Annotated in this window: 48 protein-coding genes and 2 pseudogenes; 22 read left to right on the forward strand and 28 right to left on the reverse strand. The window is 61.6% G+C overall.

What is annotated here, in order from left to right; translation table 11 throughout:
- Positions 1-215: 215 nt before the first annotated feature.
- The 3 genes from Q8N40_RS04525 (at position 216) to Q8N40_RS04535 (ending at position 3979) form a co-directional block, all read left to right on the forward strand.
- Complete coding sequence (locus Q8N40_RS04525; RefSeq protein WP_305710954.1) at positions 216-1892, forward strand: DUF6538 domain-containing protein; 1677 nt, start codon at positions 216-218, stop codon at positions 1890-1892.
- A gap of 73 nt (positions 1893-1965) precedes the next feature.
- Positions 1966-3168, forward strand: coding sequence for a hypothetical protein (locus tag Q8N40_RS04530; protein WP_305710955.1), 1203 nt, complete (start codon positions 1966-1968; stop codon positions 3166-3168).
- 88 nt (positions 3169-3256) lie between these two features.
- On the forward strand, positions 3257-3979 hold the full coding sequence (locus Q8N40_RS04535) for a hypothetical protein (RefSeq protein WP_305710956.1): 723 nt from the start codon (positions 3257-3259) through the stop codon (positions 3977-3979).
- A gap of 223 nt (positions 3980-4202) precedes the next feature.
- On the opposite strand, the gene Q8N40_RS04540 is transcribed toward Q8N40_RS04535, so the two are convergent.
- Positions 4203-4478: a hypothetical protein gene (locus Q8N40_RS04540; RefSeq protein ID WP_305710957.1), complete on the reverse strand. Its 276-nt coding sequence runs from the start codon at positions 4476-4478 to the stop codon at positions 4203-4205.
- 109 nt (positions 4479-4587) lie between these two features.
- Between Q8N40_RS04540 and Q8N40_RS04545 the strand changes: the two genes are divergently transcribed.
- The 7 genes and pseudogenes from Q8N40_RS04545 to Q8N40_RS04575 all read left to right on the forward strand — a co-directional run bounded on the left by Q8N40_RS04545 (position 4588) and on the right by Q8N40_RS04575 (position 10560).
- The gene (locus Q8N40_RS04545) at positions 4588-4893 is read left to right on the forward strand and encodes a hypothetical protein (protein ID WP_305710958.1); all 306 of its coding nucleotides are present in this window, start codon (positions 4588-4590) and stop codon (positions 4891-4893) included.
- Positions 4894-4905: 12 nt separating this feature from the next.
- Positions 4906-5478, forward strand: a complete 573-nt coding sequence (locus Q8N40_RS04550) for a hypothetical protein (protein ID WP_305710959.1) — start codon at positions 4906-4908, stop codon at positions 5476-5478.
- A 156-nt stretch (positions 5479-5634) separates the two neighbouring features.
- On the forward strand, positions 5635-6087 hold the full coding sequence (locus tag Q8N40_RS04555) for a hypothetical protein (RefSeq protein ID WP_305710960.1): 453 nt from the start codon (positions 5635-5637) through the stop codon (positions 6085-6087).
- The gene (locus Q8N40_RS04560; RefSeq protein WP_305710961.1) at positions 6084-6548 is read left to right on the forward strand and encodes a hypothetical protein; all 465 of its coding nucleotides are present in this window, start codon (positions 6084-6086) and stop codon (positions 6546-6548) included. Before Q8N40_RS04555 ends, Q8N40_RS04560 begins: the two co-directional genes overlap by 4 nt.
- A gap of 77 nt (positions 6549-6625) precedes the next feature.
- Positions 6626-8803 (forward strand): AAA family ATPase, encoded by a 2178-nt coding sequence (locus Q8N40_RS04565; RefSeq protein ID WP_305710962.1) that lies wholly within the window; start codon positions 6626-6628, stop codon positions 8801-8803.
- A 2-nt stretch (positions 8804-8805) separates the two neighbouring features.
- On the forward strand, positions 8806-9723 hold the full coding sequence (locus Q8N40_RS04570; protein ID WP_305710997.1) for a 3'-5' exonuclease: 918 nt from the start codon (positions 8806-8808) through the stop codon (positions 9721-9723).
- 212 nt (positions 9724-9935) lie between these two features.
- Positions 9936-10560: pseudogene (locus Q8N40_RS04575) on the forward strand (tyrosine-type recombinase/integrase).
- A gap of 333 nt (positions 10561-10893) precedes the next feature.
- Here Q8N40_RS04575 and Q8N40_RS04580 read toward each other — a convergent pair.
- Positions 10894-11607 carry a sulfite exporter TauE/SafE family protein gene (locus Q8N40_RS04580; protein ID WP_305710963.1) on the reverse strand — a complete coding sequence of 238 codons (714 nt, stop codon included), beginning with the start codon at positions 11605-11607 and terminating at the stop codon, positions 10894-10896.
- A 667-nt stretch (positions 11608-12274) separates the two neighbouring features.
- On the opposite strand from Q8N40_RS04580, the gene Q8N40_RS04585 reads away from it, so the two are divergent.
- The 5 genes from Q8N40_RS04585 (at position 12275) to Q8N40_RS04605 (ending at position 20221) form a co-directional block, all read left to right on the forward strand.
- Positions 12275-13972, forward strand: coding sequence for an efflux RND transporter periplasmic adaptor subunit (locus Q8N40_RS04585; protein ID WP_305710964.1), 1698 nt, complete (start codon positions 12275-12277; stop codon positions 13970-13972).
- 8 nt (positions 13973-13980) lie between these two features.
- Positions 13981-17100, forward strand: a complete 3120-nt coding sequence (locus Q8N40_RS04590; RefSeq protein ID WP_305710965.1) for an efflux RND transporter permease subunit — start codon at positions 13981-13983, stop codon at positions 17098-17100.
- A 27-nt stretch (positions 17101-17127) separates the two neighbouring features.
- Positions 17128-17502, forward strand: a complete 375-nt coding sequence (locus Q8N40_RS04595) for a hypothetical protein (protein ID WP_305710966.1) — start codon at positions 17128-17130, stop codon at positions 17500-17502.
- Positions 17503-17515: 13 nt separating this feature from the next.
- A complete protein-coding gene (locus tag Q8N40_RS04600; RefSeq protein ID WP_305710967.1) occupies positions 17516-18841 on the forward strand; it encodes an MFS transporter in 1326 nt (441 codons plus the stop codon).
- An 81-nt stretch (positions 18842-18922) separates the two neighbouring features.
- Positions 18923-20221, forward strand: a complete 1299-nt coding sequence (locus Q8N40_RS04605) for a hemolysin family protein (RefSeq protein WP_305710998.1) — start codon at positions 18923-18925, stop codon at positions 20219-20221.
- A gap of 59 nt (positions 20222-20280) precedes the next feature.
- Here Q8N40_RS04605 and Q8N40_RS26670 read toward each other — a convergent pair whose 3' ends face one another.
- The 14 genes from Q8N40_RS26670 to Q8N40_RS04675 form a co-directional block, all read right to left on the reverse strand.
- Complete coding sequence (locus tag Q8N40_RS26670; RefSeq protein ID WP_371135615.1) at positions 20281-20538, reverse strand: DUF1127 domain-containing protein; 258 nt, start codon at positions 20536-20538, stop codon at positions 20281-20283.
- Positions 20539-20662: 124 nt separating this feature from the next.
- On the reverse strand, positions 20663-21127 hold the full coding sequence (locus Q8N40_RS04615) for a chromate resistance protein ChrB domain-containing protein (protein ID WP_305710968.1): 465 nt from the start codon (positions 21125-21127) through the stop codon (positions 20663-20665).
- Positions 21128-21164: 37 nt separating this feature from the next.
- Complete coding sequence (locus tag Q8N40_RS04620; protein WP_305710969.1) at positions 21165-22061, reverse strand: YncE family protein; 897 nt, start codon at positions 22059-22061, stop codon at positions 21165-21167.
- 7 nt (positions 22062-22068) lie between these two features.
- On the reverse strand, positions 22069-22812 hold the full coding sequence (locus tag Q8N40_RS04625; protein WP_305710970.1) for a sulfite exporter TauE/SafE family protein: 744 nt from the start codon (positions 22810-22812) through the stop codon (positions 22069-22071).
- A gap of 34 nt (positions 22813-22846) precedes the next feature.
- Entirely contained in the window at positions 22847-23443 is a 597-nt protein-coding gene (locus Q8N40_RS04630) for a family 16 glycoside hydrolase (protein WP_305710971.1), read from the reverse strand.
- A gap of 68 nt (positions 23444-23511) precedes the next feature.
- A complete protein-coding gene (locus Q8N40_RS04635) occupies positions 23512-23814 on the reverse strand; it encodes a hypothetical protein (RefSeq protein ID WP_305710972.1) in 303 nt (100 codons plus the stop codon).
- 207 nt (positions 23815-24021) lie between these two features.
- The gene (locus tag Q8N40_RS04640; RefSeq protein WP_305710973.1) at positions 24022-24675 is read right to left on the reverse strand and encodes a DUF6064 family protein; all 654 of its coding nucleotides are present in this window, start codon (positions 24673-24675) and stop codon (positions 24022-24024) included.
- A 396-nt stretch (positions 24676-25071) separates the two neighbouring features.
- A complete protein-coding gene (locus Q8N40_RS04645) occupies positions 25072-26433 on the reverse strand; it encodes an IS1182 family transposase (RefSeq protein ID WP_305710974.1) in 1362 nt (453 codons plus the stop codon).
- Between the two features lie 187 nt (positions 26434-26620).
- On the reverse strand, positions 26621-27592 hold the full coding sequence (locus tag Q8N40_RS04650; RefSeq protein WP_305710975.1) for a sodium-dependent bicarbonate transport family permease: 972 nt from the start codon (positions 27590-27592) through the stop codon (positions 26621-26623).
- 210 nt (positions 27593-27802) lie between these two features.
- Positions 27803-28696 (reverse strand): LysR substrate-binding domain-containing protein, encoded by an 894-nt coding sequence (locus tag Q8N40_RS04655; protein WP_305710976.1) that lies wholly within the window; start codon positions 28694-28696, stop codon positions 27803-27805.
- Between the two features lie 193 nt (positions 28697-28889).
- Positions 28890-32120, reverse strand: coding sequence for an efflux RND transporter permease subunit (locus Q8N40_RS04660; RefSeq protein WP_305710977.1), 3231 nt, complete (start codon positions 32118-32120; stop codon positions 28890-28892).
- Between the two features lie 3 nt (positions 32121-32123).
- On the reverse strand, positions 32124-32732 hold the full coding sequence (locus tag Q8N40_RS04665; RefSeq protein WP_305710978.1) for an efflux RND transporter periplasmic adaptor subunit: 609 nt from the start codon (positions 32730-32732) through the stop codon (positions 32124-32126).
- A complete protein-coding gene (locus Q8N40_RS04670; RefSeq protein ID WP_305710979.1) occupies positions 32719-33372 on the reverse strand; it encodes an efflux RND transporter periplasmic adaptor subunit in 654 nt (217 codons plus the stop codon). Before Q8N40_RS04670 ends, Q8N40_RS04665 begins: the two co-directional genes overlap by 14 nt.
- 154 nt (positions 33373-33526) lie before the next feature.
- Positions 33527-33709 carry a hypothetical protein gene (locus tag Q8N40_RS04675; RefSeq protein WP_305710980.1) on the reverse strand — a complete coding sequence of 61 codons (183 nt, stop codon included), beginning with the start codon at positions 33707-33709 and terminating at the stop codon, positions 33527-33529.
- A 97-nt stretch (positions 33710-33806) separates the two neighbouring features.
- Between Q8N40_RS04675 and Q8N40_RS04680 the strand changes: the two genes are divergently transcribed.
- Both Q8N40_RS04680 and Q8N40_RS04685 read left to right on the forward strand, forming a co-directional pair.
- Entirely contained in the window at positions 33807-34298 is a 492-nt protein-coding gene (locus tag Q8N40_RS04680; protein WP_305710981.1) for an ATPase inhibitor subunit zeta, read from the forward strand.
- A 271-nt stretch (positions 34299-34569) separates the two neighbouring features.
- Positions 34570-35418, forward strand: a complete 849-nt coding sequence (locus Q8N40_RS04685; protein WP_305710982.1) for a universal stress protein — start codon at positions 34570-34572, stop codon at positions 35416-35418.
- A 648-nt stretch (positions 35419-36066) separates the two neighbouring features.
- On the opposite strand, the gene Q8N40_RS04690 is transcribed toward Q8N40_RS04685, so the two are convergent.
- Together Q8N40_RS04690 and ppk2 are read right to left on the reverse strand one after the other, a co-directional pair.
- On the reverse strand, positions 36067-37080 hold the full coding sequence (locus tag Q8N40_RS04690; protein ID WP_305710983.1) for a TerC family protein: 1014 nt from the start codon (positions 37078-37080) through the stop codon (positions 36067-36069).
- Positions 37081-37453: 373 nt separating this feature from the next.
- The gene (ppk2, locus tag Q8N40_RS04695; RefSeq protein WP_371135616.1) at positions 37454-38707 is read right to left on the reverse strand and encodes a polyphosphate kinase 2; all 1254 of its coding nucleotides are present in this window, start codon (positions 38705-38707) and stop codon (positions 37454-37456) included.
- Between the two features lie 159 nt (positions 38708-38866).
- Between ppk2 and Q8N40_RS04700 the strand changes: the two genes are divergently transcribed.
- A complete protein-coding gene (locus Q8N40_RS04700) occupies positions 38867-39235 on the forward strand; it encodes a hypothetical protein (RefSeq protein ID WP_305710984.1) in 369 nt (122 codons plus the stop codon).
- 253 nt (positions 39236-39488) lie between these two features.
- Positions 39489-39911 carry a hypothetical protein gene (locus Q8N40_RS04705; protein ID WP_305710985.1) on the forward strand — a complete coding sequence of 141 codons (423 nt, stop codon included), beginning with the start codon at positions 39489-39491 and terminating at the stop codon, positions 39909-39911.
- Here the strand turns inward: Q8N40_RS04705 and Q8N40_RS04710 are convergent.
- The 4 genes from Q8N40_RS04710 to Q8N40_RS04725 all read right to left on the reverse strand — a co-directional run bounded on the left by Q8N40_RS04710 (position 39898) and on the right by Q8N40_RS04725 (position 44961).
- Positions 39898-40185 (reverse strand): hypothetical protein, encoded by a 288-nt coding sequence (locus Q8N40_RS04710; protein WP_305710986.1) that lies wholly within the window; start codon positions 40183-40185, stop codon positions 39898-39900. The genes Q8N40_RS04705 and Q8N40_RS04710 overlap by 14 nt on opposite strands.
- 62 nt (positions 40186-40247) lie before the next feature.
- Positions 40248-42116, reverse strand: a complete 1869-nt coding sequence (gene ftsH / locus Q8N40_RS04715) for an ATP-dependent zinc metalloprotease FtsH (protein ID WP_305710987.1) — start codon at positions 42114-42116, stop codon at positions 40248-40250.
- 106 nt (positions 42117-42222) lie between these two features.
- Positions 42223-43572: a sodium-dependent transporter gene (locus Q8N40_RS04720; protein WP_305710988.1), complete on the reverse strand. Its 1350-nt coding sequence runs from the start codon at positions 43570-43572 to the stop codon at positions 42223-42225.
- A 543-nt stretch (positions 43573-44115) separates the two neighbouring features.
- The gene (locus Q8N40_RS04725) at positions 44116-44961 is read right to left on the reverse strand and encodes a universal stress protein (protein WP_305710989.1); all 846 of its coding nucleotides are present in this window, start codon (positions 44959-44961) and stop codon (positions 44116-44118) included.
- A gap of 265 nt (positions 44962-45226) precedes the next feature.
- On the opposite strand from Q8N40_RS04725, the gene Q8N40_RS04730 reads away from it, so the two are divergent.
- Positions 45227-46069 carry a 1-phosphofructokinase family hexose kinase gene (locus Q8N40_RS04730; RefSeq protein ID WP_305710990.1) on the forward strand — a complete coding sequence of 281 codons (843 nt, stop codon included), beginning with the start codon at positions 45227-45229 and terminating at the stop codon, positions 46067-46069.
- A gap of 81 nt (positions 46070-46150) precedes the next feature.
- Here the strand turns inward: Q8N40_RS04730 and ppsA are convergent, their stop codons facing one another.
- The 3 genes from ppsA to Q8N40_RS04745 are packed head-to-tail and all read right to left on the reverse strand — an operon-like array spanning position 46151 to position 50799.
- Positions 46151-48565: a phosphoenolpyruvate synthase gene (ppsA, locus tag Q8N40_RS04735; protein WP_305710991.1), complete on the reverse strand. Its 2415-nt coding sequence runs from the start codon at positions 48563-48565 to the stop codon at positions 46151-46153.
- A 50-nt stretch (positions 48566-48615) separates the two neighbouring features.
- Entirely contained in the window at positions 48616-49401 is a 786-nt protein-coding gene (locus Q8N40_RS04740) for a slipin family protein (RefSeq protein ID WP_305710992.1), read from the reverse strand.
- Positions 49402-49413: 12 nt separating this feature from the next.
- The gene (locus tag Q8N40_RS04745; protein WP_305710993.1) at positions 49414-50799 is read right to left on the reverse strand and encodes a nodulation protein NfeD; all 1386 of its coding nucleotides are present in this window, start codon (positions 50797-50799) and stop codon (positions 49414-49416) included.
- Between the two features lie 193 nt (positions 50800-50992).
- Here Q8N40_RS04745 and Q8N40_RS04750 point away from each other — a divergent pair, with 193 nt between their 5' ends.
- Together Q8N40_RS04750 and Q8N40_RS04755 are read left to right on the forward strand one after the other, a co-directional pair.
- Positions 50993-51154, forward strand: a complete 162-nt coding sequence (locus Q8N40_RS04750) for a hypothetical protein (protein ID WP_305710994.1) — start codon at positions 50993-50995, stop codon at positions 51152-51154.
- Between the two features lie 98 nt (positions 51155-51252).
- A complete protein-coding gene (locus tag Q8N40_RS04755) occupies positions 51253-52086 on the forward strand; it encodes a universal stress protein (protein ID WP_305318935.1) in 834 nt (277 codons plus the stop codon).
- A 279-nt stretch (positions 52087-52365) separates the two neighbouring features.
- On the opposite strand, the gene Q8N40_RS04760 is transcribed toward Q8N40_RS04755, so the two are convergent.
- The 3 genes and pseudogenes from Q8N40_RS04760 to Q8N40_RS04770 all read right to left on the reverse strand — a co-directional run.
- Entirely contained in the window at positions 52366-52665 is a 300-nt protein-coding gene (locus tag Q8N40_RS04760; protein ID WP_305710995.1) for an acylphosphatase, read from the reverse strand.
- A 1-nt stretch (position 52666) separates the two neighbouring features.
- Positions 52667-53533 carry an oxaloacetate decarboxylase gene (locus tag Q8N40_RS04765; protein WP_305710996.1) on the reverse strand — a complete coding sequence of 289 codons (867 nt, stop codon included), beginning with the start codon at positions 53531-53533 and terminating at the stop codon, positions 52667-52669.
- 105 nt (positions 53534-53638) lie between these two features.
- Positions 53639-53767 (reverse strand): annotated as a pseudogene (locus Q8N40_RS04770) (IS5/IS1182 family transposase); the annotation flags it as partial.

Genomic DNA, 53767 nt, shown 5'->3' on the forward strand with positions numbered 1-53767 from the left:
AGCGCCCGCGCCCGTACAGAATGACTTGTTAGGGCAGTCACCAGGGCACCAACGCCAATAAGTCAGAAGGACCAATAAATTCAATCAATTAATTGGCTGCTGTGGCGGAGAGGGAGGGACTCTCCCCTGAAGGGAGCATGAAACCCTTCTGTACAAGTTGATCCTTCTATTTCAGGGGTTCTTGAACGGCCGGTGCTACACCGAGGTGCTACACCATGCCCACAATCAAGATGCCCAGCCCGAAAAAGCGTCCGACCTCCGAATTCTACTGGATCCGGAAGAAAGTACCCGTGGGGCTGCGCGCCCTGGTCGGCAAGACCGAGGTATGGGCGAGCCTAAAGACCAAAGACGAGCGCAAGGCCCGGATCAAGATCGGCGCCGTCAACGCCGAGATCGAGGCCGAATGGGCCCGCCTCCGGGCCGGCGGGCTGCCGGCTCCAGGCGCCGACCGGGAACTGGAACCCGCTCCCTTCAAGCTCACCCACCAGGACCTGCACGCGCTGCGCGGCGCCGCCCACGTCGAGATCCGTGACGCCTGGATCAAGGAGCCACCGACCGGGTTCCGCAAACTGAGGCTGTCCTCCCGTGACGAGGAGTCCCTGCAGGAGGACGCCGAGGAATGGCTGGAGAAGGGCGGTTACGAGGTCTCGACGGAGAATGTCGAGCGGCTCAAACCCCTCCTGCTCAGGGCCCGGAACGAAGCCACCAAGGATGTCGAGCGCGCCCTCGCGGGCGACTATCGGCCGAGTCCGGAAGTCGAGGGGGCGCCGCAGCGCACGACGCCGGCGCTCGACTTCATCACGAAGTTCGAGGAGTACGCGGTCAAGGGCGGCCTCAAGGGCGGCAAGTTCGGGCCCACAGCGAAGCGCTGGCGGCCGAAAATCCGGGCGTTCTGCGATTTCATCGGCCATCGGGACCTGAAGCGCATGAGCACCGCGGATGGGTACAGGTGGGCCGATCATCTGAGGGACAAATTTGCGCACGAGTCGATCAAGAATGTGTGGCTCGCCGCCCTGTCCGCGACAGCCGGCTTCATGGTGGAGCGGCGCGAGCTGGATCAGAACCCCTTCCTGCGGCTGAAGGTCCGCGAAGACAAGTCGGAGGACGATCCGACCAAAGCCAAAAAAGAACCACCCCGAAAGGGCTTCACGTTAGAGGAGGCGCAGCTCATCCTGACCGCCACGTTGGCCACCCCGAGCGACTTGATTTCGGTGGAGATGAGGGCGGCGAGGCGCTGGCTGCCGTGGCTGTGCGCCTATAGCGGCGCACGCGTCAACGAACTCACAAGCCTGCATCCCGACGACATTTCTCCGCTCACGAAGAAGATCCCGTACATGACGATCAAGCCCTCCCTGGAAAAGACGGGGCAATGGCGGGTCGTGCCCATCCACTCGCACGTGATCGAGCAGGGCTTCATGGGTTACGTCCAGGAGCGGCGGGACCTGAACAAGCCGCTCTTCTACGATCCCGATCGCAGCCGGGGCGGCAAGCCGGGCAATCCGCAGTTCAAGAAGGTCGCCGAGCGGATCGCCGAATGGGTGCACGGCCTCGACATCATTCCGGATGGTGTGAAGCCGAACCACGCTTGGCGCCATCTCTTCAAGAGCGTGGCCCGCGACGTTGGAATGGACCGCGAGGTGGAAGGCTTCATCACGGGTCACCGCCCCAAGGATTCGAACGCGGGCAACGACTACGGCGACCGATGGATCAAGACGAAGTCCGCGGAAATCGAGAAGTATCCGCGTTACGAGATTGCCGCCCTCAAGGCCGATCCCGCTCCGCACAGGCGCGTTCGCCGGACGTCCGCCCAGCTCGCCACGGCCGCCGAGGCAAAAACGGCTCGGAATGGAGCGCGCACGAAAGGAACCGGCGATACGCTCGCTGGCAAGTAAACCGCGGCAAGATCTCGGACGTCAGATTGATTGAATGGCGCACGCAAGGAACGGAACCACAGTGAAACAATCCATGTCGCAGGCCGGTGATGGAATGAATTCCTTGAGGAATTTTACGCCCGACGATGAACGATTAATCCGGCTGGAGCCGGAGAATCGGTGCGTGAGCGAACGCGTGAAGCTGCAGATCCCCTACACTCAACAATTTGTCCGCAGACGCTGTCGGAACAGCGAGCCCGTCCGGTTTTGGGAGAAGATGGAGGTTTTTCTCGACACGGTCGAGGCAGATGCCGCTCCGATCGCTTACAAGGTGTCGGAGACCGATGCCCTGGCCGAACGGCGCGAACACGGCAGCCTGTATGCCATCAGAAGCTTTCGAGGTGCACTGTGGTGGCCGCTGGTCGGGCCGCGCGGCTTCGTGCAACCCGATGATCTTCGCGGCCTCCTCGCCGAAGGTGACGAGGGCGCTCTGCTCGCGATCGATTCGTCGATCGAAACGCCGCTCAATGTCTCGGAACTAGCCCACGACGCGTACTTCGAACAGAACCCATACAGGACAATGGACATCTCAGACAGAGACGACCGGGTTGGGCTGGCACATCGCGGCGCCAGACAGGTGATGTTCTGCGATGGCAAGGTCTACGTCGTCGCCGGCGAGCCCATCTATTACTTGGCCCATACGCCGACCAAAGGCTCGTTCGCAGTTACCGTTGGCGCCGCCTCGCTTTCCCGGCGCGGAACGACGGCGGCTGGAATACCCGGTCCGACCGCATGGACCAGGATCGAGTCGGCGCGGCGCGGAACTGCGTACGCCATCGGGGAAATCGAAGACGAAATCAGGCTGCAGCTCGATCGCGGCAACTCGATCTTCGGCGCGCCCAAAATCGAAATTCTATGCGATTGCCAATTGCCCGATACTGCGGCGCTGCTATGCGCGCGCGTGCTGGCGGAATTCGTCTGGGGGGAAGCTGGACGGGAGGGCTATTGGACGGATTCGCTGCGCCGCAGCGTACCGACTCTGGCCGCCTCGCGCGATGCCGATGCCGCAAGCAATGATCTTCCCTGCCTAGAAGTGCTGGTTCAACTCACGTCGTGCAAGGATCAAGCCGTGAGAAACGAGTTCTTCAACGAGATTCGCGACGCGCGCGACGTGCTGCGACGGCTGAGATCCTTCGGCCACGGTTCGCTTGAAGAGGACGACGAGGCGGCGCTGTCGGATTGGGCAGCTCAGTTGCCCGGCAATATCCGGAAGGGTCCTGCAGGGCCTTGCGAATAACCGTCATTTTTGCGGGCGTGCTACTACGAGCAACACTTGACGCATCGAATTGCGAGACTTCTCGATCGGCGAACGAACGGATAACGACATGACCACTTATACGCTGTATCGGACTATCAATGATGACACCAACAACATCATCGCCCGCGGCCTGAGCGCCGTCGACGCGATGTACTTCATCGTCGAGCACGACCCGAAAAGGTATTTTCATTTTATTGTAGAAAACTACGAAACAATTCGTCGATTCGATTTCCGCCTTTCTCGCGAGGATGGGCCTCACGGGGAGATCCTGTTTCCGGCGACTGTGCCGTGCACGGACGACTTCGAAGCGGACAAGGGCGCTGCACTCGAAGTACTTGCCGTGCAGTTCCTCCGAGTCGCCCACAATTATTGGGATGGCCGTTGTGATACTGACGAAGTGATCGATGAGAACTTGAGGTACAAGGCCGACCGCGAGGACGCGCACCGAATGGAGCGTGAAATCGCGGTGAAATTCGTGGATGCGTTGGCGCTGGACGGATATACGATGGCGCGCGACATGCTCTGCAACGATTTTCCGCTCGCACACCCTAACGAACGAGCGGAATTCATCGAGCATGCCCTCGAGGCTATGATCGGTGGCGTCACTGTCTACAGACCGGGCGCAGCCCACCGGTTCGAATTCCATTTAGGTGGGGACAGCTGGGACCTGATTAGGAGCAGTAGCGGGCGTCTAGAAACGTTGACCGCGGCGATCATCGAACCCTATAGAGCTAAAGGGCACCCTGCCAAGACGAGCGGCACCGAAATATTCGATCTGAAAAGTCGCTGACGATTGTATCGTGCGCACTGGCCGAGCTAACGGCCTGCATAATCGTTCCGACGCAGCTTCCGGCCGCCGTTGCATGACACTATGTCTTGAGCAGCATGCGAGGCGGCGCTGTTGATCCCGCAAAAACCGAAGCTACGTCCCCGGCCCGCGCCCCGCTTCGGAGCTGATTGAGATCATGCGTCAAAACGGCTGAAGCACCGCAATCAAGATATCCGACAGTATCTCATTGACGCGCCTTGCGCAGCCGCACGCCTTCTCCCGTCTTCTCGTTCGCGAAGACGAACTCGACATCCAGGTCGTCCTCCATCTTGCGTCTCAATTCGACGAGCATCCTCCGGCGCCGTGGGTCCATCGGTCCCGGCTTCATGATCTCGATCAGCGCGATCGTCTTCCTCGATATTCCGACCTTCCCGGCGAGCTTCTCCTGATCGAAGCCGAGAAGCGCGCGCGCCGCCCTGCTCAGAGTCGGTGTCAGCAGATCGGCGTCGCTGTCATCCAAAGCCCGGTCCTTCATCGTTCGTTAAGCATACCGACATGTCTCGGTAATTTTATGCTACCAATCTCGTCGGCCATGGACTATATGATAAATCACATAATTGGTGAGGCAAATGAATTACGTGATCTACATGGCGAGCCATCGCTGGAGGACCAATGCGGCCCGCGTGGCGGAGCTGCAGGGTGCCGCCGGACGCTGTCGGGTTTGCTTCGGCCAATGCCCGCTTGAGGCCCACCACGCGACCTACGCGCGTCTCGGATGCGAAGCCGTCGGTGATCTCCTTGCGGTCTGCCGCCCGTGCCACGTCGAGATCACGACGTTCCTGCGCCGGCGCCGCTACCAGGACAAGAAACCGATCCGCACCGACGTGCCCCATGTCCGGGACACGCGTCGTCCGTTGTTCGACCCCACCCGCTAAGGAGATCAAGGAATGAAGCCCGAAGCCATCCGCCTGCGGCTCACCGGAGCCAAGCGGCTGATCATGCACAATGGACAGCTCGCCGATCCTCTCAACCCGATCACGAAGGAATTGGCTCGCCTGACCTCCAAGCGCGCCAAGACGGAGTCCGATCACCTGGAGATCAGCCGCGTCGAATGGAACGGCGGTCTCTGGCTGGACGGCGGCAAACCTTGCATTCCGGCGGAGGCGCTCATGGCGACCTTTGTGGAGGCCGCCAGGACCCGCCGCCGGGCCCCGCAGGCGGAGGCCGGCCTGATCGTCGAGCGTCACGCGCCGCTGCGCTATGTCGGTCCGACCGGCATGGACGAGCTCTGGGAAGATACTTCGTTCAGGATCCGCGTCGGCGTCAACGTGCGCGGTGCCCGCACCATGCGGACCCGCCCGGTCTTCGAGGATTGGAGCGTCGAGTTCACCGCCCTCTATCTGCCGACCCTCTTGGATCGCGGCGAGGTCCGCGAGCTCTACGAGATCGCCGGTTTCATGAAGGGCATGGGCGACTGGCGCCCGCAGAACGGCACCTTCCAGGTCGAGGTCATCGACTGACGAGATCCCACGGGTGGGGCGTGGCCCGGCGAGGCAGCGGCACGGTCCGGCGTGGTGAGGCGAGGCGGAGGGCTCCGAAAGGAGCCCTCCCGATCCGCCCGAAAGATGGAATGACCGCAGCCGCGGCGTTCCGAAGATGCAGCACAGGAGAGTACAATGAGTACTAAGCGCAAGTTCGTCGACAACACGGCCATTCCCGTCAACACGCTGTTGGAGGAGCAGTCCTCCAGAGCACTGCGGTCGTGGCGGAGCACGCGCGCGGACAACTTCCATGCTCCCGCCCTGAACCTGATGCGCGCCGCCGTCGCCAACGTCGCGATGCTCGGCGAACCCCGCTGGCGCGACGCGGCGGCGGGCGACCCCGCCGCCGCCGTCGCCATCGCGCTCGCCATGGGCCCGGAGAATTCCCAGGCGTTGAAGTTCGACATGTGCATGACGGCGCTCGTGGTCTGCGCCTGCACCGGCGACGCGGCCTCGTGCCTGGTGATCGCCTGGATGCTGAAGCGCATGCCGAACTCCAAGCGGCGCGAAAAGCGGCTCGCCGCCTCGTGGAGCGTCCGCGCCATGCGGCCGCTCCTCGCGCGGGTCGGGGACGGGAGCCTGACGTGAAGCTTCGGATCATGAGCGACCTGCATCTCGACCATCCCAGAAGCGACGGCCCGCCGCCGCTTGCAGCCGGCGCCGACATGGCCATCGTAGCGGGCGACACGCGCCATAGCTTGGTCAAGGGCATCGAACACCTGCGTCGCGCCTACCCGGCACCGACGGAGGTGGTCATGGACGCGGGTAATCACGAACTCTGGTCGAGGGAGCTGTCCTTCGAGAAGCATTTTGCGGAAGGCCGTCGCGCGGGCGATCTGCATGACGTCCATCTGTTGGAGAACAACGTCGGAATCGTAGACAACTTGCGCCTGCCCGGGTGCACGTTGTGGATGGATTACGAACTTTTCGGCTCGTCCTTGCGGGGGGCCGCCATGCGCGTGGCGGCCGAGACCATGGTCGATCACCGCCGCATCCAGGTGAAACCCGCGTTCAAGCCCGCTTTCGCGGTGGATCTGCCGGATGGCTGATCTCCGTCCCGCGCCGTTTCCAACCGTCTCGCCACCCCGGCGTAGTATCCCTTCCCTCACACCGCGTCCGCAGGTACATGAAGAACGAAGTCACTCACTCTACGGCGCCGGAAGCGGAGTCGGACCAGACGTCCTGCGTGCGGCAAGGCTCGGCTCCGGAATCGGCGCCGGCCACCACGAAATCCGGAAATCCATCGGCTCCGCAGGACGGAGAAACCGGCCGCAGGTCCGCCGGCTTCTCCCGCTTGGCCTTGCGCAGTCTACCGCCCGAGGAACATAACGAGGGCGAGGCGGACCTCGATGTACCGTCCGAGGATGACGACGATGGGGATCCGACCGCATCGCCGGTTGCCGGCCCCGGCGGCGACGCGCCTCGGGATCCTCGGAAAGCGCTTGTCGCCGCCGCAATGGCCGCGGCGATCACGCCCACCATCGAAGAGGGGCTACGCGGCCGGGCGACGCTGGCTTTGGTGGTGTCCGTTCCGGCCGCCGATTGGATCGCGCCGGTCACGGAGTTCTTTCAGCAGCGCCCGTTCGGGAGGGAGTGGCTGCGCTTCGCGCGCGATGGCTCCGAGCGCCTCCGTCACAAGGCGTCCGTGGGCAACGACGAGGTGGCGTCCGCCCTTGCGGGGGGGCGGTCGGTCGTCGGCATCGCCGTCAATCCCGAAGCAGTGCTTCCTGCGACCCTGGTCGCCGCAGCGGACCAGCGGATCAAGGTGAGGCTCGACGGAACCGCGGTCGGTCGAACCATCCGCGCTCTGTACGACGAAATTCCGCCGCAGATCGACGACGCCCACCTGGTCCGGCTAGAACTCGAGGACGTCGTGGCGGCAATGCGGCCGGACGCCAGCGCGCGCGAAGTCGCCGTGCGGATCGCCGCGGCGGCGGAGGGCCGCAGCGGGGCCGGAAGCATCGACGACGTGCCGGATCTCGCCACCGCGGTCGAATACGGCGCCGCCAGGGAATGGGGCCTCGCACTGGCGCGGGACCTGCGCGACTATCGCGCGGGTGTCCTTAGTTGGAGCGCGGTGGACCGCGGAGCCGTGTTCTTCTCCGGCCCCGGCATGGGGAAGAGCGTTCTCGCAAGGAGCATCGCGCGCGCATGCGAGGCCACGCTGGTGGTCGGCAGCATCGGCGAGCTGTTCGCGACCAGTTCAGGCCATCTGGATGGCGTGATCAAGAGCATGCGCGAACTGTTCGCGCGGGCCGCGGCGGCCGCACCCTCGATCCTCTTTCTCGACGAGATTGACGGGCTGCCGTCCCGGGAGTCTTTGGACTCGAGGAATCGAGACTGGTGGATGCCCGTCATCGAGGATTTCATGCTGCAGTTGGACGACGCGACTAGTGGCCGGCGTGAGGGCGTCGTGGTGATCGGTGCGACGAACCGGATCGGCGCCGTCGACCCGGCTATCCTCAGGCCCGGGCGGCTCGAACGCGCCATCGAGGTGACGGCACCCGGACCCGACGGCATCCTCAACATCCTGCGCTTTCACGTGCGCGGTAGCCTCTCCGACGAGGAGTTGCGCACCGCGATCGGACCGCTCGACGGATGCACGGCCGCGGAGATCATGGAGACCGTACGCAGCGCACGCAGGAAGGCGCGGCAGGCCGGGCGCGATGTTTCGATCGGCGACCTGAAAGATGCGGCCCTTCCGGAGTCGGACTTGCCGCCCGAGGCGCTATACAGGATCGCGGTGCACGAGGCAGGGCACGTCTTGTCCGCATATTGCTGCGGGCTCCGGGTAAAGTCGGTCCGGATGGGCGGCCGGGACGGCGCCGGCGGCGTCACTCGTATCGAAAAGTCCGCCGACATGGTCACGAGGCACTGGATCGAGCAACAGGTCGTCGGTCTGCTTTCGGGGCGCGCGGCGGAGATCGTCCTTCTCGGCGCCGCCTCAATGGGTGCCGGTGGCAGCGAGCGTTCCGATCTGTCGGTCGCGACGCGGTTGCTTGCGGCGATGAACCGCTCGTACGGATTGGGAGACGACGAACTGATCTATCTCGCCGACGCGGCCGGAGCCCACCGGGAGCTAGGCAGCGATCCCGTCGCGCGCCGGCGGATCAACGACGCGCTGAGGCGGCTGCAGGCACGCGCCGTGGGCATCGTCGACCGCAACCGCGGACAAGTCGCCGACGTCGCCGAGGCCTTGCTCCGTCGGCGCTTCCTTTCGGCGGAGGACATCGAGGTCATTATCGGACGGGATCGGCCGTCGCCCGAAAGCGTCACGTCCACTGGCTCCGGAAGCCGGCCGTGAACATGCTTCCGGCATCCCGCGATCGCACCGATGACCTCGAGCACTACGCCTCGGTGCTGCAGGCGAGCGGGGAATATCGGATCCTCCGGCGGCTGCGCTTGAAGGCGGCACTTCCTCTCCCCGAAGGAGTACCGACGCGGCGGGGAGTCATCGTCGACGTCGAGACCACCGGCCTGGATCCGGCCACCGACGAAATTCTCGAACTCGCCATGCTGGCGTTCGATTACTCGATCGACGGAGCGTCCGTCTCGGCCGTGGCGTCGTTCGATCAGCTGCGGAATCCGGGCCGTCCCATTCCGCCGGAAGTGACGAACCTGACCGGCATCACGGACGAGATGGTGGTCGGGAAGACCATCGACCTGGCCGCCGCCGACGCCTTCGTCAAGCAGGCGGCGCTGGTGATCGCTCACAACGCGGCGTTCGACCGCCGCTTCTGCGAGCGACTGTTGCCCGTCTTCGCTGTAAAACCTTGGGCCTGCTCCCTCCGAGAGGTGGGTTGGATCGACGAGGGATTCGAGAGCGCTCGCCTGTCGCAACTGGCCGGCGGATTCGGGCTTTTCTTCGACGGTCACCGAGCGGGTCACGATTGCGAGGCCGCGCTCGATCTGCTTTCGCGTCCTCTGCCGCGCAGCGGACGGACCGCGCTGAGCGCACTGCTCGAATCGGCGCGGCGCCCACGCTGGCGGATCCGGGCGGAAGGCGCGCCGTACGCTTCGCGTGAGACCCTGAAGCGGCGAGGGTACAGATGGGATCCCGGCGATCGAGCGAGGCGCGGCGCTTGGTGCACCGAACTCGTGGAGGACATCCTCGAAGCCGAGCGCGACTTCCTGCGGGCCGACATCTATCGCAGACAGGATGCCGTCATCGACGGGCGCCTACTGACCGCGTTGGAACGCTACTCGGAAAGGTCGGACATGTGAGGAGCGGCGCAACTGCCCTCGGCGCTTGGAGCCCTTCGGATGCGCGGCTGCGCAACCCGAAGGGCGAGCTGGCGCTTGCCCAGATGATCGCTTAGCGCCAAAAGCCGCCGATCGTAAACACATACATGGGAAACGCCCGAATGCTCAGTCGGCTCTAAAGTCATGCTCTCGCGATAGAGCGACGCGGAGGGAGGGATGGCGGAGGATCCCGTATGCCCGCACGCCCCGTCGGTCGAGGCCGACAACCTTGGAACAAAGGATTGCTCGTCGGCCAGAAGAAGCCTCTTGAGCCCAAGCATGTATGGTCAATTCGGGTCCGCCTAGAAATCGCGCGGTCAAAGCGTGCCCTTGCGATCTTTAACTTAGCAATCGACAGTAAACTTCGCGGCTGTGACCTGGTCAAACTGCGACTAGAGGACATTTGCTCGGGAACTAATGTGCGGCGTCGAGCGACTATTGTCCAAAAGAAGACTGGACAACCGGTTCAGTTTGAGATCTCGGAGCAGTCGAGGAATTCCGTTGAGGCTTGGCTACCAATGCTCCGGACTACAAAGTTCGCGATATCTCTTCCCCAGCCGACTTCATGCAAGTCCTCATATTTCAACCCGCCAATATGCCCGGCTGGTGCATCGCTGGGTTCAAAGCATCGGCTTAGAGGCAACGTCTTACGGCACGCACTCGATGCGCCGCACGAAGGCTGCCCAGATTTATAGGAAGACCGGCAACCTGCGTGCAGTCCAACTTCTCCTCGGACACACCAAGTTGGAAAGCACCGTCCGATATCTCGGAATTAAGGTGGACGACGCCTTGAATATTGCCGAGCAGATTGACCTCTGATCGTCGACCACCGGCTTCCACGCCGGTGGTCGCTTTCGCGCCAACAGCGGCCGGCCGAAATTTTGCTAGTGACGCTGCGTAGCGAGATTATAAAACGCGAATCGGATCTGATCGCTGACTTGGCGGAACAAGGCGCTTTGCCGCAAAATGTCGTCGAGGTGCGTCGTCATGCGATTTGGATTCCATGCCGCGTGACGACTTCGTCGACACGTTGCGGCGTCATCTGGCTTTTTGGATGGCAGGCGCATCGACAAGGTGTTGGCTCGAAAGACCCAAAGGCCACGCTTCGGGCATTTCGTCGACAGCCAAGGCGAAAAGATCGTGCTCCCAAGTTCAGTTCCAGCCGGTCATCTGCCAGCCGCCGATCGCCGTTATGGCGAGCGCGGCGGCGATCTCAAGCGTCCGCACTGCGCCATGCCGCCATTGCGGACTGAAAGCCAACACGGCGGGCAATGCCCTCGTCCGCAAAACTACTGCCAACAACGGAAATGCTGCGACCGTTACAATCATGCCGGCCGCGAAGGTTCCGCTCAAGACGAGGCCGGCGCCCACCGCCCCATGCACGATCGCGTATGTCATAATGAATGTTGTAAGCGGACACGGGATCATGCCGGTCACAAGTGCGAGCGCAAAGCCTGACTTCTCGCTGTCATGCGTATGAGGTCGAAGTGCCCGGAAGAGAAGCCACAGGCCGGTAAGCAGGATGAGAACGTGACTGGCGTGTTCCAGCCCGGGTGCCCGCCCGGCGCCGCCGATCGTCCGCTGCAGCAGGGCAAACCCCGTCATCACCAACACGATGGCGGAGCCGACATGCGTGACGATAAGGATCGCGCTGGAAGCCAGAGCCCCTCGCCAACGGCCATCGCCGGCGTAATAGGCCGTGAGCACCGATTTTCCGTGACCGGGCAGCAGGGCGTGGAGCATCCCGAAACAGAACGCGGCCGCCACCAGCGATGGTAGACCGGCCAAGCCAGTCGTCCGCAGCGCGTTCAATTCGCCTATGGCATTTGCATAAAGCCAGCGCTGAAGCTCGAAAGCCGTTTCCATCGATCCGTCATTAACCCCGAGTGCTGTTCAGTCGGCCGAGCGCCCGCGGACGAGCATACTGCAATTCGGGCCTTTCGCGGCCGATACAGCACTAATACTGACTTGTGCGTGAAGACGCCGTTGTGCGGCCCGGGTTGGCCTTGTAAGCACGGCCAACTCCGATTAGTTATCCGATATGCAGCATCGGCCGCTTCATCGCCTTCGCCGGTTCGCCAGAACAATCATGTTCGTGGCGATTTCGGCGTTCATGCTGCAGGGGGTACTAATTTCGATCTCCCAGGCCGCGGCCGCAACGGGCACAATGCTGGAACCTGCCGTGACCTTGAGCGGTTCCCTGCACTACCACGACCAACTCGCCGGCCATGTGCACGATCACGGCGGTGAGGGTGCTGTAGGTCACGTTCATGATGGACTTGGGTCCGACCATGAAGACCCGGGCGCCGGTTCGAGCTCATCCTGGAGCATTTTTAGCTCCTCGATCACGATTCCGACCGTCCTAGCGGCGATTCCTTCATCCGATTTGGTCGGCCGTGTCGGACTGCCAGCCCGGGTGAGAGCGGACGGAGTCGAACCTGCCGCTCTGACCCGACCACCAAGTACCTTCAGCCTCGCGTAGCTCGGGCGACCTTCCCGGTCGCCGCCATTTCGCGTGACTGAAGAGGTTTCAATGTTCCCGATACAATGCCGCCTGAAGAGGCGGATCGCGAGGCTTGGCGCAGCCGGCCTCGGTTGCCTGGCCGGCCTTGTTCTCAGCTTTGCCGTTTCCGTGGCCCATGAAGGGCACGATCATGGCGACGAGAAGATTTCACCCGTGGTGTCCTCAGCCTTTCCCAGGGTCGCGGCACGATCGGAGCTGTACGAGATCGTCGGCATCGTGAAGGACAACCGGCTTTCGATCTTCCTGGACGATGCCGTCACGAACGAACCGATTCCTGATGCCGCGCTGCAGGTCACCATTGGGGAAGCCGCGGCGATCGAGGCAACGAAAGAACCCGACGGTTCGTATACCGCCGTGCTGCCGGACCCGAGGCCGACAGGGGCGGTAGAGGTCATCATCGCCGTGGCCGCCCAGAGGGGCGACGACCTGCTGGTGGACTCCCTCACCTTGTCTCAAAACGCCGTCGCGCCCGCGCGGGACGAACGCCGTTGGGTCTCGGCCGGCCCGGTGGGTGCCATGCTCGCTATTGCTGGTTTGAGCCTTGGCCTGGCGTACCGCTTTCTGAAACGTCGGCGCCGCACGGTGGCGGCCACATCGGCGGCCGTGGCGGCGAGCGCCTGCGTCGTCCTTGCCGCGGTTTCGTTCGGTGAATGGCGCAGCACGGCTGCCGACGCAGGCAAGCCGCCGCCGCCGGCTGCCCTGAGCGATGCGCCGCGACGGCTTCAGGACGGCTCGGCATTCGCTGCAAAGCCGACCCAGCGCCTGCTGGATATCCGCACGGCCTCCGCCGAGTCGCAGAGCGTGCGGCCCGCCCTCAGTCTGATTGGACGCATCATTGCGAATCCCGACCGCAGCAGCATCGTGCAAAGCGTCTACGGCGGTCGCGTCGTTCCCAGCGAAAACCCGATACCCCGTATCGGGCAGCAGGTCCGCAAGGGCGACGTGCTGATCCGGATCGAACCCCATATGCCCGTGGCGGACCGGACGACGATCCTGGAGAAGGTAGGTGAGATCGAGCAACTGATTGCGGTCGCAGAGAACAAGATACGGCGGTTGCGCCCGCTGGCGGAACGGGGAGCCGTCCCCCAAGGTCAGGTCAACGATCTCGAGAGCGAGTTGGAAGGCCTGCGTGCCAGGCGGGAAACCGTTCGAAACTCCCGCAGCGACCATGAAGTGCTGCGCGCATCGACCGACGGCATTGTCACCGCAGCCAAGGTCATACCGGGCCAGGTCATCCAGCCGCAGGATGTTCTGTTCCAGATCGCCGATCCCAATGGACTGTGGGTCGAGGCACTCGCCTACGGCGATATCGATCTGAGCAGCCCGATCGGGGCAACGGCCGTCGCTTCGAACGGACAATCGATTCCGCTGTCACATCTCGGAACCAGCCGGGCACTGAGGCAACATGCGTCCGTCGTCCATTTTACGATTCCGGAGGCGCCGACAGGGCTCAACATCGGCCAGCCGCTTACCGTGATGGTTCAAAATGGCACTCCGACCGAAGGGCTGATCTTTCCGCGCGATTCCGTCGTGCGCAGCAGCAACGGAGAAAGCATCGTCTGGGTGCACGTGGCCCCGGAACGATTCGAGCCAAGACCTGTGCGGGTTCTACCGGTCGACGCAACGCGCGTGCTCATTGCCGGCGGTCTCGGCGGCGGTGAGCGTGTCGTCGTGCGCGGCACCGATCTCATCAACCAGATCCGGTAGGAGCCAAGATGTTTCAGCTCATCGTCCGGACCAGTCTGCGCAATCGCCTGTTCGTATTGGCCGTAGCGGCGGCACTCGTGGCCTATGGTCTGTATATTTTGCCGCGCATTTCCGTCGACGTCCTTCCCGACATCAACCGGCCGACCGTCAACATCCTGACCGAGGCGGAAGGCCTGGCGCCCCAGGAGGTCGAGCAGCTCGTCACGTTCCCGATCGAGACGTCGATGAACGGCATGCCGGGTGTCATCCGCGTGCGTTCGGTCTCCGGCGTCGGTCTTTCCGTGGTGTACGTCGAATTCGACTGGGGCGTGGACGTCTATCGCGCGCGGCAGTTCGTCTCGGAGCGCCTCGCGCTGATCCGCGAGCAACTGCCGTCGTCGGTCAATCCGCAGATGGGCCCGGTGACCTCCATCATGGGCGAGATCATGCTGATCGCGCTCACCAGCGACGGCAAGGCATCGCCGATGGAAGTTCGCGAGATCGCGGATTTCGTCGTCAGGCCGCAGCTTTTGGCCATCCCCGGGGTTGCCCAGGTGATACCCATCGGCGGAGAGGTCCGCCAATACCGGGTGAGGCCGAACGTGGCGACCATGCAGGCGCTTGGCATCAGTCACGACCAGATCGAAAAGGCGATCGCCCGGTTCGGAACCAACAGCGGCGGCGGTTTCGTGGACCAGCACGGCCGCGAATACCTGATCCGCAATGTTGGACTGTCCAAGCAGATCGACGACCTAGGCAACACCGTTGTCATGGAGCGCGAAGACCAGCCCATACTGCTGAAGCAGGTCGCCGTCGTCGAATTCGCCGCCCGAGCCAAGCGCGGGGACGCCGGCTATAACGGGAAGCCCGCCGTCATCGTCAGCGTGCAGAAACAGCCCGCCGCCGACACCGTGGCACTGACCCGCAGCATCGAAGCTTCCTTGGGCGACCTGCAGCGCACGATGCGGGCCGGGGTCACCGTCACGAACGTTCAATTCCGTCAGGCCACGTTCATCGAGACATCGATCGGCAACGTCAAGCAGGTCTTGATGGAGGCCGCCGTCGTCGTTGCCCTCATTCTCTTCATCTTTCTGATGAATGCACGCGCGACGGTCATTTCCCTGACCGCAATCCCGATATCGATCCTGATCACCATCCTGGTCTTCCACGCCTTTGGACTGACCATCAACACGATGACGCTCGGCGGGCTGGCCATCGCGATCGGCGAACTGGTCGACGATGCCGTGGTGGACGTCGAGAACATTCTGCGGCGCCTGAGGGAGAACTCCGCTTTGCCGGAGCCCCGGGCCGCACTCGAAGTGATCGTTCAAGCGAGCCAGGAAGTCCGCTCCAGCATCGTCTATGCGACTGCGATCATCGTCCTCGTTTTCGTGCCGCTGTTCGCCCTTCCCGGCATCGAGGGAAGGTTGTTTACGCCGCTCGGCATCGCCTACATCGTCTCGATACTGGCTTCGCTGCTGACGTCGGTCACGGTCACGCCGGTCCTGTCCTACTACCTCCTTTCCGGCAGGGCTCATTCGGGCGAACGCGATAGCGCCCTGGTTCGAATTCTGAAGGAGGGTAACCGCCGGCTGTTGGGCTGGGCATTCGAATGGCGAGGGCTTGTGCTTGGCACGGCGGCCGTTGCCGTCGTATTTGCCGCCTATGCGGCGACGCTGATGCCGCGCAGTTTCCTGCCACCCTTCAACGAGGGAACGCTCGTTCTCTCGCTTCAATATAATCCGGGCATCTCGCTTGCCGAATCGCATCGGCTTGGACTGCTGGCCGAACAATTGCTTGCAAAAGTCCCCGAAGTGAAATCGGTGGGACGGCGCACCGGCCGCGCGGAACTTGATGAACATGCCGAGGGGGTTCATTTCAGCGAGATCGACGTCGATCTCGTCCCCTCGAAGCGCCAGAAGACAGACATCTATGCCGATGTCCGCGAGAAGCTTTCCGGACTGCCGGCTTCGGTCGCCATCGGGCAGCCCATCAGCCATCGCCTCGATCACCTGCAGTCGGGCATCCGCGCGCAAGTCGTTCTGAAGATTTTTGGTCAGGACATCGAGGTGCTGCGCCGGCTTGCGGAAACGTCGCGTCAGCGTCTTTCAACCATCCCGGGCCTGGTCGATCTCCAGGTGGAGAAGCAGGTACTCATTCCCCAGGTACGGGTGCAGATCGATCATGCCCGCGCGGCCCTGCACGGCGTGACCCCCGCCGCCGTAACGCAGGCGCTCGATACGCTGTCGAACGGACGCAAGGTCTCGCAGATCGTGGACGGCAACCGCCGGTTTGACGTGGTGTTGCGGCTTTCGGACCAGGATCGCTCGACCACGGGCCTCTACAACCTCCTGATCCCGACCTCGTCGGGATTTGTGCCGCTGAACGCGCTGGCCGAGATCATCGAGACCGACGGACCGAACCAGATCCAGCGGGAGGGGACGCAGCGCAGGATCGTGGTCTACGGCAACGGGGACGGCCGCCGCGACATGGCCGAAATCGCCACCGACATGCGCCGCGCCCTTGCCGAACTGGACTTTCCGCAGGGCTACGCGACGAACCTTGAGGGGACCTTCCAGGCACAGGAGGAAGCCGCCATGCACATCGGCATCCTGTCGCTCGCGTCATTGGCGATGATATTCATCGTTCTCTACAGCCGATATCGGTCCCCAGCGCTGGCGCTCATCGTCATGGGCGGAATTCCGCTCGCCCTGATCGGCAGCGTCCTCGCCTTGAACATCGCCGGACAGCCGCTGTCGGTCGCATCGATGGTGGGCTTCATCACGCTGGCAGGCATCTCGGCACGGAACGGGATCCTCAAGATTTCCCACTACATCAACCTGGCCCTCCACGAAGGCGAGCGGTTCGGTACGGGGCTGATCATCCGGGGAAGCCTGCAGCGGCTGAGCCCCGTTCTGATGACTGCGCTGTGCGCCGGGCTCGCGCTGACGCCGCTGCTGTTCGGCGCCGACGAACCGGGACGGGAGATACTGCATCCCGTCGCCGTCACGATCTTCGGCGGTCTCCTCAGCGCCACGATGCTGGATACCGTGGTGACGCCCGTCCTCTTTTTACTATTCGGCAGAAAGCCCCTCGAGCGCCTTCTGACCGAACGTGCCGCAGCGCTCGAACCAGCCGAAGCCTTCTGACGATCCTCAATCCAAATGGAGAAAACCATGATCAAGTATGCATTCCTCGCGTTAATCGCTGCCATCACCGCCATGCCCGACTTTGCCCAGGCGCAAACCAAGAAGGGGAAGAACGGCGGTCCCGTCGTCACCTCGCAGGGGCACCCAATCGAGTTTGTCCGCAAGGGCATGGAGATCGTGTTCTATGTAGGCGACGACGACGGGTCTCCGCTCCCCACGAAGGAGATGCGGGGCCGCGCCACCGTTCAGGACGGCGGCAAGACCGTCACCGTGCCGCTCACGCCGAGCAGCCCGAACATGATGGTCGGCAAGCTGCAGACGGAGCTTAGTCCGCAAGCGCGCGTGGTGTTTTCGGCGAACCTGCACGGCCACTCGCTGACCGCCCGATACACGACAGAATAATGCGGGAGTCTCCATGCTGTCCGTCCTAACCAATCGCACCTACCGCCATCTCTTCTCTGCGCAGGTCATCGCGCTGGTCGGGACGGGCATGATGACAGTGGCCCTCGGGTTGCTGGCGTTCAAGATCGCCGGCGACCAGGCGGGCGCGGTGCTGGGCACCGCGCTCGCGATCAAGATGTTGGCGTACGTCGGCGTGGCGCCCGTGGTGGGCGGCTTTGCCAACTATCTGCCGCGGCGGGCGTTCCTGGTATCGATGGACCTGATGCGCGCGGCGGTCGCGATCGCGCTGCCCTTCGTCGACCAGGTCTGGCAGATCTACGTCCTGATCTTCGTGCTGCAGGCCGCCTCGGCCGCCTTCACTCCCACATTCCAGGCCACCATCCCGGACGTGCTTCCCGACGAGGCTCAGTACACCCGCGCATTGTCGCTGTCCCGTCTCGCTTACGACATGGAAAGCCTGCTCAGCCCGACGCTTGCGGCCGCCCTCCTGACGCTCATCACCTACAACTGGCTGTTCGTCGGCACCGTCGTGGGCTTCTTGTGCTCGGCCGGGCTGGTGCTCTCCGTCACCGTGCCGCAACCCGAGCCGTCCGCGCGCAAGGGCGGCATCTATGCCAACACGACGCGCGGCATCCGGATCTATCTCGCCACCCCGCGCCTGAGGGGCCTGCTGGCGCTTAATTTGTCGGTGGCCGCCGCCGGCGCGATGGTCATCGTCAACACTGTGGTCCTGGTGCGCGGCATCCTGGGGGGCACGGACAGCGACGTTGCACTGGCGCTGGCCTGCTTCGGCGGCGGGTCGATGGCCGCGGCCCTCCTGCTACCGAGGCTGCTCGACCGGCTGCCGGACCGGGCAGTCATGCTGCCATCGGCAGGAGTGCTCGGGGCGGCCCTTGTCGGATTCGCAGGAGTGTTGTCCCTGTCTGCAGCCTCCACATGGGTATGGCCGGCCCTGCTGGCGACGTGGACGCTATTGGGTGTCGCCTACTCTGCTGTGATGACACCATCCGGCCGTCTGCTGCGGCGATCCGCCCGCGCTGCGGATCGCCCGGCGGTGTTTGCCGCACAGTTCGCCCTCTCCCATGCCTGCTGGCTGCTGACCTACCCGCTCGCCGGCTGGTTCGGCTCTCAGGTCGGAATGGTCCCGGTTCTGTTGGTCCTCGCCGCGGTCACGTTCTGCGGCGTCTTGCTCGCACACTCGCTCTGGCCGTCCGAGGATCCCGACATCGTGCAGCACGAACACCCGGAACTCCCCGGCGATCATCCACATCTGCGCGGCGAGCGATTTCATCACGCCCACGCCTATACGATCGACGAGCTTCATCACCGGTGGCCGTAGGCCAAGAATACCCGCCGGGGCTGTTCATGGTAAGATGTGCAACAAGCCATGCGACGGCGTACCAAGGGGCAATTACGACTCATGCTATCGATCGAACTCGGAATTGTGACCGTTCTCATCGTGGTCAACGGTCTGTTGTCCATGTCCGAACTGGCCATCGTCTCCTCGCGTCCTGCCCGTTTAGCTGCACTCGCCGGAAAAGGCGTGCCAGGTTCACGACGCGCGCTCGCTTTGGCATCGGACCCCGGTAAATTCCTGTCGACGGTTCAGATAGGGATCACCCTGATCGGGGTATTGTCCGGCGCGTTCTCCGGAGCGACCCTCGGCCTCCGGCTGACGAACTGGCTTGTCGAGATCGGGGTTTCACAAGGCGTCGCGGATGCCATCGGCGTGGGAGCCGTCGTGACAGTCATCACCTACGCATCGCTTATTGTAGGCGAGCTGGTCCCCAAGCAGATTGCGTTGCGTAATCCTGAAGCCGTGGCGGTCCGTGTCGCACCCTACATGGTGCTGCTTTCCAAGATTTCCCTGCCGCTGGTTTGGCTGCTCGATCGCTCCGGAAGGGTCCTGTTATGGCTGCTAGGTCATCGCGGACAGACGGAGGAGAAAGTAAGCGAAGACGAGATCCGGTCCTTGGTCGTCGAGGCCGAGAACGCGGGCGTGCTGGAGGCCGGAGAAAAGGAAATGATCGCAGGCGTCATGCGTCTCGGCGACCTCCCCGTCGGCGCCGTTATGACCCCGCGCCATGAAGTCAGCATGATCAGCCTAACGGATGCTTCCGAGGTCATCAATGCGGCATTGGCCAATAGCGCCCATTCGCGTTTCGTGGTTTTCGAAGGCGACGCGAATTCAGCAATTGGAATTATCCAAGCGAAGGACCTGCTCGACGTCTATTTGTCCGGCGACACCCCGGATTTGCGCAAGCTGGTCCGGGCTGCGCCGGTGATTCCAGAGTCGCTCGACGCGCGCGACGTTGTCTCGATTCTCCGGGACTCGCCCGTGCATATGGGCCTGGTGCACGATGAGTACGGCACCTTCCAGGGCGTCGTGACCAGCGCCGATATCCTGGAGTCCATTGTCGGCAGCTTCCACACCGACGAAGGGCCGGCCGAACCCGCAGCGGTCAAGCGTGACGACGGTTCCTATCTGATCTCGGGATGGATGCCGGCGATCGAATTTTCCGAATTGCTCAAGATTCCGCTCCTCACCTCCCGGCGGTACCAGACCATCGCCGGCTTCCTGTTGCACGAATTCGGCACCATCCCTGACATCGGCGAACACGTCGAGGTGCACGGGTGGCGGTTCGAAATCGTCGACGTAGACGGACGGCGCATCGACAAGGTGTTGGCCACGCCGCTCACGATCACTGTCTTGAGGTGAGTTCGCATGACCGTCTGTGCTCTCGGGCCGTCGACAACCGCCCGACAAGCGGATCGATCTTATCGGCTGTCGCGCCACGCAACCAGGTACAACGGGGACCTGCGCACCTCTTCAACGGCGGTCCTCGAAATGCCCATATCGGCGAGCAGCCGATCATCAAGCTCGAGAAGCTGCTTGTACTGAGATCGCCGTTCCCAGGCCCGTGCCATTGCGGCAAGCCACGCGAGCGGGATTTTCCAGGACCGGATAAGGACCGGAAAAGACGGGTGAGCGTCGAGGGGGTTGCTTGAACTCTCTATAGTGCTGGCGCAAGACATGGTTTCACCTCCGGAGTGGAGCGAAACAACGCTTGGCTGCAGGAGCTCATCGGGCGGTTGTCAGTGGCCCGAGTGATCTATCTACCATGCCGGCCCGTGGTGCTCAAGCGATAGCAACCGAACATCAATCCATGAAGTCGCCGTTCGGTTTGCCGCGCTTTACCATCTCGCGGCAATACGCATACAGCGCGTCGTAGACGATCCACTCCGCCGCATTGTGCTCATGGTCGTCCCTGAATCCGAGATGCCGGAAGCCTTCGGCGATGGCTTCGAGGCCGGATCCCTCCGGCTGGTGGTACAGCGTGTTATCGGTGTCGGCACCGTTGACGATCCGTCCGAGCAGCACCAGCGCGGGATCGCCGGTCAGCTTGTACTTTTTAAGGATGGCCTCGAACGAGCATTCCTTGCCGTGATGGCCGAGCTCGGCGTCCTTTACGTCGTAGGGGATGGCGTCGAGCCGCTTTGCCTCCGCCATCACCTTGTCGCCGGGCACGAATACGAACTCGGCATCCTTGTCGACAAACTTCTTGATGAGCCACGGGCATGCGACGCGGTCGACCTTGACCTTCTCGCGGGTGATCCATTTCATATTGAGCCTCCCTGTGCAGTTGTTGCGTCCGTGGACGTCAGGCGTCCGATAGGACGAGGATTCCGCCATGCGCGGGCGAAATGACGTAGAGCCGGTCCGGCGCCACCAGCGCCGTCGTGTGCGCGCCGGCGCCGGTCACGGTTCGCGTGGTCTGGCCGTTGCGCGGATCGATCGAGTCGACAAGCCCGGGCTCTCCGATGGCGACGTGAACGAGACCCGTTGCCGGGTTGAAGAACGTGACGTCGGGCGGGCCTCCGATCGGCCAGACGTTGGTGACTTCGCCCGAGGTGCTGCTCATCTCGACCAGGGTTGCATCGTCACAGGCGACATAAAGCCGGCCCCCGGCAGGATCGATGTCGAGACCGTGCGCGCCCGCCGACGGGACCTCCCAATGCGTCACCTCGCCAAGGTCGGGCAGTCTTGCTGCCAGCACCATCGAGGGCTCGCGGATACAGAGGAATATCCGCTCGGCGGCGGCGTCGGTGACGCACCAGCGCGGTCGTCCCGGCAGGTCGATCGATACGTGTCGACGATCGTTCAATCCGTAAAGCTGCAACGTCGGCGCTTCTCCGTCGATGCCGATGCAGGCTGCAATTCCAAGGCCGGACCGGGCGACGATCACGGCACCGTTCGGCCGCCCGCCGGTCTTGTACGTGGCGCGCGTTTCCAGTGTGCCGGCATCGAGCAACGCGATGCTGGCGCTGCCGCGGTTGGTGATCAGGATCTGTCCGTCGTCGGCGACGGCGCCCGCCACCCCCGGAAACCCCGGCAGCGTCGCCAGGCGCCTGCCGGCGGCGTGGTCGATCACCTCGACGCAGTCGCGCGCGGTGTGCGCGATGAAGACGCGCCGGCTCTTGGCATCGAAGGCGGCGTGATCGAACTCGCTGCCTTCGGCGTTCGGTATGGCGATGGTACCGATTGTTTTCAGCGACATGACGTCCTCACGACTTGGCAAGCACGGCCGGTACGATCAGCGACAGGCCGGCGAGCAGGATCAGTATCAGCACCACTTTGCGGAACATCTCGTCGTCGATCTTTCCGTACAGCTGGAAGCCGCTCCAGAGACCGACCAGCAGAAACGGTAGACCGAGCCCGTACAATTTGAGGGTTTCCGTCGTGAAGGCGCCGGAGACGGCCATGGAAATCGAGATCACCACAAAGGCCGCGAACAGCACCGGCTGGAACACCGCCCGTTGCGCATCGCGCGTCCAGCCGCGCCATTGGCAGGAGATGGTCGAGACGACGCCACCCAGTCCGGTCAGTCCGCCGACCAGACCGTTGACGAAGCCGATGCCGATGTCGGGTACCGCGCCGATCTTCATCGGCTTGAACGCCGGCCGCGCCAGGCTGTAGATCGCATAGAGCACCAGCAGCATGCCGACGCCGATCCTCAGATGGACCGGGTTGATGTAGGTCAGCAGCAGCACTCCGATCGGGATGCCTATGGTCGTGCCGAGCGACAGCGGCCAGATGGCCCGCCAGTTCAGCGCTTGGCGCAGTTTCAGGATGCCGTACCCCTGCGTGAGGAGGCCGTATCCCGCGATCAGTGCCGCGGTCTGGATCGGCGTGATGATGTGCAGCCACACGCCGGACACGACGAGCCCCATCGCGAAGCCCGAAAACCCGCTGACGAAGCCGCCGGCAAAGGTGGCAAAAACAAAAAGAACCAGATACAGTCCGTCCATCGGTCATCCCCAAGGCGGGTTGCACTCGATCCGCCTATTTCCCTTCGCCGTAGGTGATTTGATCGAACAGTGTCACGCTGTCGGCTTTGGTCCACAGCCCGACCTTGCCGGCATCGGCGAAGGTGGAATCCTCGACCTCGAACAGTTGTTTGCCATTGAACGAGACACGGAATCGCGTGCCGCTGAAGTCGATGCGCAGGCTGTGCCAGGTGTCGGCCGGAACCTTGATATCGGTTCCGTAACCTCCCTTGCGGCCGACAATGTCGAGCGGGCTGCGGACGCCGTTGACCGTCCTGTAGAGAACGACGTTGTCTTCAAGGGCATTGGCCCGGGTGACGTAGTAGTTGTTGGCGTCCTTCGCCCGCCAAACGATGCCGGCGGCGCGGTCCTGCGATCCGGCGATGGCCATGAACTTCATTTCGACAAAGCCATCCCTGATGCTGGTGTCGTTCTTCAGCAGCAGCGGGTAGGTCGCCCGGCCGGATTGCTTTAGCACCTTCGATTTCGACGGTGCCGTCTCGTCACTTTCGACCGTCCATTTCGGGTCGCCCGATCCCGTGAGGGTGGAGGTCCAGCCCTCGGGCGCGGCACCCGTCTCGGTGCTCTCGAAACTGATCGCATGGTTCGACATGGCACTCACTCCAGTGAGGAAAAGCGTGGTTGCGATGATGGTCGTGCGCTGTCGTGAAGGCCGCGTCTTCACGGCTTTGCGCCACTGATGGGATGCATGGGTGGCTCGGGGAGCGGATCGATGACTGCAACCCCCATCGCGTTCAACGCAATGAAGAATCCTTCGCTGACTTCCTCCTCGTTCCGGAAATAGACGGCGATCGAAGGTCTATCGCGAGGTACTGGTCCGGGGTGGCTTTGCGGCTCGACAGCGGCGAGTTCGTCCGACTTCGTCAAACCGGGGGGCGCGATATCAATATCTGCGGGGGTCCGCTCAGAAGCAGACGGCAAACGAAATTCACTGGGAAAAATTGGAGGCTTGCTCGTGTCCATGTGCAAATCCCTCGACAGGTCGAGCGTTGCACAGTTCTTGGACCGTAGCCTCAAGGGGAGACTGTATTTCCCCTGAGCACGTCATAATCCGGCCGGGGCAAAAAGGCAACGGCATCTTCATGGTCGGCTCCGGCAGCGACGTTACACCTTGGCGCTGGCCTGTTTAGGCGAAGGGTCGGAGGCCGCGGCCCTCCCGCTGCCGACTCCTCAAGCGATCCCCTCCTTCATCGTCTGCCGGTCTCGAAGAACCAACAGCGGTACGGTAATCACACCACTGACGAGGAGAAGCCAGTCTTGCGGGACTTGCAGGAGAATGGCGGCACTGCCCCCAATCAAAGACCAGATAAAGGGAACGACAAGAAGCCAGCGTGGCACAGGGCGGACCGTCAACAGAAGGAGCCCGAACGTAAAAATGACCATGGGGCACGGCGTAACGCCAAACATCGGCATTTCGGGATAGGCATGGCCGGCGGCTACGCCAATCACCGGATAGATAATCGCCGCGTAGGCCACGAACGCCCCACCGATGACGGCTGGCAGGCCGGGTCGTAGACCGAAATCAATCTGACAGCGATACACGCCGACGTAGAGAAGATAGCAGCCATGGAAAATGAACAACACCGCAAAAATGTAGGCAGCCTTGTTGATCGAGGAGAACGAAAGCAAGTGATAGCCGACGCCCGTCCACAACCACATCATCGCCAGGTTGCCGGCAATGACCCGGTCTCCCTCCGGCCTTTTGCGGAAGAGCAATGCGACCGCGACGCCACCGAGCAGATATGCGGCAATCTGGGCCGGCCAAATGGAGTGGTTGTAATCCACAAAGACAAAACGGAACTGCTCGGGCGTAAAGGGCAGCATGGCTCGCCTCCCATGCTCCAAATTACCTAGGCGGCTCCTGATGCAGTGCTTTGATTTGGAGCAAAGTTTTCTAAAAAGTTGACCGCTTGATGGCATCTCCTCAGAACATCACATCGCTAATGCGTTGGCACTGCCACGAGGCAGTCGGAGCAGCGAACTACTCAGCCGCTTCATCTTAGGCCAGGTCTACCGTTGATCTGACTGGTCCCCTTCCAACGCTGTAGCTCAAATCCCAGCCAGCGAAAAATGCTGTGCTGGTCAAGCACTATTCTTATCGATGCTACCGATACGATTGAGTTTGCCAATGACCGCTTCGCGCCGATTGTGTTGAAGAAGTCGGCGGCCTAACCATTCAAGATGTCGCGAGGAGCAAGGCGCGCGAGGGTTCGTTTGTGCTCAGGCAGGCACTGGGGCGGGCAGCGGGATCAGCTTTGCCAGCTTTCGGAGGTTCTGGACGGTGGCAGCGAGTAGGAACTCGTCTTGAGCACCAAGCGGACCTCTCTGCCTGAGCCGATCGAGGCGCAGGATGCGCTTGAGATGTGCGAACAGCATCTCGATCTTCTTCCGTTCACGCCGCGACGTCACGTAAGCCTCGGTCTTGGCGATGACGCGCGCCACGTCTCGAGCGTTCTCGTAAATTGAACGTGGGACCTTGCGGGCGGGCATCATCGGACAGCAACGCGGCTTGAGCTCGCAGGCGTCGCAGTCATATTTGCTGGCGCGATACAGCAGTGTTGCTCCGTCGTTCACCAGAGTTCCGGTAGAGCCCAGCACCTTGCCAGTTGGACAGACGTAGATATCGGCTTCCTGATTGTAGTCGAAGTCTCCGCGCGAGAACGTCCCATCGGCACGGGCCGACTTGTCGAACACCGGAATGTGCGGCTCGATGGCGCGCTCGTTGACCAACCACCCCAGCATCTCGGCTGATCCGTAGGCACTGTCGGCGGCCAGGCGCTCGGGACAAAGCCCGAGGCAATCTTCGGTACGCTCAATCATTGTGCGTGCCGCACCGACCTCGGCCTGCCGGATAGCTCGCGTCGCCTCGACATCGACGATGATCGCCGCCTTCAGGTCGATCAGGTAGTTGTCGGCGTAAGCAAAGAAGGCATGCCCCTTGTGAGCGCCGGTCCATTGTGCGGCTGGATCCGATCTGGAGATGAACTTCGGTACCGTATCGCTGGCAGTGCCCCAGGCAGCCTCATCCAGGGTGTCGAGATATTCCCGGACGGATCGGCGCGTCCTGGCAAGGGCCTCCCAGTCGACCTCATCAGACCCGGCAGCAGAGCGCTGCTTGTTGGCATCGGCAGCGATTAGGCTGGCATCGACAGCAAAGGCAGCCCCGTCGACCAGCCCCTCGGCCATGCAGCGCCGGACCACGGTCTCAAACAGCTTTCGCAGCAGATCGCAGTCGCGGAAGCGGCCATGCCTATTCTTGGAGAAGGTGGAGTGGTCCGGCACCTCGCCGTCGAGGCCGAGCCGACAGAACCAACGGTACGCGAGGTTCAGGTGCACCTCCTCGCACAGCCGCCGTTCGGAACGAATGCCGTAGCAGTAGCCAACCAGCAACATCCGGACAAGCAGTTCGGGATCAATCGAAGGCCGGCCAGTAGAGCTGTAAAATGGAGCCAAGTGGCTCCGAACGTCTGACAAATCGACAAAACGGTCGATCGACCGCAGCATGTGAGTTGCCGGAACGTGTCGCTCAAGAGAGAATTCGTAGAACAGCGCCGCCTGATCAACCTGCCGCGGACCCATCATCGATTCGATCTCCCGCCCCGACGGGACAGAATGAATCAGTGATCACGGTCGGCTTCAACACCGAGTTTTTCAACACAATCCGCCAATAGCCGTCAGTCACTTGAAGGCAGCTTTTGATTCGGAAACGAACTCAGCTCCCATCAATAACCATCTCGGTTGAGGCTCGAATATTCCAGCGCAATCTTTCCTATTGCGCAATACGGCCTGCCGCGGCGATGTAGAGCGGAATTCCTAGTAACAAGTTGAACGGAAAGGTCACGCCAAGCGACAGCGTCAGGGCAATGGCCGGGTTGGCTGCGGGCAACGCAAGACGCATCGCGGCTGGCACTGCGATGTAGGACGCTGAGGCTGCAAGGGTGATCAGGACAGCAGTGCTCCCGGCGGAAAGGCCTATCAAGGTCGCCATTGTGGCGGCCAATGCTGCGCTGATCAGCGGCATCACAACGGCAAAGGCCGTCACGGTAATGGAAAGATATCGCCAGCCCTGTTTGAGACCGCGACCAGCGACCAGTCCCATATCGAGCAGGAAGATACATAATATTCCAGGGAACGCGTCAACAATGAAAGGCTTCAACATAGTCATGCCACGTTGACCAGTGATCAGGCCGATGACAAGAGCTCCGATCAGGATGAAAATCGAGCCGTTGAACGCTACCTCTCGCAGGAAGTCTCCGCCCGCCACCCTCGCAGTTGGTTCGTCCGTGCGCCGTGCAATTAGCAGCGCCGCAAGAATGGCGGGCGTTTCCATTGCAGCGGCAACAGCGACGAGATAGCCGTCATAGGGAATGGACAGCTGGTCGAGGACACCTGTTACCGCGACGAAGGTGACTGCTGAAATCGAACCATAGTGTCCGGCCACGGCGGCTGCATCAACGGCCTTCAGGTTTGTGGTCGCCCGTAGCAATGCGTATGCGACGAAGGGGATGCCGAACGACAGCAGGATCCCTGCCGCTACCGTCGCGATCAACTCGCCGGTGAAACCATGGTGTGCCGCTTCGACGCCGCCTCGGAAGCCAATCGATAAGAGAAGATAGATAGAGAGAAGCTTGGCGATGGCCTCCGGAATGGAGAGGTCGGAGCGTGCCAACGCCGCCAGGAGCCCAAGGACGAAGAACAGGACCATTGGAGACAGGAGGTTCTGAAAGGCAAGATCGAACATCCTGGCTTGGAACCTTCTCGCAGGCGGTTTGAAGTTTCTCTCGCTGACCGGCTTTTGCCGGGGTTCTGCACAAATGTGAAATGAGTTATCTCGCTGGGGGCGATTGAGGATTCCAATGGATTCGAGCGGCGGTAGAGCCCCTGGCGGGCTGGGCTGCTGCGGCATCATCAAGAGCACCCGTTGTGATGCATCATCGCCGTGATGCCAGGGCTAGGTCGCCGAGTTGCCGCGCCCGGCCGCAATTTCTAGCGAATGCGTTATATGGTCTGCCAAGAGCTGAGCAGCGCGGGATAACGTTCCGGGTGCCCGATACAACGCGATTTCGGTATCAGGCATCGTAGGAAGGTTATGTTCTGCGCCCAACATCATCAGGCCTTCTGGCGCCATATCCTTCGACAGCACCGTCACTCCCAAGCCGGCGCGGACAGCAGCCTGCAGGCCCTCGCTGCTCGGACTGGTGTAGACGATCCGCCACTCTCGTTTAGCGGCTTGAAGGGCGGCAAGAGCACGCTTGCGATAGACGTCGGGGGCGGGCGCCAGCACCAGCGGAATGGGGCGGGTAGCGTCCAGCAGCAGCTTGGGTCCACTCACCCAGACTAAGGTGTCGCGCCAGACGGAAATTCCGCCGGCCGGTCCTTGAGGCTCGCGTTTGACCAGAACCAGATCGTACTCACCCTTGGAAAATCCCTCCAGCAGGTTGGAGCTGAAATTACAATTGACCTCAAGGGCAACGCGCGGATGGGTTCGTGCGAACCGCGCCAATATGTCCGGAAGGTAAACGGTGGCGAAGTCCTCGGGGGTTCCAAGACGTACGTTGCCTTCGACGTCAGGCTCGAGAATGCGTGAACGTGCCTCGTCGGCAAGATGAAGCAACTGCCGTGCATAATTGAGCAGAATCTCACCGTCGGGTGTCAGCAGGAAATCGCGGCCATCGCGTTCGAACACGCGCCGTCCGAGGTTCTGTTCAAGTTTCCTGATCTGCAGGCTGACCGTGGATTGAGTGCGGCCAACTCGTTCGGCGGCGCGGGTGAAGCTGGCATTGTCGACCACCGCGATGAATGTCCGAAGCAGGTCAAAGTCGAACGGCGGTAATGGTGTGCTCAAAGCTGCCGCCTGGGTTCACTTGGGGTGCTGCGGAAGAATGTCATCAAACCAATCCCGCTCCGTTCGCGTTCGAAATCCGATTGGGACGGCACCTTCATATCGGTTCTGCTTCCCGCGGCTGGACTACGTTCTTTTATCGGGTCCCGTACGACGAAGCCATAGGCGCTTAGCATGACGCCAAATTGTTGCATCGTTAGCCCTCGGTTGTCGCTGGAGCGTCAGCAGCCGTCTGCTCGAGGGATCTGGCCCGACGCCCCGGCACCTCCTGCGTGACGATCGGCGGAGTCCGAAGTCGGGCGTCCGACGGCTCTCCGGTCTGTTCGCGGTCATATTCCTGTTCGGCCAGCCTTCGGCGTTCGGCCCGAGGCAATGCAAAGCGGTCGTAGAGGATGGGAAGCAGCAGCAGGGTCAGCGCCGTCGCGGTGATCAGTCCGCCTATCACCACACTGGCGAGCGGGCGCTGGATTTCCGCTCCGGGACCATCGGCGAACAGGAACGGAGCGAGGCCGAGCGCGGCAATCGACGCCGTCAGGATGACGGGTCGCAGTCTCCGTCGCGCACCCTCCATCACGGCTTCGCGGAACGGCAGTGTGCCGCGGGCGCAGACCTCGTTGATGTAGGAAACCAGCACCACGCCGTTGAGAACTGCAATGCCCATGAGGGCGATGAAGCCCACGGAGGCCGGCACCGAGAGGAATTCGCCTGATGCCCACAGCGCGACAACGCCGCCGATCGTCGCAAACGGCACGTTACAGAAAACCAGGGTAGCCTGTCTCAACGATCCGAACGTCAGGTAGAGCAACAGGAAGATGGCGCCCAGCGCAATCGGCACCACGATCGCGAGTCGCGCCGCCGCCCGCTGTTGGTTTTCAAACTGTCCGCCCCAGACCAGCGAATATCCTTTGGGCAGTTCGACGCGCGCCGCAGCCGTCTTGGCGTCGTCGACGAAGCCGACGAGGTCGCGCCCGCGCACGTTCGCCAGCACGGTCGCGAAGCGCTGGCCGTCCTCGCGGATCACCTGAATAGGCCCGTCCTCGACCCGGATGTTCGCAACTTGGCCGAGTTCGACAGTGCCACCACCGGGAAGCACGACCGGCACCCGCGCGAGGTCGGCGGCCGACGCTCGCAAACGCTCCTCGCCGCGGATCACCAGTGGCGTCCGCACCTGACCCTCCAGTACGATGCCGAGGCGGCGGCCGTCGACCCAGACTCTGAGCGCCTCCTGTACCTCCTCGGCGTTCAGCCCAAAGCGGCCCGCCTGGGCGCGGTCGACCGCCACCGTGAAGTAGCGCATCCCGGCGTTGCGAAGCGCGAAAACGTCGATCGCGCCTGGGACAGAGCGAATCGCGGAAGCGACGTCGCGAGCCACCCGGTTCAGGGTAGCAATGTCGTCACCGAACATCTTGACAACAACGTCGCCGCGCGCACCGATAATCATTTCCTGAACCCGCATATCGATCGGTTGGGTGAGCGCGTAGCTGATGCCCGGAATGCCGTCGAGCACGCGGCGCAGTTCGCCGAGGAACCAGCGCATGTCGTCGCCCCGCCACGCGCCGCGCGGAGCCAGCGTCATGAACATGTCGGTCTCGTTGAGGCCGACCGGATCGATGCCGAGTTCGTCGGCGCCGGCCCGGGCGATGACCCGCCGAATCTCGGGAATCTCCGCCTTGAGGGCTTGCTGAATACGTAGATCCGTCTGCGCCGCTTCGTCGACCGAAATAGTTGGAAACTTGCGGATGGTGATGACGGGCGTGCCCTCATCCATGACGGGCATGAAGGTGCTGCCGATGCGCGGGAAAACGACGGCGACCGCCGCGATGCCGATCGCGACTGCCACGAGAACGCCGATGGGCCGCCGCATCACATAGGCGAGCAGCGGATCGTAGCCGGCGTGCAGCTTGCGCACCAGCCACGGCTCGGCATGCGCGCCGGTGCGCAGCAGATGGGCGGACAGCGCGGGAACCACGGTTAGCGAGAGCAGCAGCGCGGCGATCAGCGCCACCACGATGGTGAGCGCAACCGGGCTGAACAGCCGGCCCTCCAGACCCTGCAAGGCAAGCAGCGGCATGAACACGAGGATGATGATGGCGACGCCCGATACGAGCGGCACGGCGACCTCACGCGTTGCCTCCAAGGCGAGGCGCAGGCGCGTGGCAAGATTGGGTTTTTCTACGGTGGAAAGGCGGTGCTCGACATTTTCCACCACCACTACGGCGCAGTCGACCAGCAAACCTATGGCTATCGCCAGTCCCCCGAGCGACATGATGTTTGCCGACCATCCCAGCAGGCGCATCACACCGAAGGTCGTCATCACCGCAAGCGGCAGGATCAGCGAAACGACCAGTGCCGAGCGCAGATTTCCAAGGAAAAGCAGCAGCAGTACGACGACGAACAAGATTGCCTCAAGCAGCACTTTCTGCACGGTCCAGACGGCCTTGCCGATCAGTTCGCTGCGGTCGTAGAAAACCACGATGCGGGCGCCCTCGGGCAGTTGCGGCTCGAGTGAAGCGAAGCGCGCCTTCACGCCGTCCACCACGGTGCGCGCATTGGCGCCACGCAGGCCGAGCACCATGCCCCACACGGCCTCGCCGGCCGCATCCGCCGTTACCACGCCGTTGCGGGCGAGCGAGCCGAACCTCACGTCGGCAATGTCGCTGACCCGCACGATCACGCCGCTGCGCGTCGCCACCACGGTGTTGCGGATATCGTCCAGGGTCTGGATGCGACCTTCCGACCGGACCAGCAACGCTTCCTCGCCGTTCCGGATGCGTCCGGCCCCGTCGTTGCGGTTGTTAACCTCGACAGCCTTCTCCAGCATCTGCGTGGTGATGCCGCGCGCGGCCATGGCGGAGGCCGACGGAATCACCTCGAAGGTGCGCACATGGCCCCCCAACACATTGACGTCGGCGACACCCGGAAGGCTGCGCAGCGCCGGCCGGATCGTCCAGTCGAGCAGCGACCGCTTCTCCTGCGTCGACATGCTCGCCGAGTCGATGGTGAACATCACCATCTCTGCGAGAGGGGTCACGATCGGAGCGAGGCCGCCGTCGCTGCCGGCGGGAAGCTGGTCGCGCACCTCCTGCAGGCGCTCATTGACCTGCGCGCGGGCCCAGAAGATATCGGTTCCGTCGGCAAACTCGAAGGTCAGCAGCGCGACCGCGTATCGTGTCGTGGATCGCATGCGCACGAGGTTCGGGATGCCGCGCGCAGCCAGCTCGATGGGGGTTGTGACCCGGCTCTCAAGTTCCTCAGGACTGAGGCCGGGCGCCTGCATCGAAACCAGTACCTGGATCGGTGCGACATCGGGAAAGGCGTCGATCGAAAGCTTCTGGTAGGCGATCGTCCCCCAGACGGCCAACGCGATAGCCCCGATGAACACGATGAGACGCTGCTTCAGCGCGAGGTCGACCAGTCCGGAAAGCATGGCTTAGTCCTTGTCCGCGGCCGCGAGTTCGGAGAGCAGCGCGATGATTCCGCGATCGGCCACCTCATCACCGGTAGCGAGAGGACCGCGAACCGAAGCGCTGTGCGCGCTTTCCGAAATTACCTGGACAGGTCGCGCGAGAAAGCCCCGGGGGTCTTTCACGAATACCCAGGCACGGTCGCGGTGACGTACGACCGATGTCGCGGGTATTGACCATTGCGATGCGCCGTTCTGGCTGATGCGGATCGTGACCAGGACGGCAAGCCCTGGGCGGATCGTGCCACTGGCCGAGCCGATTTCAGCGACCGCGACGGCTGACTGCGTCGAGGCCTCGACGGTACGGCCAATCCGGATGATGCGTCCCTGCACCCCGTAAGCCGGCATCACGACAGCCTGACCGGCGGTGATCGCCGGCAAACGTGCTGCGGGCACCTGGATGTTGATCCACAGCGGCTCGAGCGCCGCAAGGGAGACCACGGGCGCAGCAGCCTCTACACGCTGTCCGGGGCTTGCGTCGCGTCGCACCACTGTGCCCGTGATCGGTGCGTGCACCGTGACCGAGCTCAGGATCCGCCGCGAGCTGCGCAGCGTCTCGATATCAGCCTCCGACATTTTCCATCAGGCCTAGTATCTGGGCCCGCTCGTCGAGACGCGACTTGGCGTTGACGGCTTCCGTCTCGACGACACGCAGTTCGCGCTCTGGCGTGACCCGGCTTTCCCACAGGAAGCGGATGCGGCGCAGGCGATCGGCGGAAAGTGCCTCGTCGGCGATGGCGGCGAGATATTGCCGCTGTGCCTCGACCAGATCGGGCGAGCGCAAGCGCGCGATCGGCTGGCCGGCCGTCACGTTTTCGTCGGTGGCGACAAGCACCGCCTCGACCAGGCCGTTCGCCGGCGCAGCTACCACGCGGAGCTGGGAGGGCGGGATGGCCACCGTGCCGGGCAGCGACAACTCGGTCTCGCCACGCTCCGGTTCGACAGGCACCGTACTGATGCCGGCCGCCCGGATCTTGCGTTCCTCGAGTGAGATCATGACGTCATTGGATTGATCGGCTGCAGGGCCCGCGTTGACAGAGGCAGCGGCGCCCAGCAACAACCAGCTGAGCAGCACCGACATGATGATTCGTTTCGAGGCAATAAGCGCAGTCATGATGCTAATCCGAGTCCATTTTTGCTGACGTGATTGTTCAAGCGTCTTGTCGCCTCGGCCTTGGAGACCAGAACTGCCGTCGCTGGTGCTTTCGTGCTTCATCCGTGAGGGACGACGCATACCCGGACGGCGCAAGAGGCTCGTGTAAAGGCCGTGCTACGCGCAGGGTGCTCGCGATGCACGGGATGATGATAGCGGGGCCAGTGGGTTTCTGACAATCGGCCGGTCGGTGCGGTGGTCGAACGATCCCTTCTCGTCAATCACGGTAACGATCAATCGGCTCCTGTGCTTCGCTCGACGCAGGCGGTTTGGAACGGCGGCGCACTTTCACGACGATAATCGACTTCGATTGCCCGCCGCGCGCCGGTATTTCGTACTGACGAAGGTCCTCCCTCATGAATTTCGACTGCACTTCCATGGGTTGCACGCCGGTCTTCATCGTTGCTTCTCCTCTCAACTTGAAAATGGGTTATCCTCTTGGCGGGTCGATTTGGGAAACGAGTTTTTCCGCTGTTTGCCATTGAAAAAGCCGATGCATGAGCTTCGCGGCCTTTGCGCGGGTCCAGCCGAAAGGTCCCGATCTGCTGATCAAGGCCTCGGCGTATCCGTCGAGCAGCCCTTCAAACCCTCAATCGACAGCATTGAGCAATCCAATTGGCGTTCGTTCGGCCAAGCCCCTATCAAGGGTGCGATCCAAAGTGGCAGGCGAAAATGAAGGGAGGCCGATTACGATGACACCGCATTTGAATACAAGTAGCGGCGCGGAACGGATTGATGAAGACACGCGTGAAGGCGAGATCGCTCGCAGAAACGTGCTTTTCGGGCTGTGGGCCGGGAGGCATGCAGGACTGGAGGGCGACGCCCTTGAGGCTTACGCTCTCTCGGTTCACTTGGCTGATCACCGGATTCCAGGCCATGATGACGTGATCGCGAAAGTTGCCGCCGACCTGGCTTGCCGCGGGAAGCCGATGAGCGACCGGAGATTGCGCATTTGTTTTCGCGAGATGGCGCTGCGAGCCAGTCTGTAGCTTCTCTCAGTCGCCATCGCAAATTGGCGATTTGGATAGTGCGTGGAGGCGATAATGCGTAGCGACGACAAAAACTTGAGGACCGACGCCTGAAGCTTTGAGATCGGGCGGCGGAGGACCTCTCATAAAACGCACCCCACCGCGCCGAAGAAGCAGCTTCAAAAGCTTGTTTGAATAGAAAGGGCTGCGTTGAGGCAGATCAACCTCAATGTGGCCCGGGAAGTCGATACTGCGATTTGTTCGCGACTACATATGCAGATTAGGGAACCCGATGGCTGTCAAGGATGTTCTTCTCGCACTCACGACCTATCCGGACCCCACACCGGTGTCCGCGGTAGAGGAAGCGATCGCGTTCGCATCTGCTGTTGGAGCCCAAATCTCGGCCATCGCTTGTGCGGTCGAAATTCGAGCTCCTGGAAGTTTCTTGGCCGATATGGTGATGGATATTCAAGCAATGGCTGCTGCTGAGTCCAGAAAGAGCGCGACGAATGCGGAGAGCCTTCTAACCGCCTTCCGAGATGCCGCGGAGAAGCAGGGGGTCTTCCAAGATCGAATACTGGATCGGTGCTTGAAGCCGGAGGTCCCCGAACTGCTTGTCGAGTATGCCCGTCTCCGAGATCTAACTATCGTACCTCTTCGGGAGGGCGACAATGATGAGCAAGGATGCGCCGAGGCGATAATTTTCGGTTCCGGACGCCCCACACTTATTATCCCACAACCGCGAAAACGCGCTGATGCATTTGCCCTTGATACGGTACTTATCGCCTGGGATTACAGCCGGCCTGCGTCCCGGGCCGTGGCAGATGCCCTTCCGATTCTGCAAAAAGCGAAGCGCGTAATTGTAATCACAATTACAAACGAGAAAGCAATTGATACGCCGTTGTCCGGCGCTGAGCTGGCGAAGTATCTGGCGCGTCATGGCGTTCAGGTCGTTCTTGACACCGTCGACGCTGAGGGTCGTGCTATTGGAGATGTCCTCAGGTCTTGTGTTGCCTCGCGGAACGCCGATCTTCTGGTTATGGGAGCCTATGGTCACTCGCGTGTGCGAGACTTCATTATGGGAGGGGCAACCAAGAGCATGATTGCTCAACCGCCGCTCCCGATAATGCTCTCACATTGATTGGACACGCAGAGGACGTCCGTCGCCTGTCGCGATCAGGATGTCCACTGAGTCGCCGGATGACTTGCCGACCCCGCGCGAGGACCTTGCGATGACGATGGACGACGATCCGGCGCACGTGCAGGTCGCCCTGCGGCGCTCGCTTACGGTTAGGCCGCTCTCGTCTACGGGCTCGACCTTGCGGCACAGTTGACCGGGGTCGCCTTGACGCTTTCAATCGCGATTGCCGCCGCGGCCGGCGACGGCGGCCACCGCGGCGAAGGTGCGCAGGTGTCGAGATCGAACGGTGGGGGCGGTGCTGGCATGAGACGATCTAAGCCTTTTCAGCAGGTTTGCCTGAGCTCACATGCATGGGTCCGCCCCTGATGTCGAATCGGCAGATCCGTTGAAGTGGAAACTCGATCAGGAATGCCGCGATGGCGAGGATTAGGATGGCCCCGCATCCATGAGCAGTGTGGCAGTAGAAATCCCACTCAACTGATGGCGGCGGCGAGACCGAGGCGGGCATCCGCGCCATGGGGGACACCTGCGAGCCAGCGGGCTTCAGGATAAGGATAATTCGGAGCTTGAACGTTCATGATGATAACCCTTCGGTGCTCCGTCGCGGAGAGCGTCGAAGAGTTGGGCTAGTGCCGCTAGGTGGGACCGCTATTGCGGCTTACCTTTGGACCTTTCGGTTGTCGATTGCGCGGGGCTGCCAGGCACCCAGCCGGTTGGTAACGCCGCGGGCTCGGCCGGCATTGCGCCACGGGTACGCAGCAGCGAAAGGGCGATCGAGCCGCCGATCAGGACCGCAGTAATGAGAAGCGCCAGCTCCGTCGGGATGAATTTTTCGCCATAGAAATAGTTGGCGATCATCTTACCGCCGACCACGACGAGGATCAGTGACAACGCGTACTTAAGGTAGATGAAACGCGGCACGATCCTAGCAAGCGCGAAGTAAAGCGCACGGAGGCCGAGGATGGCGAATACGTTCGCAGTATAGATGATGAACGGATCCCGTGATACGGCGATGATCGCCGGGATCGAGTCGACCGCAAACACGAGGTCGGTGAACTCGACCATCATGAGGACAAGGAAGAGCGGCGTCGCGAACAGCGCGCCGTTGCGCCGCACGAAGAAGCGCTTGCCTTCGTAGCTCTCGGTCACGCGCAAGCGCCGTCGCAGGAGCTTGAGAACTACGTTATTATTGATATCGGGCTTAGCATCGGCGACCAGCAGCATCTTCACGCCGGTGACAATCAGGAAGGCGCCGAACACGGTGGCCATCCACGCGAACTTGTCAATCAACTGCACCCCAGCGAAGATCAGGATGCCGCGCATGACCAACGCGCCGAGAATCCCCCAGAACAAAACCCGGTGCTGATACTGTGCCGGAACGGCGAAGTAGGTGAAGATGAGGACGATGACGAAGATGTTATCGACGCTAAGCGATTTCTCGATGAGATAGCCGGTCAGGAACTCGACACCGGCCTGCTCTCCGCGGATCCAGAAGAGGCCGCCGGCGAAGAGTAGCGCCAAAACGATATAGAAGAGGCTTAGCCATAAGGCTTCGCCGACCTTAATCTCGCGTTCCTTCCGGTGAAGGACACCGAGATCAAGAGCAAGCAAAGCCAGGACGAACAGGTTGAAGCCGAGCCACGCCCAAACGGTCTCTCCCATCATCGAGTCCTCCAAGTGTACTCGCCGCAATTCCGACGCCGACTCAAAATTCTCAGCTTTGCCACTCTGTCCCATCAGCGACCGCCTCACGCCACCTGGACTCGGCCAAGCGAATCGACCCAGACATAACGGGTGACGCCACTATCCCCATAATGCGCGCGGCACCAAGCGAACCTGATCCTCGTCCTCTCCTCAGGCTTGTCGGACGCCTGCCGCACGTGCCTGTAGCCTTATCCATCAGCGGCAGGTGTCCGACAAGCCGTAAACAAGACTAACCGGATGACACTTCACCGAGACAATCGGGACACATTTTGCCGGACGGGCAAGGGCATCTGGCAAACCCTGCTACCTGCGCGGTCATTACGCGCATCGCCTACATTTGCCTCGCATATCGCCCAGCTACGAGGTTATGCTCGCCGCGTTCGTGAATAATATTGGCGCGGCCGACCAGGAGGTCGTCCACCGGACCAATGCGTTCGGGCTCCTTATCTTTGTAGGGCATGGCATGTAACACGTAGCGCATAGCGTTGAGCCTAGCGCGCTTCTTGTCATCGGACTTTATCACTGTCCAAGGCGAATCAGCGGTGTCAGTGTGAAAGAACATAGCCTCCTTCGCGCGGGTGTAGTCGTCCCATTTGTCGAGCGAGGCGAGATCGACCGGCGAGAGCTTCCACTGCTTGAGCGGGTGAACCTCCCGCTCCTTGAAACGTCGGCGCTGCTCTTCGCGGCTCACCGAAAACCAGAACTTCATGAGGTGGATCCCGCTGCGAACGAGGTTGCGTTCGAACTCCGGCACCTGACGCAGAAACTCTTCATATTCCGCTTGCGAGCAGAAGCCCATCACATGCTCGACGCCGGCGCGGTTATACCAGCTACGATCAAACAGCACTATCTCGCCGGCGGTCGGGAGATGTTGGACGTAGCGCTGGAAATACCATTGTCCGCGTTCGACCTCGCTCGGCTTCTCGAGCGCTACCACCCGCGCGCCGCGCGGATTGAGATGCTCCATGACCCTCTTGATCGCGCCGCCCTTGCCGGCCGCGTCCCGGCCCTCGAACAGAAGAATGAGTCTCTGCTGCGTTGCCTTCATCCATGCCTGCAGCTTTAGTAGCTCCGTTTGCAAGACGAATTTCTGATCCTCATAGTCACGCCGCAGCATCTTGAACTTGTAGGGATAGCCGCGCCGCCAGTCGTCGGCGAGTTCGTCGCTAGTGCGGCGCTGACTGTGTTCGCGCAGGGGAACCGTCGGTTTGATCCCATCGGGCGCGGAAGGACTCGCGGTGCCAGCCTCCGCATTCTTGGGCTCCTCGAATACGGATCGCAGGCGTGCCGCATCATCCGGCGCTGCGCCGGCCAGTATCGCCTTTATTGGCTCGCTGTCCGGTGCGAGTTCTGGTGGACCGTGCCGGATCGCCTCGATGGCTGCGACCGCTGCCTGCTGCTTGCCTTTCGTCGCCTGCTCGACAACGAACTTATGTATGTCATCGGTCGTGAGCGTGGGCGCTATGTCGCCCTGCTTTACCAGAGCATTCGGGGGCTTCGCGGCTTTAGCGACCTTGCCGCGCGCCGGCGACTTGTTCTGGCGGCCGGTAACACTGCTGCCTGTAGCTCTGACTTGATCGTGCACTCTTTGCTCCCAAACCCAGATGCCCGCTGCGCAATGACGTAGGGACAAATCAGCCATCCGACATCGCAGTGTGAGATTGGCCGCCAGAGGGGCCCGAATCCGGCATGAAGTTTATCTGTGTGCTGGCCCGGCGGTCCCACATGATGAGGTGCCAAGGTAGTGATTTTCGACAACTGCCAGGTCAATCACGGTAACGATCAATCGGCTCCTGTGCTTCGCTCGACGCAGGCTGTTTGGAACGGCGACGCACTTTCACAATGGCAATCGACTTTTGCTTGCCTCGCCGCGCGCCGGTATTTCATATTGACGAAGGTCTTCCTTCATGAAATTCGACTGAACTTCCATAGGCTGCGCGCCAGTCTTCATCGTTGCTTCTCCTTCAACGTGAAAGCGTTATCCTCTTGGCGGCTCGATTTGGGAAACGAGTTTTCCCGCTGTTTGCCATTGGAAAAGCCGATGCATGATCTTCACGGTCTGGCACCGGTCCAGCCGAGAGGTTCCGATCTGCCTGATCAAGGCCTCGGCTAATCCGTCGAGCAGCCCTTCAAACCCTCAATCGACAGCATTGAGCAATCCAATTGGCGTTCGTTCGGCCAAGCCCCTATCAAGGGTGCGATCCAAAGTGGCAGGCGACGATGGAAGAAGGTCAGTTAGTTACGATGACACTGCATTTGAACACGAGCAGCGGCGCGGAACGCATTGATGAGGACACGCGTGAAGGCGAGATCATTGACCGACTTGGGTTGGAGTCCTGGCAAATAACCTGATGGAGAAATGCAACATGAAAGCCGTGAATGTGACCGAGCAGTTGAACGCCATGCCACGCATGTTTCTGACTTCGGAAATGTCGGACTCGCTGCGGAAGAACGCATGCTCTTACTGGAAGAATCAGGACAAGCTGGTTGATAACATGCAGACGTTCGCAAATGGTTGGTTCGAGCGACGCCATGCTGGAACTCATGCCGCGCTGGAAGCCGCACAACGGATGTTCAAAGCCGAAACTTCGGTCGATCTGGTCCGCGAGTATCAGGACTGGGCCAGGGGTGCTTTCCAGCGGCTGATGGCCGATGGATTGGCCTGCCAACAACAATCCATCGCGGTCGCTCGCGCTATTGCGCCGCCATTGGCACTACTGGGCAGCGAGAAGCAGACGGACGCTTCGCCGTCCGAAGCGAGGGGGGCCGCCCCCGTCAAGGCAGCGTGACTCCAAATCCGGGGCCGTGGCCGGCAACGCACATGTGGCGGGCCGGGCATTGCATCTTGGAACGATCGGTCAAACGATCGACAGCGATCGCAGAAATATCACTGTGATCAGCGCTGGCGCGATATAGCGTATGGAAATGGGCCACAATCGCGCCAGCCACCTTCGCCGAAATCCGACGGCCTGTGGCATCTTGCCCATTCGATACGTGCCGTCGGTCATGATCGCGATTGTCCTTTCTGCGATCGCTTTCGATATTATTATCCGGCGCCATCATGGCATCCAATCTAACCCGATATGCTTCTACAACCGCTGGCTCCAAACACACCATAATTTCGGTTATGATGAAACCGCAAGCAGGCCGGTTGCAGCAGTCGCTGCTGCTGGTGGGGCCTCGTCGCCAATAATCTGCTGTTTCATCATCTCTATCTCAGGCTGATTGAGCGTCTCGCTCTTGAGCAGTTGCTCCGCTGTGCGATCGAGCAAGGCACGGTTGCGCTCTAGAATGCTGACCGCACGAGCGAATCCGGCATCGACCAGCGCGCGAACTGCGCCATCCACCGCGCGGGCGGTGTCCTCGCTGTAGGCGCGAGGTTCCGGCATCGACGGAATGCCCTGCAGAAATGGAGAGCGGTCGCGGTCATAGGCGACGTTGCCGAGCGCCTCGCTCATTCCGTAACGCAGCACCATCGCGCTGGCAATATCGGTAACGCGAGCGAGGTCGTCTGCGGCTCCCGTCGATATCTCGCCGAACACCACATGCTCCGCCGCGCGGCCGCCCAGCAGCACGGCCATCTTGTGCTCCAACTCTGCGCGACTCATCAGATAGCGGTCCTCAGTCGGTCGCTGGATCGTATAGCCGAGCGCGCCGACACCACGCGGAATGATGGACACTTTATGCACGGCGTCGCTACCGGGTAACGCCAGCGCCACCAGGGCGTGGCCGAGTTCGTGGATCGCCACCACTTTGCGTTCATGCGGATTGATCAAGCGGTTGCGCTTCTCCAGCCCAGCGATGATGCGCTCAACGGCATTGTTGAAGTCGTCCATGGTCACCGAATCACCATTGCGCCGCGTGGCAAGCAATGTCGCCTCGTTGACCAGATTGGCGAGATCGGCGCCGGTAAAGCCCGGCGTCAGTGCCGCGATCTCTTCCGGCTTCACGTCGACGCCAAGCTTCGCTTTCTTCAAGTGGACAGCAAGGATATCCTTGCGACCCTTCTTGTCCGGCTTGTCAACGAGAACCTGACGGTCGAACCGCCCGGCGCGCAGCAACGCGGGGTCGAGAATCTCAGGACGGTTGGTAGCGGCCAGCAATACCACGCCGCCCTTTGGGTCGAAACCGTCGAGCTCGGCCAGCAGCTGGTTAAGCGTCTGCTCCTTCTCGTCATGCCCGCCCAGGCTGTAGGCGCCACGGGCGCGGCCGAGCGAATCGAGCTCGTCGATGAAGACGATGGCAGGCGCGATCTTGCGCGCCTGCTCGAACAGATCACGCACCCGGGCAGCGCCGACGCCAACAAACATCTCCACGAACTCCGAGCCTGAGATCGAGAAGAACGGAACGCCGGCCTCGCCAGCCACTGCGCGCGCCAGCAGCGTCTTGCCCGTACCGGGCGGGCCGACGAGCAGTATCCCCTTCGGGGCACGGCCACCGAGCCGGCCGTAACCCTCCGGGTCCTTCAGGAAATTGACGATCTCTACCAGCTCTTCCTTTGCCTCGTCGACGCCGGCCACGTCGGCAAAGGTAACCTTGGTTTCTTTCTCGACGAATACCTTGGCGCGACTCTTGCCGATTGACATCAACCCGCCACCAAGGCCCCCCTGGCCCATGCGGCGAATTACGAACACCCAAATCGCTCCGAAGATAGCCATTGGCAGGATCCAGGATAGCAGGTCGCGGATCCAGGTGCTCTCAATCACTCCTGTGTAGACTACATTGTGCTTATCCAGCTTCTCAGCCAGATCAGACTCGACCCGCGTGGTCACGAAATCCTTCAACCCATCGGGCTCCGCCTCTCTCAGAGAGCCACGGATACGATTCTGGGTAATCGCGATCTCGTTCACCTTGCCCTGATCCAGTAAAGCCTGAAACCGGCTGTAGGGGATCGGCGCAATCTTGGTACTTTGAACGTACAGATTCTGCAAAAACAAAATTCCGACCACTGCGGCAAACATGTACCAGAAATGGATCTGGGTCTTCTTGTCCATCGGACACTCCCTTCGCTTTCCTATTCTTAAGCATTGTTCACCGTAATCCATTCAGAATAACACACACGTCGAGGGCAGACTTGAGCGTCATCGGTCGATCGTGCCTTCACGTCTTCAGGAGCGAAGCAGCAAAGAGAGCCACAATCACGATTGGCACCGCATACCGGAGCAGTCCGAGCCATGCGCGACCAACCGGCCCGCTCAGGCCTGAAGCCTTTTCCGATAGAGCAGGTGCCCAGAACCACCCAACAAAGGCCGCGACTGCCAGGACCGACACTGGCAGCAGGATTTCGCCGACGATCATGTCATAAGTCTCAAGCAGGCCCATGCCCGCAAAGGTGATCGACTTGAGTGGACCAAATCCCAACGCCGTCGGGATGCCGAGAGCAAAGATCAAGCCAGCAATCTGCCACGCCGCACGCCGTCGCGAGGTCCCAGTCCGTTCTATCAGTGCGGCGACCGGCACCTCCAAGAGCCCGACTGCGCTGGTGAGAGCTGCGGCTAACAGAAGTCCGAAAAAGGCGATCGCGAACAGAGTGCCACCGGGCATCCGATCGAAAACTTCGGGCAGAGTGATGAAGGCAAGAGAGGGCCCGCTCGCCGGGTTGAGACCGAACGCAAATACGGCGCCGAAGATCGCAACACCGGCCACCAGCGCAAACAGCGTATCGGCAACCGCGCCTAGGAGCGCGTTGCGGGTCAAGGATTGACCGGCCCCGGCGTAGGCACCGTAGGTCAGCATCGTACCGTAACCCACGCCGAGCGAGAAGAAGGCTTGGCCAAGTGCGGCCAGATAGACCTGCGGTCGTCCCAGTGCCGGCCAGTCGGGTAGAAACATGAACGCAAGACCCCTCCCCGAGCCCGGCAGGCTCAGACTGTAAAGCGCCAGTCCGACAATGACGACGGCGAGCGCCGGCATCAGAACCTTGCATAGTCGCTCGATCCCGGCGTTGACGCCGGCAGCCACGACCGCGGCGGTCGCGACCATGACGAGGCCTTGCCAGAGAATGGGCCAGGCGGTGTGCCCGGTGAAGTCTGCGAACGCCGCGCCGTGCCCGACTGCCGGCGCAGACGCAAAGCCGCTGGTCAACGCGACCATAAGATACCGTGCCACCCACCCGGCGACGACGGCGTAATAGGCCAGCGTCACGCAGCAGGCGACGACCGCGAGCCAGCCGATCGCCGTCGTCACACGATGGCGCGAAATGCGAGGATAGGCTGAGGTAGGATCAGCGCCGCCGGCGCGCCCCAGCGCGAACTCGGCGACCATGACAGGCAGACCGATGAAGGCGATGGCCAACGCATAGATCAAAATGAATGCGCCGCCGCCGTTCTCACCCGCCAGGTAGGAAAAGCGCCAGATGTTGCCGAGCCCTATCGCCGAGCCGATGGTTGCCAACAGGAAGCCATGACTCGACGACCAAGTTGCGGAGTTGGCGGATCTATCAAGGTTCACAAATAATCTCCAGGGATCAATGACCGAGTTGCTATTTCAATAACTGCGCTGCCGCCGATTATGGTCCATGCGACGGATGACGTCGCGAAGCACACCCAGAAGATCAAGGCAAGAAGAACGCCCCGCCGTACAGGTGTGATGGTCACGATCCTTGCCGCCGCGACCGGCGATTACGTGGCAGTCCACTGCTTCGCGGGCGATGTTCAATCCTCCGCCGGGCAGACCGTCGAGGAGTTCGCGCGCGTGCGCCCACGAGAAGTGGTGGCGAATTCGTCATAGTCTAAAAGGTTGGCACCAGCACGCTCCTCACGACGTTTTGGAGTTCGCTTCCCTTCCATCGTCGCTGGTTCCCAAGTGGGGACTAGCCTGTGCGCCCACCCGTTGTTGAAAACTTGGACTATCAATCAGGGCCAAGCCTTGATCCAGGTCAACACACACACCGATCATCGCAGTGGCGTCTCGAACCACGCGCGGAAATTGGCGGCGAAATGAAGGGATGAGGCGTGGCTTGGTTGAGCGCATCAGGAAAGTCAACCGCGCTGGTTAGTACGATAACAATACTGGCAGATGGGGACCTTTCAGAATTGTCCGGGTTGCACCGCCAAACACGATTTGCCTCACTCGGGAGTGTCCGTAAGCTCCCATGACCAAAAACCCGGCACCGCGTTGTAGCACCTCAGTCATGATCTGCTCGCCTACAGGCTCGCCACTGAAGTGGACTTCTTCATATCTCGCGCTGATGTCATGTGCTTTAAGATGCCGCACTAAATCGAGCCCACTCGGCAAACGGTCCAGCGGCTTCTCCTGGGTGATTGTCAAAATGTCTACGGCGGTCGCCTCGCGCAGGACCGGCAGCGCATCATGGACCGCCCGGGTCGCGGGGCGGCTGCCATCCCAAGCCACGACAACATGACCCAAAGCACAAACGATATCGCGATCGTTCGGAAGCACGATCAAGGGCCGGCCGGAGCCGAAGAGCACTTCCTCAATGATTGGGACTTGCAACCCGCCCACCTCTTCATGTGAGGGCAAGAGTGCGCAGTCATAAAGTCGGGCCATTTCCATCACAACGTCAGGTATCTCGGCAGAAACGCATCTCTTGTAATGCGTGCTGTCCAAGACATTGCGGTGACCCGCCATCTCCTCAAACAAAGCACCGGCGCGAAGCGCGGCGTCGTGATTCTTGGCGCGCTGCTTGAGAAGGAATTCAACAATGGATGCCGTGTCAGAGTCAGTTGCTCTATCTGTTTCCGAATAGTCAATGAAATCGACCTCGACAACGAGCCCAGCAAGCCGCGCTTGGAGCGCGGCTGCGAACCTGGCCGCATATTCAGTCATTCGACGAGCCGTATCACCTGTGCTCGTGTAAACCAGAATTTCTCTGTACATGCCGCCCTCCCAAATCGACAACGCCTTCAGTCACCCGATCAGAGCGGCGCAGACAGCAAATTTCACCCAGACCAGAACCGTTGCGGTCATCACGGCTAAGCCCGCGGAATACCTCTGGACGCAGAGCACGCGAATGTCGTGATTTGACTCGCAATGTCTTCTCGGTATCAAGATTGATACGCCGAATCTCTAATTCTGGGCGCGCATTCTCATCTGCATTCATCCCAAGCTCTCCTGTGGCTGAATGCCGCAACTTAACTATAGAATGAACCTACGCGACCGGTCTGTCGCCAGCTTGCGATGGATCAAGGCTCTCCCGCTGGGCGGCGAAGTCACGGCGATCTATCCGGTTGGCGGCGCAACCGGACAACTCCTTCGCCGCATCGTTGAGAAAGAGGGCATCCACGGACTGACATTTGAGGTGCTCGACGAGACCCGCCTCAGCTTTACGGTCTTGGAGAATGAGACCGGCGACGAATATCGGTTTGTCTTGCCCGGGCCTTCGCTCAGCGAGCCGGAATGGCAGCAGTGCATACAAGAGCTCCGGCACCTGTCGGATCGACCGGGCATTCTGGTCATGAGCGGAAGCTTGCCTCCCGGAGTGCCGGATGACTTCTACGCCAGGGTCGCACGAATGGCGAAAGACTGGGGCACTAAGCTCGTGCTCGATTCTTCCGGACCGGCCTTATCGGCCGCCGTGCAGGAAGGCATGTACCTCATCAAGCCAAATCTACGCGAACTGAGGGAGCTGACGGGACAAGCTCTCGAAGACGAGAAATCCTGGCTGGCCGCGTGCCGTGCCCTGGTGGACGCCGGGCGCGCCAAGGTCGTCGTGTTGACACTCGGAGACCAAGGCGCCCTGCTGGTGACCCACGACGCTGTGTTGCGGGCATTGGCGCTCCCGATTGAACCGGCGAGCACTGTCGGCGCTGGCGATAGTTTCCTTGGCGCCATGGTTTGGGCTCTTGCATCTGGCCAAGATCTGGCCGACGCATTCCAGTACGGCATCGCAGCCGGTTCCGCGGCGCTCATCACCCCAGGCACGGAATTGTGCAGCCGCGAAGACGTCGGGCGACTGTACAGTCAGGTGACCATTCACAGCATTTGAACCGCGCCATTGCTGACACCGGCGGTCAATTGCCGTGGACGCGGGATCCCTTGGCGCAGAGCCACTGCGTCACGTTTATGATCATACGGTGTTGGAAACGCTGGCGTTCTTACCGGCTGCTTCCGCCGCCGCGACCTTGCGCTTAACAGCGATGAAGCTATCGGGGCTGACGGAAATGGAGTCGATGCCGCAGGCGACCAGGAATTCGGCGAACTCGGGGTGGTCGCTCGGCGCCTGTCCGCATAGTCCGATCTTGGCACCAGCCTTGTGAGCCTCGCGGATGACGCTGCTGATCATCCACTTCACCGCCTCGTCCTGCTCATCGAACAATTCCGCAAGTTCCTCGGAATCGCGGTCGACGCCGAGCGTGAGCTGGGTCAAGTCGTTGCTGCCAATCGAAAATCCGTCGAACCGCTCGGCGAATGCCTGCGCCAGGATGACATTCGAGGGGATTTCGCACATGACGTACACCTCGAGACCATTCTCGCCGCGCCGCAGCCCGTTTTCGGCCATGACGTCGAGGACGCGGTCCGCCTCCTTGATCGAGCGGCAGAATGGGATCATGACGATGACGTTACGGAAGCCCATCTCTTCACGCAGGCGGCGGATCGCCCGGCACTCCAATGCGAAACCGTCGCGATAGCGTGGCGAATAGTAGCGCGAGGCACCACGGAACCCGATCATCGGATTCTCCTCATGGGGTTCGAAGGCGGCGCCGCCGATGAGATTGGCATATTCATTGGTCTTGAAGTCGCTCATGCGGATGATGACCGGCTTGGGATGCTGAGCGGCTGCGATGCGCGCGAGTCCGCGCGCCAGGCGGTCGACGAAATATTCCGTCTTGTCCGCGTAGCCTTGGGTGAGGTCGGCAATGGTTTGCTTGGCATCTCGATCTTCGAGCGTGTCAAAGTGGACCAGCGCCATTGGGTGCACTTTGATGTGGTTGCTGATGACAAACTCCATGCGTGCAAGCCCGACGCCGTCTGCGGCAATTCGCCACCAGCGGAACGCCGCTGCCGGGTTGCCAAGGTTGAGCATGATCTGGGTGCGGGTCGGTGGCAGGTTGCTGAAGTCAAGCTTCTCGACCTCGTATTCGGCGAAACCTTCGTAGACGAAGCCCTGGTCGCCCTCAGCGCAGGATGCGGTAACCTCCTGTCCGTCGGACAAGAGTCGCGTCGCATCGCCGGTTCCCACAATGGCCGGCAGGCCGAGCTCGCGGCTGACGATAGCGGCGTGCGACGTGCGTCCGCCGCGATCGGTAACGATCGCCGCCGCCCGCTTCATGATCGGCACCCAATCGGGGTCGGTATTCTGCGTCACCAGAACGGCGCCATCGACGAAGCGATCGATGTCGCGAGCGCTCTCGATCAGGCAGACACGACCGGTCACGACCGCTTCGCCGATGCTCAGGCCGGTGACAAGCGTGCGGCCCTTCGATTTGATCCGATAGGATTTGTACTCGCCCACCTCCCTGCGCGATTGCACTGTCTCAGGTCGTGCCTGAACGATGAACAATTCGCCGGTCTCACCGTCCTTGGCCCATTCGATGTCCATCGGGCAGCCGTAGTGGTCCTCGATCACACAACCCCAGCGACCTAATGTAAGGATTTCCTGGTCCGTCAGGACGAAAGCGGTACGGTCCGCCTTGGAGGTTGGCACGGTGCGGGTGGGCCGGTCGCCTTCCCGCGCATAGATCATCTTCTGTGCCTTTCCGCCCAGCCGCTTCTCGACGATTGGCGTCAGGGATGGGTCCGGGAGCAGCGGCTTGAACACCTGATATTCGTCGGGATCGACCGTGCCTTGAACGACAGTCTCCCCCAGCCCCCATGCGGCATCGATCACCACGATCTTGTCAAAGCCGGTCTCGGTGTCGATCGTGAACATGACCCCGGCACTGCCGACGTCCGAGCGCACCATGGTCTGAACGCCGACGGAAAGCGCGACCTTAAGGTGATCGAAGCCTTTGGTCTGCCGGTAGCTGATGGCGCGGTCGGTGAAGAGCGACGCAAAGCAACGTCGGCAGGCGTCGAGCAACGCTGCTTCGCCGCGAATATTGAGAAACGTCTCCTGCTGTCCGGCAAAACTGGCATCTGGAAGGTCCTCGGCCGTCGCGCTCGACCGCACGGCCACATCGGCATCCGCCCGCCCTACACGCCGGCAAAGCTCCCTGTAGGCTCCGCCGATGGCGGCGGCCGTATCATTCGGCCACCTACCGCCAAGGATGGCGCGACGGATCGTCTGCCCGGCCTCCGCCAACGACGTCCGGCCCACCTGCAACTCCTCGAGCGTGGTTGCGATGGTATCTCTCAGTTGGTTGGAATCGATGAAGTGCCAAAAGGCCTGAGCCGCAGTTGCAAAGCCTAGCGGAACAGCGACGCCCCGTTCGCCGAGATGGCGCACCATCTCGCCGAGTGACGCATTCTTCCCGCCGACGCGCGCGACATCGGCCCGCCCTATTTCTTCAAACCAGATCACCTCGTCTGCTCGCGTGGGCATCGGATCCTCCTTGTTATGATCTTGCTGGCATCGTGCCCAATCAGGTGTCGTTAATCCTCGGATTTCGCCGCCGTAGCCCGCCCAAACCTCTCGAACAGGTCCATCGGTATCGGAAATACGATCGTGGAACTCCGCTCGCCTGCAATATTCTGCAGTGCGCCTAAATACCGCAGCTGCATGGCTTCCGGCCGGCCGGACAGAATTGTGCCTGCCTCAGCGAGCTTCTCCGCCGCCTGCTGTTCGCCCTCGGCGTCGATGATCTTCGCACGCCGCAGGCGCTCGGCCTCGGCCTGCTTGGCGATGGCACGCACCATAATCTCGTTCAAATCGATATGCTTTAGTTCGACATTCGAGACCTTGATGCCCCACGCGCCGGTTTGCTCGTCGAGGATACGCTGGACATCAGCGTTGATCTTGGTGCGTTCCGCCAGCATTTCATCGAGTTCATGTTGACCGACCACTGAACGCAAGGTCGTCTGCGCGAGTTCGCTGGTGGCTATATTGTAATGTTCAACCTGAATAATGGCCTTTTCCGGATCCATGACTCGATAATAGATCACGGCATTGACCTGGACCGACACGTTGTCGCGCGAGATGACGTCCTGGGGTGGGACGTCAAGCACTCGCGTTCGCAGGTCGACCCGCACCATCTGCTGGATGAACGGCACGACGATAACCAGTCCGGGCCCCTTCACCTTCCAGAAGCGCCCAAGCATAAACACGACTCCGCGCTCGTATTCCCTCAGGATACGAAACGAATAGCCAAGCAGGGCGAGAGCGATCAGGACGGGTATCGCAAACCCGGTAAGAGCCGGAATGTCGAACGGAAACAGCATGGAAGCCTCCATTTATTTGGATGTGACAAGAAGCGTTAGATTCTCGCGTTGAACGACCAGCACAGCGTCACCGGGAGCGAAGGGCAGTTTGGCGCGGGCATTCCACATTTCACCGTGGACACGAATGCGGCCTTGAAGTCCGCTCCACTCGATCACCTCTCCGACGCTTCCGATCATCTGTTCTGCGCCGGTCAGGGCCGGACGACTTCGAGCCGTCACAGCAGCACCCAGCGCGAACAGGGCGAGAGCGCCGGTCGTCGCTGCCGAGGCGATGATCAGCGGCAGCGAAACTGAAATATCGATATCGGCTCCGGCCGGATCGAACAGGAACAAGGAGCCGGTGACGAACGCGGTCAGCCCGCCAATACCGAGAATTCCGAGGCCCGGCGTAAACACCTCTGTGATCATCAGGGCGATACCGAGCACGATCAAGCCCAGCGCGGCATATTGCACCGGAAGCGCGGTCAGGGCCGTCAATCCGAGCAGCAAGCAGACCGCGCCGATAACACCGGCCACAAGCCCACCAGGGTTCCAGAACTCGAACAAAATCCCGTACATGCCGATGAGCAGCAGGATGAACGCGACGTTGGGATCCGAAATGACACCCAGGAGCCGGGTACGCCAATCCGGCCCGAACACAATTCGCGTCGCCCCATTCGTCGTTATCGTGTGCTCGACAGCATTGATCGTGATCTTGCGGCCATCAATTTTCGTAAGCAGGTCGTCGAGACCAAGGGCAACCACATCGATCACGCTTTCCTTAAGCGCATCCTCTGCGGTGAGAGTCGCGGCGTCCCTCACCGCCTTCTCGGCCCATTCGACGTTGCGACCGCGCAGCTGGGCAAGACTGCGCAGCATCGCTATCGTGTCATTGAGTGTCTTGCGCTGGGCAGCTGTATCGGCTGCAGGATTTGCCTTGTCCTTGTCCTTTTCGTCCCGCTGGGGCGCTGTTGGGCGTGGGAGTCCGGGAAGGCCGCCGAGGTCAACTGGCGTCGCAGCTCCAATGTTGGTGCCCGGCGCCATTGCTGCGACATGGGCTGCGTAAACGATAAAAGTTCCCGCGGAAGCGGCGCGAGCTCCGCCTGGAGACACGTAAACGATCACAGGTATCGGGGAGGTCAGGATTTGCCGGACGATGTCACGCGTCGCAGCGACAAGACCGCCAGGCGTATCGAGATGAATCACCAGATAGCGCGCATTCTCCTGCCGCGCCTTCGCAATCGCGTCAACGACCAGCCGCGTCGCCGCGACTCCGATCGCGCCTCTAATTTCAGTGATAAGGATGCCCCCATCTCGCTCGGCAGTGCGGGTTGAAAGCGAAGACGCCGCAATCAGCGCGACAAGGCCAAACACAGTCAGCATCCATTGCCGCAATCGGGACGCCCGATTGGTACTCATCACCTGTTCCCCAATCACGATGACGTCTTGTTTGGGTTGCTAGCCCGATGGTTCAGACAACCGCTTTCCGACCGGCGATCGCACCAGCAATGACCCGTTGGCCTTCTCGATACCGGCCGGGCTCAACGAAGATAGCCGCTTTCATCCGGCCATACATCTACTCGTATTCTTGAGTTGCATTTGGAGGCGATGCTTGACCTGGATCAACAGAACACAAACAACTCGTGGTGAAATAACTTTCCAGAACTATCCATCGCGCATCGATTCACCGCGAGGCGCGCTGAAAATGAATGACCCGCATGGCGCGGAAGTCCATTCTGAGATAACCGCTTTGGAAGTTATGCGGGTGAAATGAAGCCGGCTTGAGCTGAATCAAATCGCGAACTCGACTTTGCGCTTTAATGAAAATGTGGCGCAACGGCGACCGCAACCCTTGAGGCGCGGAGAGCGACCATGCTGAAGAATGTTCTAGTTCTTATTCCGTCGGAACGCCTGATACGTCCGGTGGTCGATGGCGCCATCTCGCTGGCGGTTTCGCACGCTTCCCATCTCCGCGCGATTTCGGTCGGATATGAAACCACGAGCCTGGGCTTCCCGGTCGATGTTGGCGGCGCGGCGGTCGCCGCGGTCTTTGAGATCGAGCAGGAACGCGCGCTGGCACGAGCCAATGCGGCGCTTGCCGTATTCGAAACCGAAGCCCGCTACGCCGACATCGCCTATAATTCACAGGCAATGGCCAGCGCGCCGGCGGACGCCGCGGCAGCCGTGATCGCCTCGGCGCGGCTGCACGATTTGACGATCGTCCTGCAGCCCGAGCCTGAGCGCCAGACGTACGACAACGTCATGCCGCAGGAAATATTGTTTGAGTCGGGAGGACCGGTCCTCTTTGTCCCTTATGTCCACAAAGGCCCCCTGGAGGCGAAGCGGATCGGAATTGCGTGGGACGGCAGCCGCCTCGCCGCGCGGGCGCTTCGCGATGCGGCGCCGTTCCTGAGGCGGGCGAAGGCCATCACCATCATCAGTATCAATGAACAGGCGCCGGCTGAGGCATCCGCAAAGGCCGTGTCAGCCCATTTGGCGCGATATGGCGTGACCGTGCGGATCCAGCAGATGAATGCCGACCACGCAGATATCCAGCCGAGCATCCTGTCGATCGCGGCGGACGACGGTCTCGATCTGATCGTGATGGGCGGTTATGGTCATTCGCGGCTGCAGGAGCGGATTCTTGGCGGCGTCACGCGCGACATGCTCCAATCCATGACGGTACCGACCCTGATGTCGCATTGACAGCCAGGAGCGAGAGAGAGAGAATTTGCGGCGATGGTCCTCGCCTCTCGTGGACCGCTGCTTCGGCTTCAAAAGTGTGATGACCCGCTTCCCAGTCGCAACGAAATTCGCGTCGAGCAATGCGCGTGCTGAGTCTGCCGAGCCTTCACGTCATCGATGTGGAACTCCCGACATCAAGACCCGATCATTCCCGGTCATGAGTTGTCGGCCGCGCAGCATGGCGGCCGAAAAACCAACAGGATCCGCGCAAGGGGATGGCGACATGATGGCTATCGCAAGCTAGTTCGTCGGCAGCATCGAGAACCGCTCGCCCGGCCGCCGCAGGTTCAGCGCATCGGCGCCGGCGTCATGTTCGGTGACCGCATCGACGCTCGCCGATGACGGACCGCGCCGGCATCGCTCGACCATGGCTGCGACGACATCCGCCGGCCCGGCGAACAACGCCTCGACGCTGCCGTCCCTGACGTTGCGCACCCATCCCTCGAGATCGTGCGCCCTCGCCCGGTGCTCGACCCAGGCGCGATAGCCGACGCCCTGCACCCGGCCCCGGATCGTCACCTGACGGATCGCGATGCTCATTCTATTTCTTGAGACCCAGAAATTCGGCGCTGCGCGCCTTCACATCGGCCTCGCGCGTGGCGCGGCCGGTCAGGTCCGATGATGCAAGGCCTTTCAGGGCCTTGGGCGACTGGCCCTCACGCAATGCTTTAAGCGTTTCGTAAACCGCCTGCGTGGCGGCGGCGAACGGCGCGTGACCCTGCAGCGCGATCCGCACCCGCTGGCCTGCGAGAATGCCGGGATCGGACATCTCCTCAGGCGCGCCGCCGAGCACGATCGGCAGCGTGGTGGCGGCGGCGATGGCCTCCAGCTCGCCCGGCGTCTTCACGCCGGTGAAAAACAGCGCATCGACGCCGACAGCCTGATAGGCCCGGGCGCGCGCGATCGCATCCTCGATCGACGTCACCGATGCCGCCCCGGTGCGCCCCATGATGACCAGCGTGGGATCGCCCCGCCCGTCCAGCGCCGCCTTCATCTTGCCGACGCCCTCCTCCAGCGAAATCAGCTGGGTCTTCGTCACGCCGTAAGCCTGCGGCAGCAACGTATCCTCGATGGTGAGGCCGGCGGCACCCGCCGCTTCGAGCTCCTGCACGGTGCGGCGGACATTGAGCGCATTGCCATAGCCGTGGTCGGCGTCGACCAGCACCGGCAGCGCCGCGGCGCGCGACATCCGGCGCATCTGCTCGGCGAGTTCTGTCAGCGTGATCAACGTAATATCGGGATCGCCTAACACCGCGAGCGAAGCCACCGAGCCGCCGAACATGCCGAGTTCGAAGCCGACCTCTTCGGCGATACGAATCGACGTCGCGTCATAGACCGAACCGGGCCGAATGCAGGACGATCCCGACAGGATCGAACGCAACGCTTCGCGGCGACTGCGGAAAGCCATTTGGCACCTCTGTTTGTCATTCCGGGGCGATGCGCAGCACTACTGAGTCAGAAAGCCGCAGGTCAGAATCACGATTGGAGGCTTATTTTGCACTAGGGTCCAGACTCAATTGAGCCAATATGCGACGAGAGCGGCGAGATGAACAGCGGCCAAGAAATTCCGAGCGAGTTTGTCATATCGTGTTGCGATGCGGCGGAAGTCCTTGAGCCGGTAAAAGCAGCGTTCGATGACATT

The sequence above is a fragment of the Bradyrhizobium sp. genome, from assembly GCF_030693485.1.
Classification (GTDB): domain Bacteria; phylum Pseudomonadota; class Alphaproteobacteria; order Rhizobiales; family Xanthobacteraceae; genus Bradyrhizobium.

Bases quoted from the DNA above. Each gene is read 5' to 3' on its own strand.
- Q8N40_RS04525 (WP_305710954.1), top strand. From the start codon at position 216: ATGCCCACAATCAAGATGCCCAGCCCGAAAAAGCGTCCGACCTCCGAA.
- Q8N40_RS04530 (WP_305710955.1), top strand. From the start codon at position 1,966: ATGTCGCAGGCCGGTGATGGAATGAATTCCTTGAGGAATTTTACGCCC.
- Q8N40_RS04535 (WP_305710956.1), top strand. From the start codon at position 3,257: ATGACCACTTATACGCTGTATCGGACTATCAATGATGACACCAACAAC.
- Q8N40_RS04545 (WP_305710958.1), top strand. From the start codon at position 4,588: ATGAATTACGTGATCTACATGGCGAGCCATCGCTGGAGGACCAATGCG.
- Q8N40_RS04550 (WP_305710959.1), top strand. From the start codon at position 4,906: ATGAAGCCCGAAGCCATCCGCCTGCGGCTCACCGGAGCCAAGCGGCTG.
- Q8N40_RS04555 (WP_305710960.1), top strand. From the start codon at position 5,635: ATGAGTACTAAGCGCAAGTTCGTCGACAACACGGCCATTCCCGTCAAC.
- Q8N40_RS04565 (WP_305710962.1), top strand. From the start codon at position 6,626: ATGAAGAACGAAGTCACTCACTCTACGGCGCCGGAAGCGGAGTCGGAC.
- Q8N40_RS04570 (WP_305710997.1), top strand. From the start codon at position 8,806: ATGCTTCCGGCATCCCGCGATCGCACCGATGACCTCGAGCACTACGCC.
- Q8N40_RS04580 (WP_305710963.1), bottom strand. From the start codon at position 11,607: ATGGAAACGGCTTTCGAGCTTCAGCGCTGGCTTTATGCAAATGCCATA.
- Q8N40_RS04585 (WP_305710964.1), top strand. From the start codon at position 12,275: ATGTTCCCGATACAATGCCGCCTGAAGAGGCGGATCGCGAGGCTTGGC.
- Q8N40_RS04590 (WP_305710965.1), top strand. From the start codon at position 13,981: ATGTTTCAGCTCATCGTCCGGACCAGTCTGCGCAATCGCCTGTTCGTA.
- Q8N40_RS04595 (WP_305710966.1), top strand. From the start codon at position 17,128: ATGATCAAGTATGCATTCCTCGCGTTAATCGCTGCCATCACCGCCATG.
- Q8N40_RS04600 (WP_305710967.1), top strand. From the start codon at position 17,516: ATGCTGTCCGTCCTAACCAATCGCACCTACCGCCATCTCTTCTCTGCG.
- Q8N40_RS04605 (WP_305710998.1), top strand. From the start codon at position 18,923: ATGCTATCGATCGAACTCGGAATTGTGACCGTTCTCATCGTGGTCAAC.
- Q8N40_RS26670 (WP_371135615.1), bottom strand. From the start codon at position 20,538: ATGTCTTGCGCCAGCACTATAGAGAGTTCAAGCAACCCCCTCGACGCT.
- Q8N40_RS04615 (WP_305710968.1), bottom strand. From the start codon at position 21,127: ATGAAATGGATCACCCGCGAGAAGGTCAAGGTCGACCGCGTCGCATGC.
- Q8N40_RS04620 (WP_305710969.1), bottom strand. From the start codon at position 22,061: ATGTCGCTGAAAACAATCGGTACCATCGCCATACCGAACGCCGAAGGC.
- Q8N40_RS04625 (WP_305710970.1), bottom strand. From the start codon at position 22,812: ATGGACGGACTGTATCTGGTTCTTTTTGTTTTTGCCACCTTTGCCGGC.
- Q8N40_RS04630 (WP_305710971.1), bottom strand. From the start codon at position 23,443: ATGTCGAACCATGCGATCAGTTTCGAGAGCACCGAGACGGGTGCCGCG.
- Q8N40_RS04635 (WP_305710972.1), bottom strand. From the start codon at position 23,814: ATGGACACGAGCAAGCCTCCAATTTTTCCCAGTGAATTTCGTTTGCCG.
- Q8N40_RS04640 (WP_305710973.1), bottom strand. From the start codon at position 24,675: ATGCTGCCCTTTACGCCCGAGCAGTTCCGTTTTGTCTTTGTGGATTAC.
- Q8N40_RS04645 (WP_305710974.1), bottom strand. From the start codon at position 26,433: ATGATGGGTCCGCGGCAGGTTGATCAGGCGGCGCTGTTCTACGAATTC.
- Q8N40_RS04650 (WP_305710975.1), bottom strand. From the start codon at position 27,592: ATGTTCGATCTTGCCTTTCAGAACCTCCTGTCTCCAATGGTCCTGTTC.
- Q8N40_RS04660 (WP_305710977.1), bottom strand. From the start codon at position 32,120: ATGCTTTCCGGACTGGTCGACCTCGCGCTGAAGCAGCGTCTCATCGTG.
- Q8N40_RS04665 (WP_305710978.1), bottom strand. From the start codon at position 32,732: ATGTCGGAGGCTGATATCGAGACGCTGCGCAGCTCGCGGCGGATCCTG.
- Q8N40_RS04670 (WP_305710979.1), bottom strand. From the start codon at position 33,372: ATGAAGCACGAAAGCACCAGCGACGGCAGTTCTGGTCTCCAAGGCCGA.
- Q8N40_RS04675 (WP_305710980.1), bottom strand. From the start codon at position 33,709: ATGAAGACCGGCGTGCAACCCATGGAAGTGCAGTCGAAATTCATGAGG.
- Q8N40_RS04680 (WP_305710981.1), top strand. From the start codon at position 33,807: ATGAGCTTCGCGGCCTTTGCGCGGGTCCAGCCGAAAGGTCCCGATCTG.
- Q8N40_RS04685 (WP_305710982.1), top strand. From the start codon at position 34,570: ATGGCTGTCAAGGATGTTCTTCTCGCACTCACGACCTATCCGGACCCC.
- Q8N40_RS04690 (WP_305710983.1), bottom strand. From the start codon at position 37,080: ATGGGAGAGACCGTTTGGGCGTGGCTCGGCTTCAACCTGTTCGTCCTG.
- Q8N40_RS04705 (WP_305710985.1), top strand. From the start codon at position 39,489: ATGAAAGCCGTGAATGTGACCGAGCAGTTGAACGCCATGCCACGCATG.
- Q8N40_RS04710 (WP_305710986.1), bottom strand. From the start codon at position 40,185: ATGATGGCGCCGGATAATAATATCGAAAGCGATCGCAGAAAGGACAAT.
- ftsH (WP_305710987.1), bottom strand. From the start codon at position 42,116: ATGGACAAGAAGACCCAGATCCATTTCTGGTACATGTTTGCCGCAGTG.
- Q8N40_RS04725 (WP_305710989.1), bottom strand. From the start codon at position 44,961: ATGTACAGAGAAATTCTGGTTTACACGAGCACAGGTGATACGGCTCGT.
- Q8N40_RS04730 (WP_305710990.1), top strand. From the start codon at position 45,227: ATGAACCTACGCGACCGGTCTGTCGCCAGCTTGCGATGGATCAAGGCT.
- ppsA (WP_305710991.1), bottom strand. From the start codon at position 48,565: ATGCCCACGCGAGCAGACGAGGTGATCTGGTTTGAAGAAATAGGGCGG.
- Q8N40_RS04740 (WP_305710992.1), bottom strand. From the start codon at position 49,401: ATGCTGTTTCCGTTCGACATTCCGGCTCTTACCGGGTTTGCGATACCC.
- Q8N40_RS04745 (WP_305710993.1), bottom strand. From the start codon at position 50,799: ATGAGTACCAATCGGGCGTCCCGATTGCGGCAATGGATGCTGACTGTG.
- Q8N40_RS04755 (WP_305318935.1), top strand. From the start codon at position 51,253: ATGCTGAAGAATGTTCTAGTTCTTATTCCGTCGGAACGCCTGATACGT.
- Q8N40_RS04760 (WP_305710995.1), bottom strand. From the start codon at position 52,665: ATGAGCATCGCGATCCGTCAGGTGACGATCCGGGGCCGGGTGCAGGGC.
- Q8N40_RS04765 (WP_305710996.1), bottom strand. From the start codon at position 53,533: ATGGCTTTCCGCAGTCGCCGCGAAGCGTTGCGTTCGATCCTGTCGGGA.